We start from the raw sequence: 57,671 nt of genomic DNA, 5'->3' as shown, positions 1-57,671 counted from the left end.
CATCACTTTCAGGAGGGAGCGTACTTTTTCCATGCTTACATCATTCAATTGAGACATTCAGTGTTTTCAATAACTCTGCCAATGCCGACGGCGTCAACTGCTGGGCTGCATCGGACAGAGCTTCCTGCGGACAACAATGAGACTCGATGAAGAGTCCGTCCGCATGCAAAGATATAGCTTTCCCGCAAATAGCAGCCAATAGTTCACGTTTTCCACCGATATGGCTCGGATCGCAATAGAAAGGTAATTCCGGAAAATGAGTATGAAAACGTTCCGCCAGCTCCCAAAGAGGGGCATTACGGTATGGAGAACTGTCTACCGTACAAAATCCGCGATGAATGATACGTACATCTTTCAATCCCGCCTGCTGAAGGCGTTCTACCGCACCAATCCATAATTCGACATCGGGACATACCGGATTCTTCACCCACACCGGAATGTCACATCCGCGCAGGGCTTCCGCCAATTCGTGCATCATGAAAGGATTGACCGTTGTGCGGGCACCCAACCATATCATGTCGAGACCGGCTTTCAACACAGCTTCCACATGACAGGGAAGCGCTACTTCGGTCATAACCCGAAGTCCCAGTTCCTGTTGTACTTCACGCATCCAGTCCAGTCCTTCCTCACCCACTCCCTCAAATGTCCCGCAACGCGAACGGGGTTTCCACAGGCCGGCACGCAATGTGCCTACACCTATCTCTTTCAATCCCCTTGCCGTTTCCAACATCTGTGTACGACTTTCCGCACTACACGGACCAGCTACTAAACCTATAGTTTTCATATTATAATAGTTACGAGTGACAAGATACAAGTGACGAGCTACAAGATACAGGCTACAAGTTATAAACTACGGGCTATAAGCTACAGGCTACCAGTACCTTTCGGCATAGTAACCGAAGTATCTCAATTCTCCTCCTCTTGGGAGGAGGGGAATGAAGATAGTTCTATTCGTAAGTAACACGCCGAAAGGCGCCCGTAGCTAGTAGCTTGTAACTGTCTTAGCTTGTAGCTTGTTCTCTAATCTTCGATAATCACACGGAAACCTACATTATATACTTTTTGCCAAGGCAAGTAAGCCCGGCGATAATATGCAGTAGATGTCTTCGGATGGTCGTTCCACGAACCTCCTCTGACTACTTTTTCCGTACCGGCACCCTGCGCCTTCTCATTGTAAGGATAAGGACAGTAATCAGAAGAAGTCCACTCGGCAACGTTACCTTGCATATCATACAATCCCCACGGATTGGCCTGGTAGCCACCGCCTTTCACCATCAACATATTGCCGTCATCCACACCATTCTCTTTAGGCTGATAAGTATAGTACTTATACCAAGCATCATTCTCACGCATCGGCATCGGATTTACACCACGAACAGCCATCTGATTTAGATGTTTATCTGCCAAGTTCTCGAACTTACCAAAATCTGTGTTTAAAGAACCATACCAGAACTCACTGTCGCTACCGGCACGGCAAGCCCATTCCCACTGTACTTCGGTAGGCAGGGTAATCTTCATACCGGTCTTTTCACTCAACTTCCGGCAGAATGCCATTGCTTCTTCCCAACTTACACGTATGGCAGGCTGTTCCGGATTATTGGCAGGATAGCCCTGATGTACGTGGTCTTTCCACAACTGACGGATGAAGCGGCTGTCATGTTCGGGGAAGAGAGTGCGGAACTGCTCGTTGCTTACCTCTATTTCACCCATCCAGAAAGCTTTCTTCACTACCTGCTTGTGAGCAGGCGAATAGTCGGAATGTCCTCTGTTGCTACCCATCACAAACGAACCTGCGGGAATGCGGACAAAGTTCATCTTTATGCCCGGAGCCAGTTCGATGCTCATCTTGGTATCTCCTTCTTTAGCAAGCATAGCCTGCGCAGCGGAGTTATCAAACGGCCAGCCTTTCACTTTCACTTCCTTATCTTTATATTCCTTTTTCTCAGGCTTCACCGGAGCAGTTTTTCCCTGACCTTCCAGATATTTGGCATACGAACGGATTTCAGCTTGCCAATCTACACCGGAACCTGCATATTTCTCTGTCAGTTCCGTGCGGCGGCTGATCTGTTCCACTCCCTTGAATTCGTTGGCATTGAACTTGCCGTGATAAGGAGCGTTGAAGTCAATCCAGTTGTAAAGGGCCTGCCATTCCTTATCCGTCAGTTCCACTCCATGATGTCCGGTCTTCAATATTTTAATCAGCGGACTTACAGAAGCATGATATTCATACGGATCAAGTACTTCGATTTCTGCTTCAGGACCCTGACGGTATACGTAAGGATGCAGATTCAAATAGCTGACTCCAAATCCGGAGAACTTGTCGATTTTACCACCGGTAAAGTCGGCCAACTTGTTAGAACCATCATGGCAAGCAATACAAGCACGGTCGAGCACCGGCTGTACTTCCAAATCAAAAGTGAAAGAGCGTACTCCGCCTTCCGGCTTCGTGATGGCATGGGGAGCCATTGCCGAGGCTTTCACACGTTTCGGGATGGGAAGCTGATTCTGGTCTTCGTGGCAACCGACACAAGAAACGGTTTCACCCGGCATACCTGTCAGCCAGCTACGCATCCACTGAATGGCACGTCCTTCAGAATCCAACGGTTGCAACGAAATAGGCGTATTAGCAGGAATCGTGAAGATAGCGGAACCGTCCTCTTCAACAGGCACCGTACCCAACAGGCGTTTGATATCCCAACCACTCTGAACACCCTGTGCCCAATGGTCGGACGGAGTCTTATTATAAGCATATTCATAAGCAAGCACACGGAATGCTTTCACTGTACCACGAGGCACACCTTGCAGACCTTCACCCTCATAGATATCCTGAATAAATACGGTAGCTTCTTTGCTTCCCGGCTTTATTTTCTCCGGAATTATCGGAGGAACAGGACGTTTCACCACCGGAGTAGGACAAATGAGACCTTCTCCTTCGAATTCGGCAATAAGCGTCAGGTTATCGTAGACGTCTATCAGATAGATACCCCACAGAGCACTTTCGTTCAATTTTGCCGTAACGAGGAAATATTTATCAGTCAGCGGATAGGGCTTGATAAACTGAGGCCATACACCGTCTACCAACCGGTCTTTTACAATCGGCTCAATCTTACGGTCGCGGAAAGGCAATTCCTGCAACATACCTTTCTCTGATTTACGGCTCTTTGAAGGATCAAACAGCATCAGACGTCCGGAACGGGTTACTCCGTGGTGACCGGAAATCACACCGATAAACTGTGAAGAACCACCGGGCAAAGGCTTGGCATCGAACGTACTGTTCGGGAAGTAAGAACCGCTACCGTACAGGGATTTCTGTTCGGTTCCGTCCGGATTCATGTGCATCACAAAGCGGGAGAAGTAATGAGTCAGGTCGGTATATTCCCAGCGGGTATACATGATGCGGCCGTTATTCATTACCGTAGGTGCCCAGTTGGCATCCTGGTCGAAGGTAAGACGGCGCAATGAGCCATCCTTCGGGTCATACAAACACATATTACCCACTTCATCGTTACCATTCACACAGGGCACACCGTTATAGCCGATATTGGAAACGGCGATAATCTTGCCGGAGGGCAAATAGGTGGCGTCAAAGAATTCCAGGTCTTTCTCCGGTGTCTCAATCAACTTCTTCAGACCGGTACCATCCAGTTTCACTTCAAACACCTGCCAGCGGCGGTCAGTGTCTACCATAGAGAACATGAGGCGCTCGGCATCCCAATGAAGTTTCAGGTCGGGAACAGAAGAGCCGTTGGTCGGCTTAAAAATAGTCCGGCTCTGAACATCTCCGCGCAGATTGGTCAATTCTGCAATTTCCGCATTGAAACCACCACGGGAAGCGGAAGTCTGGTTAGACCAGTTATTGTTTTGAGTACCCAGGGCACGCGGATTCACCTGACGGGCGGAAGTACCTATTTTATAACGGCCGACAATAATCTTGTCCATGTCCAGGGCAGTGTTTGCCAGCAAGATATCACGTTTCAGCCGCAAAGCCTTGTTAGCTGCTTCTATGGCCGACGCGTCATTCTTATAAATTCCGGAAAAACCTTTTCCGGTCAACAGTTTCAGTTCGGCAAGTCTTGCCTGATTCGTATTCTTATCATAACCGGCATCCTGGGCCATATCTTTATAAGCCTCTTCGATGGCACGCATATTGAGCCAGCTCAGAGATTCCTGCAAGCGATACACTTTCATTGCATCCTGCGCCAGGTTCAGATAACCGATAACTTGTTCATCCAACGTCGGTTTCGAAGCTATCTGGGCTATCTGCGCGGTGAAGTAGGTTTTATCATTCAGCAAGTTTGTCACTTCGGTTACGATATGCTTCTCAATGCTGGCATCATAGGTTGTAACCAATGCCTTCATATCGCTTCCACCGAAAGGCAGGAATGCCGTGGCTTCCGCCTGATATTTCTTCACGATATCCGCAGCGGCTTCAGAACCCGTAATGCCTTGCAAACGGAAAATCACCGTACCTGCGGAAGAACGGTTCTCCAACCCAATCTCTGCCTCGAAACGGACATATTTCTTATCCAAAGGCACAACAATCTGTGCGTTGGCATTTGCCATAATCGTGCGTTTGTAGGTTTTGCCCTTCATGACAACATTTTGTCCCTTGGCATTCTCATTGAAACGCAAGCCACCGCTGCCAGTCTTTTTGAATGTATCTCTTAAATCATTCAGCCAGACAGATGAACCGTCTGCTGCCGTCAGTTTGGCATTCGCCCATACAGCCTGGTCGTCTCCCGTACCGTCCACAGTGCCCCAGGTATAGAGTACCATCTCATCCAGTCCGGTCACGTCAGCCGAAAAAGGTACTGCCGCCTCCTTTGCCTTAATCACCTTCGATGCAACGGGCAAACAAGTCTTCTGCATCTCCGCATAGGCCTGATTCTTAGCCGCAGCAATGCTTTCCGCCCACGTAGCAGGCGCTTTCACCTTTGCACTTGCCCTCCGCTGTGCCATGCCAGGGAGCGATAAAGCAATGCATACCGACATTACTAATAATTTCTTATTCATAATACTTTGTTCTAAAGTTAATCTCCTATTTCAAGTCCGGTAACCGGAAATCTTTCAAATAACAGGCAGTAGATATCTTACCTACATTCTTCTTGTCATGCAAGCGCCATACCACTTTGCCGTCCTTATCCACTTCTATCAACTGAGGTTCGTCCACTGTAGCGTCTTTCGTATGTCCGTACCAATTACAAATCAATAAGTTCTGATTTTCCAACTGTAATATCTGCCCGACAAACAACAAGGACACTCCCGGTATATCACCGGCATTCGTCCTCTTCAGTTCCTTTCCTGTCCGACGGTCAATCACCATATAATAATGCCCGTCTCCGCAAGGCAACAGCAAATTTCCATCTTTCAGTTCGAGTGACGAAAAGGCTTTGCCGTCAATCTGATGTTCCGCCACCACTTTCCCTTTACGGGTTACTTCCAGCACTTTCTGTTTCGCCATCACCGGTATCAGATAATTCTTATTCCTGAGCTGAAACACCTGGCGGAACTGGTTGTGGGGTCTTTCCACATCCAAGTCCAGAAGCACTTCGTTCACTTCTTTCCCGTTCTTATCCAGTTCGATGAATCGGGCGGGATTACCGCATATTCCAAGTAATACGCCTCCGTTACGCAACAAGGTAGCTGATTGCAATTCTGTTTTGTCCGGTGTTTGATAATCCCAAACCACCTGATGGTCCCAGGTCACGAGTTTGGCACCCCGTTTATAGGAATACAGCACTTCTCCTTTACGTGTCAGAGCAACCGTATTACATTCTTCTCCCTTTTCTAAAGCATGTTTCCACTCCACTTTGCCGGTTTGTTTGTCTACCAGCAGAATATCCGGATTTCCAGAGCCGGCAACCAAGAGTTTATCTTGTGCCGCCACCCGGAATGTCATGGAAAGAATGACCCCAATAATGATATAAATCCTCATCATTCTTTTTTATTGTCGATATTACTTATTCTTCAGTTCATTGAACAGCTCAAGCGCCTGCTCAGGCTTCAACCCATCATGCACCACTGCATGAACAGCCTGTATCATGGCAGCGGGAGCTTCGGACTGGAATACGTTACGTCCCATATCCACGCCGGCAGCACCTTCGCTGATAGCTTTGTAGCACAATTCCAATGCTTCCAGTTCGGGAAGTTTCTTTCCGCCTGCAATCACCACAGGAACAGGACAAGCTGCCACTACATTCTCAAAACCATCGCAATAATAGGTTTTCACGATATTGGCGCCATTCTCGGCAGCAATGCGCGAAGCCAGACCAAAATAACGTGCATCACGCGCCATATCCTTGCCCACAGCCGTCACACCCATCACCGGAATTCCATAGCGGGCACCTTTATCGACAGCCTTATAGAGATTGGCAACCGTCTTCGCTTCGTGGGCAGCATCGCCGATGGAAAGCATCACGGCCATAGCCGAAACGTTCATGCGAATGGCGTCTTCAACGTCTATCAGAACATTGTCATTCAGTTCTGTCAGGATGGAAGTGCCCGCATCGGAACGGAGACAGATGGGTTTGTTTGTTGTGGGAGGTATCATTGTGCGGAGAATGCCACGCGTACACATCAGACAATCGGCATACTCAATCAGCGGAACGATATTCAAATCAATACGTTCCAGTCCGGACGTAGGTCCCATAATAAAGCCGTGATCGAATGCCAGCATCACTGTACGGCCTGTTTTCGGGTTGAAGATACGCGACAAGCGGTCTTTCATACCCCACGGAAGGTTCTCCGCGCCTTTTACATGAAAATTATTATTAGAAGAGACAACGCCTAAACCAAAGTTACTGCCTTCTCTCAAATCATCTAAATCAGCCATTTCTTTTTACTTATATTAATATTGTTCATAACTTCATTTACCATGCAGGTGACTGCTGCATACCTGTCCGACAAGCTACCGAATCATAGCGCCTTTGCAAATGCATCGAACATGCACGACCAGGAAGATGCTCCGGAGTCGGCATAACCAATGGAACGTTCACCGTAGTTGCGGGCCCGTCCGAAATTTGCCTTCATGTCTTTAGTAGCTTCGGCACCTTTCACAGCAGCTTCGGCACCTGCCGTCAGGATGGTTTTCACATCTGTGGAATCGCATGCCTGAATCGCCTCTACTGCCGGAATCAGGGCATCCATCATTGTTTTATCTCCCTGTTTTGCTTTCGTCTGTTTTCTCACACCTTCGAGTCCGCCTGCAAACATAGCTTTCACGCCTGCGGCATCCAGTTCGGTACCTGCCGCATGATCGCTCATACCGAGGAAGAAACCTCCCAGCAAAGTACTTGTGGAGCCACTGATTTCGAGCATCAGATTGAAACTCATATCATTCAGCATGGACTTGAATTCAGTTCCCTTATCAGCCGTCGCTACAAGGGCGGACATGGATTGTACGATAGCCGTACCATGATCGCCATCGCCCAGCACCGCATCCAGCTTTGAGAACTCGTCGGAACGTTCCGTAATGCACATCAGTGCATTACGGAGCATTTTCTTAAAATCATCTATTGTCAGTTTATCCATTTTTTATTTACCGATAGTCGTCCAATAAGGAGCGTTCGACATTCTATTGTTCAGATAGTCTACATGGTCATCATCCAGCAAACCGAGAATCATCTGGAAACCGGCCTGTTCCTGAACAGTCAGCAACTCGCCGATACGGGCGGAAGCAACTTCAATGCCTGCATTTTCAAGAACCTGATGAGCTTTGCGATAGACGATATTCATCTCCATGTGCGTGGTTGCACCTACACCATTGATAATGAGCAAAGCCTTGTTTCCGGCTTTCGGTTGCAGTTTCTTCATCAGCAGCCCTATCATTTCTTCGGCCGTATCATCGGCGGAAACCAGTTGTTTGCGACCACCACCGCCTTCGCCATGCTGTCCCATACCGATTTCGATTTCACCATCGGGAAGATCGGAGATGGTCATGCCGTTTTGCGGATGAGTGCAGGATTTCATTGCGACAGCCAGCGTAGCCAGTCTCGCATTGAAGCGTTCGCCGATTTCAATAATTTCATCCAGGGATTTGCCTTCTTCGGCAGCTGCACCTACAATCTTAATCAAAGGAACACAACCTGCCAGGCCACGACGGTCGTCATCCGGCACATCCAGTCCGGCACTGATATCATCGTGGGTCAGAATCGTCTTCACCTTGATGCCTGTGCGTTCCGCCAACTGGCATGCCATATTCGCACTCATCACGTCACCGGAGTGATTCAGCACAACCAACAGAATACCGGCTTCACGCTTGAACATCTGCAAAGCCTGGAACAAACGCTGGGCTCCCGGAGCAGCGAAGATATCACCAACCACGGAACAGTCCAACATACCGTCGCCTACAAAACCACTTAATGCAGGTTCGTGGCCGGAACCGCCCAAAGTGATAACAGCAACTTTATCTTCTGCCTTTGCATGGGCACGCACAATTATATTTTCTCCGCCAATAGCTACCTGATTGCTATAAGCCATCGCATATCCTTCCAGCAATTCCGCTGTCAGGTTATCCGGATCGTTTATGAATTTATTCATCATGTTTTCTTTCCTTTTTTAGTTATTTATCAAACTGCATTAATTCCAGGGCAATGCCTTCTTCTTCGATAAAGGCAATCGTCAGATTCTCTCCGCCCGGCATCGGTTCCACCAACACCTTCGCGCCTTTCAGCTCAGCTTCCAGGTCATCTACTTCGTAGGCAATGTGAGCCACTTTCTGAATCAGTTCCGGCATCCAGCTTCCTTCCTCAAAGCGCAGGTATTCTATCTTGTTGGGGCTTTCGTTGAAATTGGTCAGCCATACTTTCAAGCCTTCGGCATACACTTCACCGGGTTGCGGTGTGGTGGTGGGCACTCCAAAATGATTTATCTTTCTCATGGTATTCAATATATTCAGGTTTTACAAAGCTGCTTGTCCGTTGGTGAAACGCAGACCGTCGTTGTCATGGTAGCAAGCCCATTCATCAACAATGGCTCCTTCGGGACCCGCCATCATGAAGTGGAAAGTTTCCAATTCTTTCAGGCGAAGAACATCACCTACATTCTGTTTCACGAAATTCTTGCTCTTGATGGGGCCGTGGGATTCCGGAATAGCGGGAGCATTCGGAGTTTCGTCACCTATTTCGGAGAAGTTATACACCCATCCGTGTTCTACCATCCACGATTCGTGCTTAGCGGGGAAGTTAGTCTTCACATGAGCATGTTCCGGAATCATCTGTCCCGGCAACAGATAAATGGCATGTGCGAAATAGCCGTATTCGGGATCGTTCACCCAGAAAATACCACCCATACCTACATTCTCAAAATCACCCAGACCGAAATCCGTAAACCAGATATCCTTCTCCATCAACGGAGTGTAGGGCACACCATAAAAATCAAACATGTCGAGGAATGCTTTCTTAGCAGCTTCCTGGTCAAACTTACCATCTTTGTAGAAGTCAGCATTCGTGTACTTCTTCTGATACGCAGTCTTTTCCTGTGTCATAACTTGTTCTGTTTTTTTAGTTTCTGCCGTGCAGGAGGCAATCCCTACGCCGCAGAAGGCAATTAATGCCAAGGTTAATACTTCTTTTAATTTCATATGTTCACTCTATTTTAATGGTTAATAATCAGTCTCAACAGAGAATGCCCATCCCCTCTATCTCTATCAGCAGTTCCGAACGGCACACGTCGGTCAGAGTATAAATGGCAGGCAAGTCCGGATATCGTTCCGTCACGGTCCGTTTCGCCACTTCCATGTCTTCCCAATGCTTCACGTAAACCCGGAAGGTGATGAGTGTGGCATCTCCCGTTGCAGGAATACCGGAGCGGTTGAGGTTGTCACGCGATACCAGATATTCGATATTCTCAAGCGTTGCCAGCGTTTGTTTCTCTATCCCGACTCCTTCCAGGCTTTGCTCGCCACGGATGGCCGCCGTGCCGGAGACGTAGATAAAGCCGTGGTCTTCTTTCCATACAGCTTTGGCACGCTCGAACTTGGGAGTCGTCTTATGCAGCAGTGCCTTGTCGGCCTCTCCCAGCAACACTTCCTGAGAATAAGCGTGGGCGGCAACCTGCAGGGGATTATCCACCCCGTGCACCTGAACGCTCCTGTCTTTGCAGAGCAACGCATCCAAATCAATCATGATGCCTCCCCATTGCGTACCGATACCGGTAGCTGCCGGATAACCTGTTGCCCACTCCACCCCATGATAAAACAGGGAACGGGCATCATTGAAGTCCTGATAGTGCTGATGACCGGTTGCATCATAGGCCGTTATCTTCTCGATATAATTCCACTGGCGTATAATGGTAGAAACCGGCATATTTTCCGCTTCCAGTACTCCGGCTATCTTTGAGAAAACCTCGTGAGACTGCTCGCGGATGTTCTGGCGGAGCACATCTCCCGTCACGCCACTCAGAAACAAGCGCTTGCATCCTTCCCTTTCAATGGTGATATACGGCATTCCTTCCCGGCTCCGGTATTCAATCCGGTCCAGTCCGGTCAGCAATACTTCGTGCACTTCCATCGTCAGTCCCATTGTCTGGGGAGGTTGCGCCACATAGCTTACCAAAGGGCCGTTGTCTCCAAACGATTCCTTCACCGCCTCCCTGATGCGGGCAAAGCGCACTACGTACTCTTCATTACCTACCGGCGCACCGAATATCACCATACGTACAGGGGTATAAACCGACTTGTAGTCTGCCAGCAAGTTCGTCAGCATCTCCTCGAAAGGGGCTTGAACCACCTGAAAGAAACGGTGAATGATTTCTATATTTTCGTGTGTAATCATGGTCTTTTCCTCTTCATTATTATAATGAGTTCACATACTCCGCGAGTTCTTCCGCTTCTTTGGCTGATATCTTTTTCTCAATGCCATGCTTATGTACCGTGAACACTTCTTCCATCGTAGCCGCTCTTCCGTCGAACAGGTAGGGAGCCGTACGCCACACCTCACACAATGTAGGGGTGTCCCATCCTTTCTCAAACTCGATGTCATCACCGATACGGTGCAACTGCATATCCGTATAGTAAGGGCCCGAATGGCATTCATCACAATTGAACTTCTCAAAGACCTTACGTCCCCGCTTCGCCTTTTCGGAAAGCTCACCATTCACCAGATAAGGGCTGGGAACAGGTTTCAATGAAATCAGATATTCATCCACACATTCAGCAAACTCTTCGGGCAAGTCGGTGAACTGAATCAGCTTATAGCCCGCACGAACCGCCAGCTCGGCAGAAGCACGGATTCCGGAAATCATGCACGGCGGTGTGACGTGAGAGAGCAACAGGCTCTTGCAGTTCTTGGAATTGCCGATGCCATCATTCATCAGATCCCAGTTCATGGCATCCATACGCGCATCTCCCGGATGACATCCGTTGCACGACTGCCAGTTCTGAAAACAATGCTCCGCATCATTGAAGTATTTCTCACCCCGTTGCACCCAGCTCTCCGTACGGTTCTTCACCATAGCGACGGCCTGAACATCGGTTGTATTCAAATCTACTATATTCAGTGTGTCCGAGAAATAGGTAGGCACTACTGCCATTCCATCTTTCAACATCATGCAACGAGGTCCGTTTCCTTCCAGAGCCACGCGTTTGCGAAGACCGTACAAGAAACGCAGGTCATACGCCAAAGCGTCCTTCTGAGGGTATGCCTCAAACTTCCGGATGAATGCCGGATAATCTATCACACTGACTTCATGTGTACCGGAATGGCTGATTACAATCTTATCATCCGTACACTTCACGTCCCAAATGCCCGCAGCTCCCCGTTCCGGCTCATCCAGCAACACTGCACCCTCAAAGTTGAGAGTAGATAAGTTCACAATGCTTATGGCACTGGTGTTCATCCAGCCTTGTTGCAATTGGGAAGTGGGAACCTGGAAACGTCCCAGGTTATGGGTAATCAGCAGATAGCGGCCATCGGGGGAAAGCGACATTCCACGCAGGGCGTTGCTTCCGTTCGCCAACTGTATGTCTTTTATCTTACGGAAGTTTTCGACGTCGATCACTGATACACAAGCCGCCACCGTATCTAAATCAGCCCGTTGCATCGGCAGGAAGTTCGTAACAAACAAATGTTTACCATCTTTATCCAATACGGCCGATTTCGGTTCACGCAGCACTTTCACGGTTCTCAATACGGCCGAACCGTTCTTATCCAGTTCGGAAACAGTACCGGCGAATTGGTTACAAACGTATAGTTTACCGTTGCCGTTGTTCACCAGCGGAGCACAGGCACCGGATGCTGTCTCTATAAATTCTTTTTTGGAAGGGTCGGAAGCGGAAAGAAAGTAAACACCGTTCTTATGTTCACCTGCCACCGTTGCATAAATCCGGTCTTCATCGGTGGTAACTCCCGTAGGTATCTCGTCCAACTCCCACTCTTGCAAGCGTTCTTTATAGTCCGATGAATAGATGGATACTTTCCGGACTCCTTTCTGAGATACAATCATCCCGGATTTATAAGGAGTGATACCGGTTATGAACAATGGAGTTCCTTCCGGTTGCTCTGTAGTTTGAGTAGTGAATGCAAATAATGATGCCACTAATAATACCGGTATCATGATTGTTGTGATGCTGCGACTTTTATATCTCATAGTGATTAAATTTTGCTTGTTTTTCACATCACAAAGATAGGGCATCACCTGTCCGGGGGCTATCAATAGTGTCTCATAGAGTTATAATAATGTCTCAAAATGAAGGAAGAAAGCATTTTGAGACATCGGAGAAAACGGTTTGAGACAAAAAAGGAATATCTCATGGGGAGGGGGGGCAATAAGAGAAATGTGCTTTTCTTTGCGGTTATGATTCTTTTCACCACAGAGGACACAGAGGACGCAGAGATTATAATTATCTCTGAATTATAAGTATAAAAACTCTGTGTCCTCTGTGGTGAAAAAGCCTCCGTCAGCAAAAGAGGCATATCACTAACCTCTTGTCCGGAATTAGCCGGAATGAGTGACTTTTAGCACCTACTCTTTATTCGCACTATTCATCTGCACAAATTCCGTAGGGGTAAAGCCATAGAACGCCTTGAATGAATTGGAGAAATAAGAGTGACTGTTGAATCCCAGCAGGGTGGCCACTTCCGAGACACTCATATTGGTTTCCTTCAGATAACGCAATGCCACCTCCAACCGTTTATTACGTATCAGCTCGGTAGGAGAAAGTTCGGATATGGCTTTTATCTTACGGTAAAGATTGGCGCGGCTAATACCAATCTGGTCACAAAGCATCTCTATGCCCAGATTCTGGTCAGAGATGTTTTTCTCGATAATCTCATACAGTTTCTGCGAGAAACGTTCGTCTGCCGAGCTGACACTCACTCCCACCACCTCGGGCGAGAAGCGCTTGCCATACAACTTCTTCAACTGTTCCCTCGATTGCAGCAAACTCTGAATGCGGATGCGAAGCACATCCATGCTGAAAGGCTTGATTACATAATCATCCGCTCCTGCCTGGAAACCTTCCTTTATATGCACCACCATAGAACGTGCGGTCATCAGTATCACCGGAATATGTCCGATGCGGATATCGTTCTTAATCATAGAGCAGAGTTCGAGCCCGTTCCGCTTGGGCATCATAATGTCACTCAACACCAAATCCGGGAAACACTGCACCGCCTTGTCATATCCCTTCACGCCATTTGCCGCTTCTATGATTTCGTAGTCGCTTTCCAGAGACTTATGCAGGTAATCCCGCACATCCTTGTCATCCTCCACCAAAAGAATGACGGGCTTCTTGGAACCGATTTCTCCGACAACAGCTGCCTGCGGCTTTTCCACCGGTTGCGCAAATGCCGTGTCACCAATCGTTTCCATCGGCATGGAATCCGCCTCTTCCTCCGTAAAGGCTTCACGGGAGACGGGAAGCAGAACAACGAACCGTGCACCTTCCCGCCCGTCTTCACGATCTTCGATCCGAATGGCACCTTTATGCAACTGCACAATGGAATGCACCAGGCTGAGGCCGATACCCGTTCCCGGAACATTCACCCCCGAAGTTTCGGGAACCCGGTAGAAAGGCATGAAGACCTTATCACGCTCCTGCGGCTGTATGCCACAACCGGCGTCCACCACTTGCAACATCATATACATGGCGGAGGGAGCCACCTCTTTACGATACTCCTGCCCCAGTTCTCCGGCAGAAATGCACCGAACCGACATACTTATATCCTTCCCCGCAGGTGTATACTTAAAAGCATTGGAAAGCAGGTTGAACACCACTTTCTCAAGCAATACTTTATCATACCAGGCCCGGAACTCCCGGTCTTTACAATCCAGCGTCAAAGTAATCTCGTGGGTCTGCGCTATCTGATTGAAGGCACAATATATCTCTGTGATAAACTCATAGACATTGTTCTCCGTGACTTTCAGCTCTATCGTGCCGCTCTGGTTCTTCTGCAAATCCATCAACTGATTGACCAGCAGCAGAAGCCGTTGCGCATTCTTATAAATGATTCCCAGCTTGTCGCGCAGCTCCGCACCCATATCAAGCCTCTTCATCAACTCTTCAAAGGGGGTGATAATCAGCGTGAGCGGTGTGCGCAGCTCGTGGGCGAAGTTGGTAAACAGATGCATCTTTGCCTGATGGAACTCCTCCTGTTGCTGTTTCTCTTTCTGCTCCATCCGCAGCCTCTCCCTCAAACGCCGACGGGCATTAAAATAATGGAGTATCGCATAAACCAGCCCTATCAGCAACAGACTATAAAGCAGGAAAGCATACCAGGTAGCCCATAAAGGCGGGGCAATGGTTATCTTCAATGTCTTTCCCTCTTCGTTCCACACGCCATCGTTATTGCATGCTTTCACCCGGAAGAGATAGGTGCCCGGACGCAGGTTGGTGTAGTAAGCCGTGCTACGTTCGCCCACATTGTTCCAGTCGGTATCATAACCTTCCAGTTTATAGGCATACCGGTTCATTTCCGGATTGATGAAGTTCAGCGCTTTATAGCTTATCGACAGATTGTTCTGGTTATACTTCAGGCTGATGGACGCTGTTTCATTAAGCAGGCCATCCAGTATGCCCGTCCCGTCGTCCGCCTGCACCGGACGGTTATTCACTAACAGTTCTTCCAGCACTACCGGAGGCACGAAGCGGTTCATCGGCATATCCGGTGTGTAGAAAGTGATGAAACCATCGTTTCCGGTAAAGCACAGTGTACCGTCGGGCATAGCCACCCCACCCCGGTAAGTGAACTCGCGCAACTGGATGCCATTATTGAACGGGAAGTTCTTAATCTCTCCGGTCGACGGTGAATAAGAGGATATGCCCTGCAACGAACTCATCCAGAGATTCCCGTCCGCTCCCTCCAGCAATTTGCAGATGTCTCCGCCCATCAATCCGTCTTTCTCGGTCACCCAGCGAAGTATGCCGCCCTGATTATCCAGCTGGAAGATGCCGCCTCCATAAGTAGACACCCATACATCACCGGACTTGAGGGGTAATATGGAAGATATATAATTGCTCGGTATCCGCCGTTCCCGCTCCGGATGAGAAGAGTTGAAGTTCGTCAGTTCTCCGGTACGGGTATCATAACGATGAAGCCCTGCAGAACGCATCCCTATCAACAACACACCGGGGCTTTCTTCTGCCAGACAACGGATGGAGGAGAAATAGAGCTTCTCTCCCTTTAGTCCCCTGAACTCCGTCTTCCGTTCGCCCGAAGGGGTGAAACAGGTCATTGTATATCCGCCTTTTGAACTGCTTACCCACAAATTACCGTCCGCATCACGCACGATGTCATATATGACAAGCTCTACCGGATATTTATAGAACAGCGTGAAGCGACGGGTTGCAAGGTCGAAGCGATAGATCTCCCCCAATGCCGTACCGCACCAGATGCAATCATCTTCGGCATATACAGTCTTGATTACATTAGCGTTGTGGACGGAATAGCTCGTCTTGTCAATCAAATAAAACTCCGCTTCACCCGTGGCAATATCATATTGCAGCAGTCCGTAACCTTCAGTGGCTATCCACAGACGTTTCTGCCGGTCTACACAGGCTGAACCGTAGATGCCCGTTTGCAGGTTCAGCGCTTTGCCGGGCGTATGATGGATGAAGCGGTCGGTGAGGGAACTCAACCAGGTGACACCTCCCGCATACGTGCCAATCCATAAGGTGCCGGTATGGTCCAGACAGAAAGAGTAGACGGAGAAATGTCCCAGGGTGCGGCCGGGTTCGTCATAGCTGGTTACCTCGTGTATCTGGTCGGTGAGCGGCACGTAGGCATAGATGCCGTCGAAGGTACCGATCAGCATCTCACCGCCCCACTCGGCAAGGCAGCGGACGTAGTTGTTCTTCAGACCGCTATTGGCGGAGGTATAAGAGGTTATTTCATTGTTCCGGGCATCAATCCGGTTCAATCCGCCTTGCTGGCAACCCACCCAGATGCGGTGATAGGAATCTTCGTAAAGAGTGGAAACGCTGTTGTCCGGCAGACCCGACTGGCGGTCGTAATGGTTGATTGTCTGCATCTGCTTGTTGCACTGATATACGCCGTTCGTCACTGTGCCCACCCAGAAGTTGCCGGCTTTATCTTCCAGCAGGGCAGTGACCGAGCCGTTGAAGTTTTCTGCAAACTCCACCCTTTCGAAGCGGTCTTGCTCCGGAAGGTAACGGCAAAGACCGTTACGGGTACCGATCCATACCCTGCCGGAAGCATCGACCATCAGTGAGAGGATGCCTGCATTGGGAAGTCCGTCCGGGATGGAGTAGTTACGAATACGTTCGGTGCGGAGGCACATGCGGCTTAGGCCGTGACTGGTGGCAATCCAGAGGTAGTTTGAGTGGTCTTCACAGATGTCGTTCACTTCATTGTCCGCCAGGCTGAGGGAGTCGCCGGAGTGGTGGTGGAAGACGGTGTATGCGCTGCCGTTGTAGCGGTTTAGGCCGTTGCGGGTGCCGAGCCAGAGGTAGCCGCGGGTGTCCTGGTAGATGGTTATGATGGAGAGTTGGGAGATTCCTTCGTTGAGTTTCTGGCTATAGTAGAAGGAGTATTTGGAATGCCCCGCCCATGCGCATAAGGCGGACAAGAAGCAGACGAAGAGAGTTAGTAAGGCTTTCGATTTCATCAGTATGGATAATTTGTCTATGCAAAAGTAAGAAAAGGAATGGGATAATGGAACATTTCCGATGGGCTTTGATGCACCACAGATTACACAGATTTACACAGATTAGGGAAGATATCTCTGATTATTAATAAATTAAATCTGTGCTAATCTGTGTAATCTGTGGTGAAATAATTCATTTCTGTACTGATTTGAATGAAGAGAACGAAAGACTACAGGCTCACTTTCACCGTCGTGCCTTCCGTCATATTCTTCTTCAACACGGCCTTACCTCCTTTCAGAACTTCCACATGCAGTTTTTTCCCGGCACGGGACACGCGGATATCAAACTCGGAGTTGAAAGCGCATACACGGTTCAGATTCATGTACTCCCATCCCTGCGGCAGGCGGGGTGTCATCTCGAAGCTGCGCAGCCCTGTGGGGCGGATGCCGAAAAGCCCTTCGGTATAGATGCGGCAATACAGCCCACTTTCGGCGGAGAGATGGCGCTGGTCACCTTCCGGCCATGCTTCGATGGCATAAGGCACATGGTCGCCCAGCAGGCGGCGGTGCGAATATTTCTTGAGGAAGCTCATGCCTTTCTCCACTTCTCCGGCGGCAATGGTGCCACGCAGGGCATAGAGGGTGCTACGGTCCCAGAAAGTTTCGGTACCAGCTTGCGTCAGCAGTCCGTCGTCCGTCCAGAGGCGGGGTGAGAAGAGGGCATCGATGGTGCCTTGGGCACGGGTGTAGATGCCCGTGACGAGTGGCATGCAAATCCAGGAACGCAGAATGTCATTGCCTTCATAATAGCGATAACTGTGGAAACCTTCTATCTCATAACCAAAGTGCTGCTCTATCGCCCGTTCCAGATTGCGGGCCTGCTGCTGATAGGCAGACAGTTGGCGGGCAGGTACACCGAGTTCGCGCCCCAGCATGACGGCAGAACGCAGGGCGTCATAATAAAGCGTCGAGGTGCAGAGGTTCGCGTCGCCTGCCGGAAAACGATTTTCCAGTTCATCCGAATTGGAGGCGACGACTCCTGCCGGGGTGAGTTTGCGGTGACAATACTCCAGGCACCACTCGATGAGGGGCCACAGTTCGCGCGCCTCTTCCTTGTCGCCACGAGCCAGGGCGTAGCGGGCGGCACCGTAGGCAATCATGGCACCGTCTCCCCTATCCTTCGCGCCATGCCAAAAGCTGACGCCCTCGGAGATGATGGAACTTGGAATAGGACGGTATTCCGGATTCATGTAGCGGGCGAAGTGGCGGAAGGAGTTCAGCGCGGACTGGTTGCCTGTTTCGTAGCCCAGGAAGGGGAAGAAGGGGTTGATATATTCCGCCTGGTCGTTGGCCCAGACAGCGGCATAATAGGCCTCGCCGCCGGGACCGTGCATCAGTCCGCCTTTGGTGCGGTAGATACTTTCGGCACCACGCAGCTTGGCAAAGGCGAACATATGGTTCAGCACCGGGTCGGGGGTGTCGAGCACCAGTTTATCCCACCACTGGCGGATGAGGGCTTCACGGGCGGTGCGCTCATCCTGGATATTGATATGCGAAAGGGCGGCATTCTCTTGTGCAGGTGAGGTGTCCGGCAATGCAGGCGAGGCATCCGGCAATGCATCCGAGAGCTTCCGGCCGGAAAAGAGGGCGAAGAACTCAAGCGTTTCGCCCGGCTTCAAGACGAAAGTCCCTTTCTTGGAAAGGGAGGCTTCGATGCAATAGGCACCGTATACACCGGCTTCCGAGGGGGTGGTATAGGCCACGTGCCAATCGGGTACACGAAGCGTAATCTGGTTGGGGCTGCTGTTCTTGAAGGTGTACTCCTCGCAATAACGGGCAGCATTGGCCGAAGGGTAGAGCAAGCGGGTCAGCTGCACGGCATCCTTTAGTTCCTTGCGCCGGTGGATGTAACCGAAGCTGCTCTCTACACGCATCAGGCCGTTGAAGGTTATGTCGCGCACCTGTTCGTTCAGAAGGGTCTGGTCGTCAACGGTGACAAGGGCGGGGATATTGAGGTCGAAACGTTGCTTCAGGTTGTTCTGAGTCTTATTGGGCAGCATGCGGAGCATGGGGAAGACGAGGCTACGGTTCAGATGGAAGCGTTGCTGCGCGTCCACACCGTAACGGAGGACTACGGAGAGTTGCTGGCCGCTCATCTCCAGATGGTCGCTGTGCGGGATGTCGTTACGGATGTCCCAACGGATGGAACCATCGTCCTGAATGGTCCAACGGTCTTTGGTCTGCGCCGTTGACAGCAGACTGATGAAGATAAAGGAAAGTAATGACAGGGTAATTTTCCGATTCATAAGATTATTGTATTTAATGATTAAAGTTGAGGTGCAGGGGGGCATAACCCAGCGGGGGTGCAGGGGCGTAACCCAGCGGGGGTGCAGGAGCATACCCCTGCGGGGGCGCAGTTTATTTAAAGCGTCTCTACCATCAGTACTGCACTTTCAAACTGCGCATTCAGTGGGTTCTCCAGTCCTTGCTTCATCAATTCCGCCCCCGTCAGCACCTTGCCGTTTGCCGGGAAACGCGAAGCCATGCCCTCGGACAGACTCACTTCTTCAATGCGATACTTCTTCCCGGCATCGAGTCCACCCAGCTTTACCCGGGCTTCACGGCCGTCCTTCGTCTGATAGAGATAGACCACCGCCTGCTTCTTATCCGTAGAGACATAACTCAAAGATGCCAACGGAGACTCGTAAGGAGACACCAACCGGTAAAGTTCGCCCCGCATCACCAGCGGACGGATGCGCTCTTTGTACAGCTTCACCGCATCGGCTATCTGCGCACGCTCCTCCGCAGTGGCCTTGTCCAGTGCCAGGTCGATGCCGAATGCCCCGCTCAACGCTACGTCTATCGCCATTTTCAGATGGCGCTTGCCCATGCGGGTGACGTGGGCCGAAATCGTATTGGCAGGAAAAAAGTGTGAGAAACCCCACTGTATCTTGATGCGTCCCAACGGGTCAGTGTTGTCGCTGGGCCAGAAGCTGTGAAAATAAGGCATCGCACCATAATCCACACGTCCCGAACCACCGGCGCAAAGCATCGCCATCACGTTTGGGAAGCCTTTAGCAAAACGATCCATCAGCCGGTAGAGCGCCCGGTTATAGTCTATCCACAGGTGGCTCTGGTCGGCAGACTGCAAGTAGGACGAACCCGGCTGGGTGATGTAACGGTTGCAATCCCACTTCACATACGTGATGTCCGGATTGGGGCGCAAGGTCCGGTCTATGATGTCCCACTCGTAAGCTTGTACTTCGGGACGGGTCAGGTCGAGAATCTCCTGATGACGGCCGAGTATCGGTTCACGTCCCGGCTGGGTGATGATCCAATCGGGATGCTTCTGATAAAGTTCGCTCTGCGGATTCACCATCTCAGGTTCCAGCCAGATGCCGAAACCGACTTTACGCTTCAGAGCCTCACGGGCAATGTACGACAAGCCGCGGGGCAACTTCTTCGTGGAAGGTTCCCAATCGCCCAGCCCGTGTTTATCATCATCGCGGGAGTAAGGGCCGTTACCAAACCAGCCATCGTCCAGCAGGAAGAGTTCCGCACCCGTCTGGCGGGCACCGTCAAAGAGTTGTTTCAGACGGGCTTCATCGAAATCGCAGTGCGTAGCCTCCCAGTTGTTCAGCAGCACGGGGCGGTCTTTCTCCGCATCGCGAACGGCATTCGCCATGGCCCAACGGTGGAAACGGCGGCTGGCTTCGCCCTTGCCCTGCCGACTATAAGCGTAGAGAATGGCAGGTGTGGCGAACGTTCCTCCACGTTCCAGGTTGTACTGCGAGCCCAGCGGATTCATGCCGGTGAGCAGGCGCAGGTTCTTGTTCCAGTCCATATCGAAAGCAAACTGGAAACTGCCGCTCCAACGTAGCGAAGCCGCCAGCACTTCCCCTTCGTTCTCCCGCGCCTGACCGCCCAGACTGAGAATGAAAGAAGGAATACGCATCTGATGGGCACGGACGCCCAACTTGGAGTCCAGTATCTTGACGCCTTCCGAAAGGCGCTCTTCGCTCAGGGTCGCTTCGCGCTTATAGTTGCCCGCAAACTGGGTAAGCCAATACTCCTTCGCCTTCACCACCGGAGAGGCGGAGGCGAAACGGTGCAACACGACTTTCCCTTTCTCGTTGTGGGTGACGGTATTCCAAATCTCCATCATGCTATTGTCCGCATAGCATTTAATGTAGATGTCCACCGAAAACGGATAGGCGGGGTCTTTCAGAGAGATGACCGTCTGTTCCACACCCGGTGCCAGCGTCTCGGTGCGGTGGGCTGTGTAGTGGAGTTCCGTAGAGGTGTTTCCGTCTACGTGGGTGGCCTGGATGGCCGGTTCCGTCAGTACGCCATTCCCGTAAGGCGGCAGGAATTCCCACTCGCGCGAGGGCATCTTGGCGGGAGGCGTCACTTCGCGGGAGGCATCGCCAAAGGCCAGTTGATAAAGGCGGTTGTCCGTACCCACCATGAAGGTAAGTTTCAGCTCGCCGGATGTCACGGTGAAGAGTTTCTTCACGTTAGGATTGTCTGCCGCACGCACTGCGAGGAGGCAGCAAAGGAATAAACAGGTAGTTAACAGGTTCTTCATTCTGCTTCGTGGTTAAATTATTATGAGTTATCATTCTGTTTCCGTCATGAACTTCCAAGTCACATTGGCTATGCTGTTCGGCTTGCCCTTCTCTGCTTTGGAGATAGTGCCTTTCAGCTTACCCTTCTTGTCGCGCGTCACCTTGATATCGCGCCAGGAGTAAGCCCCCTTTTCGTAGTCAAAGGTTTCGCCGTCATCGTCATACAGGCGGTAAGCCCCGTCCGCCTTTCCGTAATGGCGGATTTCCAGATTCACCTTCTCCCCTGCTTTCGGCGCGTGCAGGCGCGGTTCCATGAATGGCAGGACGGCGCCGTCCTTCACATACACCGGAATGCGGTCCAGCCCCGGAGTGACAGTGATTTTCTCACCATTGCCCACGTAGCGACCCGTATAGAAGTCATACCAGTCCCCCTTCGGCAACACCACCGTGCGCTCTTTCTGTCCGGTGAACATCGGAGCCACCAACAAGTATTCGCCCGCCATATACTGGTCTTTAATCTCCTTCGACACTGCCTCCAGATACGGATTATCCTCCAGATGGGCATCGGACAACTTCGCTGCGCTTCCCTGTTCGGGATTAAAGCCCGGCTCCAGATTCATGGCACGGAACGGAGGGATGCCGTCGAAATGATAACGTGCGAACTCCGAATACCAATACGGCATCATCTGCATACGCAACATGGCATATTCCTTTATCTGTTTCTCCACTTCGGGGAAAGTCCAGGGTTTTGTCCCGCTTGCCCAGGCGTTAATCATCGCCATCGGCGAGAACACCACGGACTGGAAACGGCGCAACCAGTCCTCAGACGACTTGGAGCTGCGTACTTCCGGAGTCCAAAGCACACCGCTGAAACCGGAGTTTATCAGAGCCGTGATGAAGTCCTGGTGACTGTAATAATCGTTATAAATCACGTAGGGGAAAGAAGCGGCACCGGCATTCGACGCACGAACCAGTCCGAAGGTGCGCTGGTTGCGCTTCTTATAGAGTTCCGCGGTGGTGCGCTGCACCCACAGTCCGTAAGTCTGGCGCATCTGCTCGGCCGCTATTCCGCTGGGGAAGGTTGCCACGTCAGGCCAGACGTAACGGTCGTAGCCGTCTACTTCATCTATCTTATAACCGCTGACGCCGATATTCACATGCTCCTGCTCCAGCTTATCCATCCAGATTTTACGGGCTTTCCCGCCTGCCAGGTCGGGCACGATGCCGCACCACACCGTGTGCGAACCGCTGACCGGATACATTTCTTTATATATCTTCGATTCGGGAGATACATACGGGTTAGTCCATAAGTTGATGCGCACGCCCTTGTCCGCCATCTCTTTCACGAAACCGGCAGGATCGGGGTAACGGGTAGCATCCCACTCAAACGTGCAAGGGTATGCCTTGCTTTGCCAGCCCGGTTCCAGTCCGATAAAATCCAGCGGGAAGCCGCGCTGCTCGAACTCGTCCGCCTCTTTCTTCACATCATCGGCCGTATAGAGCTTCTTTGTACGTTGAGTAAAGCCCAGTCCCCAGCGTGGAGGCAAGGTACCGCCACCGCAGAACAGGTTGTAACGCCGGATGACATCCATCGGAGTGGGTCCGGCAAACAAGTAAATCTCCGCCCCCGGAGCAGGAACAAGAATGGAAACGGCATCCGAATAAGGGGCTGACGTCCACGTCTTATCCATGTTACGGTCTTTCGCAACCGGAGCGTTCGGACTGTCCTTGCGGGCACCGCTGCCTGCATATACCGTCAGGTAGCGGGCAGAGTTGATGAGCACGCCATATCCCTGGCTGGAAATGTAGAATGGCACCGGAGCATGTGTACGCCCGTTGTCACGGCCACCGTAGTGGTCTACATGCAGGTTCAGTATCTTACCACGCTGATGCACAGTCTGGAAGTTCAGTCCGAAGCCGTACAACTGCTCTTTCCGCTGCAAGGGGATGCGAAGACTCGTTTTGCCATCCTGGATTACGCCCACTATTTCATTCGCCAGTCCGGGCAACGCCACTTCGGGCAGACGGCTGAAACCTTCCTTCTGAGGCGCCACACCCGCCACACTCAACAATGAATATTCTTCCGGAGTACCCACAACGCCTTTCCAAACGCCGGGCTCCACTTGCTGCCAAGCAATCTGTGCTTTGGCAGGAAGTAACATCAACAGGGCCATCGCCCCCAGAATCAATCTCTTCTTCATTCTTTTTCTCTTGATTATTATAGTATTATTATCAGCGGATAATGCCGGCAAAACCACCATTCGGCAGCACTTTCACCTTCACCGTCCCGTTCGCATTCTCTACAGGCATATAGCCGAAACTGTCTTTATCTCCTCCGTCTGTAATCATCGTAAATGATTTACCGACACATCCTTCAGGCAGGGCAAACTCTATTTCCCGCTCTTCTTCCTTACCACTGATGCCACCGATATACCATACATCACCCGCACGACGCGCCACCACTGCATAGTCTCCCGGATAACCGGCCAACAGGCAGCTTTCATCCCAGGCAGCCGGAACCTCTTTCAGGAATTGTTTCGGTTGCTCCGGCAGCGAAAGATAAGATTCCGCCTTATCCGCCAGACATTGGAAACCGGATTCGAAGACAACGGCCAGCGCCAGTTGATGTCCCATGGTTGTCTTGCGCAGGGCAGGCACCCCCTGGCGGACTTTGTCGGAGAAGGTCACCGGAGTATAATCCATCGAGCCTACAACGTTGCGTGTGAAAGGAACTGTGGCATTGTGTCCGGCAGCCCGGTCACAACGTTCCTGACGTCCCAGGGGTTCCGCACCGCGGATGGCTTCGGTGGTCAGCATATTCGGGTAGGTACGCTCGAAGCCACGGGGTAAAGTCGCCCCGTGCAAGTCTACCAGCAGGTGATGGTCAGCGGCATCTTTCAGCAATGCCGGATAAAGCCGGATAATCCGCTGCTTGTCCGTATCAAAGAAATCGACCTTGATGCCTTTCACTCCTATTTCACTGATGCGCTTCATCTCGGCACGGCGCAATTCAGGGTCACTCATCAGGCGATGCACAGGTACAGAATCGTTGTCACGTCCCGCACCGGAGTGATACCACAACCAGACACCAACACCCTTCTGCTGCGCATACTTCACCACGTCTTCCATGGTTCCGCCATTACCCATGCGCTGCCAGCCGGCATCAATCAGCATGTACTCCCAACCCATCTCGGCACTGAGATCTACGTACTTCAACTGTGCCTTATAATCACGAGGAGTACCGCCATTAGACCACCAGCTCCAAGAAGCGCGTCCAGCTTTTATCCAAGACTCATCTTCCACTACCGAGGACGGATTCAAGTGTGAAACTATCTGCGTCCGGAAGATCGTATTCAGGTTGTCTCCTACGATAATAACCCGCCAGGGAGTGAACCAGGGCAATTCAGATACCGGCTCCACTGCATCGGGAATGATGGGTTCTTCCACTTCCGGGAAACGGATTTTATAAGCCTTGTCTGTTCCGGCATTATCAACATGGGTGGCAGGATATGAGCCATCCAAATGGGCTTCTGTTATCATCATCCAAACTCTGTTGGTATTGAACAGCATGGGAAATGCCCAGCCACGTCCGTGCCCGCACTCCGAACGGATATCTATTTCGTTCCGGCAATACTGCTCATAGCTCGGCTTGCGGCGTTCGTTCCAATCGTATGGATGTATCCATGCCTTACCATTCACGGGTACGGCAAACTCCGTATGCTCTGTCCGGATGGTATGCATCTGTCCGTCAGCCTCCGGAAATCCATAACGGAAAGCAACACCGTCATTGTATGCCCGCACAATGAGATTGAATTGTTTCCCCTCTTGAGTACGGAAAGTAAATGTCTGCTCACGACAATTGTCCGCAGTGCTCAGCTGCTTTCCAGATTTCAGCCGGTAAGCGTCATTGATGTCTTTTACAGGGGAAGCGGAAACAAACTGCGCATCTTTTCCGTATTCGCAATCATCCATCACCAGCCCCAAAAGAGATTTCTCCACCGCCAGCGTATCCTTATAATAAACAGAATAGCTAAGATTCACTTCACCTTTGTCCTTTCTGTTTTCCAGAACGAAACGGATATTATTGTCCTTAGACACCAGCTCCCATGTGTCGGGAGCCGTACAAGCGGCCATCAATACCGCCAGCAGCAACATTGCTGCGCTCAATAGTTTTCTCATGGTATTTATCGTTAATCACTAATTATTCTTGAGGAGTAAACATCACAATATATCCACCACCTGTACGCATGTGCCCCGTCAGCGCATCAGACTTTCTACAGAAGACGCGCTCTGTCTTGATAGCGGCAGCATCCGACGGCCGATCATTCAGAACCATTCCTTCATACCATCCGTCACCCAAAAATGATAAGGGAAATTGCAGGGAACGTTCCTCTTGTCCATTCAGCACCGCCAGAAACCAAGTCTTCCCGCTTCTTCGTGCAAATGCAGCAACCTCACCTATCCGACTGGATGGCAATACCACCGTCTCATCCCAGGTAGCAGGTATTTGCTTCAGCAACTTCACAGCCGGATTATCCAGCATCGTTTTCGGATGTGAACCGAAGAATATGACAGAGGAGTTGAAAACAAGTGCCGTAGCCACCTGATGCACCCAAGAAGTTTCCAAACGACGCTCTCCAAAAACAACGGGGGTATAATCTCCGGCTCCTGCTACCAGACGGGTGAAAGGCAAAGTGGTATTATGCGTACTCCACTCATACTGATTTTTACCATATTCCAAACCACGAATGCCTTCACGACTCATCTCATTCGGCCATGTACGCACTTCACCCGCAGGTTTATTACTGCCATGAATGTTTAGCATCAGTTTATATTCTGCCGCTTCTTTCAGACATGACTGATATAAATCGACAAATTCCTTTGACTCATGTGAGAATGCGTCGAGTTTCAAGCCGACAATTCCCAGTCTGCGACAACGCTCAAACAGTTCTTTGCGTTTTTGAGGATCACGCATATCGCGGCCATGACGCCATAACCAGATTTTAACTCCAAACTGAGCCGAATAATCCACCAAGTCTTTTAACTGTTCATCTGTCCAGCGATACCAAAAAGCATCTACCGTATTATATTCAAACCCTAACTCTCCGGCCAGTTTAGAAAATTCTTTCATTCCCTCCACTGTCCGTGCTCCACCATCCAGCCAGCACCATACAGAACGTCCCGGTTTAATCCAGTCAGTATTTATTCCTTTCGGGAATAGTCGTTTATCCGGTGCCGGAGCCAGGTTGGTTATCAAATCGGAATTCACCAACTCATTCAGATTATCAGCTATTATGATTGTACGCCAGGGAGTTATTATAGTACCTGCCAAAGCTGCCGGTTTCGATAACCGCCGGGCTTCTGCCAGACTATAATCATGGGCAAAAGGATATCCGGCCGGTTGTGCATGTCCCAGTTTCGTTTCAAAACCATTCTTACCATTTGCTTGTAATGACATACCGGCATAATTCATCAAAGCAGATTCTGTTATACAAAGATAACCGGATTCTCCCGGCAATTGCACCGTTACCGGAGGAGCAGCCCATTCTCCCTGCATGATTTCAGAAATATCCTTTTTCTGATGGATGCCCTCATAGTGACAATACATATCATGATACCACACCGTACTCCCCACCGGCAATGTAAATAAGGTATGTTCATCCGGCGTTCTTATTTCTCCTTGCTTACCGGAAAGTATCATCCGAAAAGCAACACCATCGTTATAAGCTCTCGCCTCCAAAGAGAAATCGGTCTTCAAACTGTTATTTCGTAACTTGATAATTTGTCCATTGCTTTTATCTACTGCCAAAGAATGACTACCCCGGATAGGATAAGTATTATCCGTCTTATATGTATCCGAAGACAGAACTTCGACCGAGTTACAAAGTTCCGATTCATCTATGGTCAGACGTACAGGTGCCTCAACCAATACCTTCACTCCGTTCTTTTCTACTTCATAATAAAGTTCTTTATCTTTCAGTTTCAACACCAAAGATATAGAACCATCTGGACTGGTGACCGGAAACTGTGTCTGCGCATTGGCATAGGTCAATACACAAGACCCTATCAATATTGCACTAATAAATTTTCGCATATTCACCGATTATTTATAAATCTGCATATCCCCGTCCTCGCAAATGATTTCCGGGCGGGCATCCGGGTTCTTCAATTCAAACGTGACGTTCTTCAGCTTCAAGCCTTTCACGTGACGCGCCCATACCCCGTATGCCGGAATCTTAGGACCGAACGTTTTCACTTCAGGATACTTGTCTATCGCTTCCGGAACCTCGGACAGGGCATCTTCGGGCGTCCCCGTACCCAGCAAACGGATATGTATGTCCTCTAAAGTCAGATTTGTGATATAATGTCCCGGAATACCTGTAATCAAGATTCCGGAAGGAGGCGTCAACTGCGCTTTATCGGCGGCTACCGCCTTCACATTACGAATCACCACATTCTCGAAAACACCGATTGGCTGCCGGGTATCTTCATGTTTGCGGAATACACTCAGACGGGCACCCAAGCGGAACAGCATCGGAGTACGTACTTCGTCCATCGTGATATTGGAGATTTCCACATTACGCAGGTGAGCACCATCCACAGAAAAGAGTTTAATTCCACCGTTCTTCGTGTCATAGATGTGGCAATTACTGATTTTTATATTCTCGAAACCGCCCATAGACTCCGTTCCCATCTTGATTCCGGCCTGATTACTCTTCAGCTTCATATCCGTCACGATAATATCATCGCATCCCATCTTACTGGAAGTAGTCTTGAAACACAATGCGTCATCCCCACTGACTATATCACAATTACTGATACGTACATGCTGGCAACCATCAATATTGATCCCATCATTATGAGCCACTCCGAAGCTGCGGATGGTGACATTATGAATGTTCACGTTACGGCACTGAAAATAATGGGAAGTCCAGGCCCCCGCATACTTCAAAGTTACTCCTTCTACACGTATATCCTCACAACGTACCCAACGGAGCAGGAAAGGACGCAATCCCCAACGCTGCCCTTCCGGACGGGTATCAGTTTTGATATGTCGCTCTTTCAAAGCGGAACCTTGTCCGTCAATGGCTCCTTCACCTTCCAAAGCCACATTCTTTGCATCTACCGCTACCAACAATGCCCAACCCACATCAATACCCAGCCCTTCTGTGAACGGGTCAAGATTATCATAAGCCTTGTAATCGGTGGTTCCCAGGATAAGTGCATCCTTTTCCAGATGCAGAGTTACATTATCTTTCAGCACAATAGTGGCCGACAGATATGTTCCGGCAGGAACGAGCACCGTGCCACCACCGGCTTTATGACAAGCATCAATCGCTTTCTGGATGGCCGGCGAGTCCAGCTTCTTGCCGTTACCTCGTGCACCATATTTCTTCACATTGAACGTTTCCGCCTGCAAAGCAAACGGCAATGCAAACAATACCAGTAACAGTAATAAATTCTTTTTCATTTTCATGGTTGTTAAATATAAGTATCTTATTTCATCTCTCTCGCTATGTTCACCGAATATATTTTGTTGCTGCGTCGTCCCGGATGCTCCAAGCGCAACTCACTGGCGCCCTTTGCCAGCACTACCGGGAAAACAAACTCTTTGCGCGTTTCTCCGGAGGTGGCCAAATAACCTATATTCTCACTGACCTTCTCTCCATTGATGTATAAATAGGAAGGAACCGGATTACCACCCGTATAGGATACTACCAGATAGTATTCCCCTTTACGCGGAAGATTCACTTTCCAATTCACACTTCCCTGCGAACTCCCTTTTTCACCTTTAAATTCCACCGAACCGTCATCATTCAGCGAAGCCGAACCTTCCCTTTCCATATCTTTTGCCCGACAAACAGCCACATTCTCCAGACGACGCACCACTACATGCTGCGAAGAGGTAACTTTTCCCCCTCTCAGAGTTTCCAGACAAAAGTCCGTTGTTTTATTTATGGATAAGGGAACGGTACCTTCAGTATCTCCCAACTGTTTGCCATTCAACCGCACTTCGTCAGCATTCGATGTTTTATAATACAGGGCATCCTCTTTCGCATAGAAGTATTCAATAGCCGGACGCCCCTCATCCAGTGGTACCCGATATAATTCAATACCTTTGCCAGTGCCCAAATTACGGCTATACATCCGTTGCGTCGAGTTATTCCAATGTTCATGTACGCCCAGACTACCTTGATCTTTCCCCATGTAAGCCACCCCGGAAGGCGGATTACCGATATTTGCCGCTTCGTGCAGGAAGTTGTCGGCATTGGCACAAAGAGGCAGTTCGGAATAAATGAAATCAAGTATCACAGACTCGATGGCCACCTGGTCATTAGAAGCCAGAAAACTGGAAGTCCAACCGTCGTTAAACGGAGGAAGCCGGAAACGAACCGCCTTACCATTATGCTTCGGATTCACATACATGGCATCCACCAGATATACCAACGTATTTCCTCCCAAACGCTCATGAGCCATCAAATCTACAATAGAATTATAGGTTCCCATGCCACGGAAGGAGGACCAGTCACGAATAGAAAGATGCAGGGGAGGCACATTGCCAATAGAACCAAACTGATTCTTTCCGGTAGCTGTGATGGCCGTCTGCCCAGCACTGTCACGCCATTTATCCGTTGGTTCAGAATGTCTTTTCATCAATGCCATATTAATCATATAGTCTGCCTCATAAGCAGCACGTGCCAGACTCCTGGCGCCGGCATCGGTAATCTCACTGGAGTAGCGGATTACATCGGGCACAAATCCACCCCAATTCTGATAATGGACATCAGGATACAACGGTTGTACATAGTCGTAAACGGCAGAAATACCCCGGCGCTGCGCATCATACACCGTTATACAATTCTGAGGAACCTTCATTATATCAACCAATTGGTGTAATAAAGAATATACGGACTGGGGAGTAGCATCGATTATATTACTTCCGCCATTGTCATTCAGATTAATTTTGATGGCAATCTTCTCTCCTTTCTTATATTTCACTGCCCCTTTGCCCTTCTTGTAGTTAAAAATGCGGAACAATTCGTCCCACGCTTTATCAATCGTATTTTGACGGGTCAAGGCTATAATCACTCCCTCCATCATATCATCTACGCGCGTCTGGCTATTGTTGTCCGGATCAGAGTAAAGCCCCCTCTTACCATCCCAGGCAGCAGCTTTAGGGTCGTATGCCCATGCCACACGTCCGGGATGAATACCTTTCGCCACCCCCATCGGAGTGTTCGGAGCATCAATTGGGGTGAAATGTCCCATATCCGTGCCATTGTCTATCTGTTTGCGTATCACTTGCCCCATCAACGAATTATCAACGGACATTATATATAGGGCACCAGACAGTAGTGCTCCAACTACCAATACTGATAATCCCATACTGAATCGGCGTGAATGCCACAAAGTCTTGAAACGCTTCCACGCACCGAACCCCACCAGCGTGCTACTGACAAAAGTCACAAAAGATAAAGCTATAGGTGCAGCGATTTGCTGACAAGGATATTCTATCCGGGAAGGTTTGGGCACAACACGTATCAGAAACCAGATTAAGGCTGCCAGTCCAAATAAGGGAAAGCAAATCTTCAACACAACATTCTTCTTGTTTATTCCGACTATCCGCCCACTCTTCGGACAAGTCTTAAAGAACCACTTTTTTATTCTTGTATTCATTCTTATTAGATATAAAGTTTTGTTTTTCCTGGTTACAAAAATAGGGATATAAAAAAGAGACGATTATCAGTATTTCATCAAATACTTGAAAAATCGTCTCACAAAGCAAACAGTGTATTACTTATGCAAATAAACTAACTCTATTCCAATATCCTTCCCCATATTACGACTGTATTTCTTTTCCTCCGGATTATTCCAATGTTCCAGAACTCCGAGACTGGCAACTCCCGTTCCATCCCTTTCCGGATCATAAAAAGTATTGGATAAGGGTCGGTCTGCCAAAGCGGCCTCCACCAGATACATATCACAATAATCCACATCGGCCATACGCGGAAATTCCGAACTCAGAAAATCGACTCCCACCGCATCAATAGCCACCGGATCTTGTGAAGCGAAGAGTGAACAAGGCCAGTTTCCATTAAAGGGAGACATTTTCCATTTCCCTGAAGGTGCGCCATTCACCTTTTCCGAACCATACAAACCATCTATCAGAAACAGCATTGTTTTCTGTCCCAAATCTTTATGAGCCATATAATCGGTAAAAGTCATGTAACAGGGCTTCCCTCCACGATCCTGATTAAAATTGTTATGCTGATTCTTGCGGAAATCCCGGTTGATATCCGTCACTCCGTACCAATTCTTGGCACACAATGTTACCCCCTGTCCGCCATGTCCTTTCAGCAATGCCACATTTATCAGATAATCCGCTTCCAAAGCACAATCAGCCAATCCTCTCGCCAAACGTCCGTTATCTGCCGAATAAGGAATAGCATCAGTCGTATAAGTTGACTTGGTACGCCCCTTGCCACCTTCATTATCCAGATATATCACATTAGGAAATTCGGCATAGCATTTATGATAAAGAGCATCAGTTATAAAGCGACTGGCATCAAAAACCGTGATTTGTTCCTGAGGAACTCCACCATCATACACCAGACTGCGAAGCAAGGCAAGTGTCAGATGGGGAGAAGCATTCAACTGTTCGCTATCTTCGTGAGAGAAAGTATTATTCTGATTTATCTTGATAGCAATTTTCTCTCCTTTCTTATATCCCTGTTTTCCTTTTCCATGCTGACGATTGAAATAAACAAACAGGGCTTTCCAAGCATTCTTACTCTTCTTCTCTCCTGTCAATGATAACAATGACTGACTCAACAACCAGTCTGCATCTTCCTGATTGTTCCAACAGTCTTCAAACCAAAATCCTTTTCCTTTCTCCCAAACGGCCGCTCCCGGTGCATGTGTCCATACCACCCGTCCCGGGAAAATTCCCTTAGCATCACCTACCGGATTATTTTTTCCCCATGCCATACGAGGCTCCTTCACTGGAAGGAAAGTCTGAGCCAGCAATTCCGTACTATTTTCTACCAACAACAGAGTACCGCAAAAACATAACGCTACAAAAGCAAGCATTCCCGCCACCACTTTCCGATTGTGAAATGCCTCACGCAATTTACGCAAACTCATCCAAAACCCCGTAAACGAAAGCAAATACATGACAAATGCAGACATTAACGGTGCTGCTGTCTGCATACACGGGTAACTGGCACGAGAAGGCTTTGGAATAACCCGTACCAAAAACCAAATGGTTGAAAAAAGGCCGAGTCCCCAAAAGAGAAATATTCTCATAAGCTTGGAAGCAGCCTCTCCCTTCTCTGTTTTTTCTCTAAAATATAGATAAATGCGTTTCATATTCTCTTGTTATTATCTGCCACTGGTGGCTTGTTCACGACTATTTCCGGGATAGATTTTTATGAAACGTACTCCATGTGGAGCAATCTCTGTCACAAACTCTTCATTCGATTTAGCGACATCTTGCTGTCTCCACAAGTCACGAACTGTCTGTTCACCACGAATACCCACAGATTTCCAGGTTAGTTTACCTTGAGCCATAGTGTCTCCACGATTGAATAAACCAACAGCCATGGAACCATCCTCCAAAGGTTTGGCATAAACGACCACATCTCCTTGTTGGGACACAATCATTCCCGGTTTGCCCAACGGATCCTGATTCACTTCAATCATCTCATCATTGGTCAGAAGACTGAGCGTAAAATCATCCAGTTGAGCCATATCACAACCTATCAGTAAAGGAGAAGCCAGTAAAGCCCACAAGCTCATGTGTGTGTATTGCTCATCCGGTGTCAAGCGAGTATAATGCAGCTTTGGTCCCCAGCCCACCATTCCTACTACCAGCATATCAGGATCTACCCAATGCCCCGGACCATTGTAAGGCGCCCATTTGGTTTGGCCAAAGCCCAAACTACACATTCTTTCCCAAGTATCCTTGATATCCCCTGTTGTTCTCCAACAATTAGCCATCTTCTCCCATTGGGGAGCATCTCCATAAGGTGCACTGTTTGAAAGGCTATACACAACATCCCGATTATACGAACGTAAAACATCATGCATTTCTTTCACATGATAATAGTCATTCGGATTCCAGTCGTACTTCAGATAGTCAATCCCCCAATCCATCCATTGCTGCACATCATTCTTTACAAAAGAATATTTTCCATGATGATAATTGATGCCATGCTTTGTCTTTTTACTTGGATCAACATAACGATAATACTCATTAGCATATTTCTCTACCCAATCATAAGTACCATCGGCCTTATCACTGTAAGAACCTAAATGTCCTGCATACGTTCCGACCCAAGGACCAGAATAAATACCAATCTTCAATCCCATCCCGTGTATTTCATCGGCCAATGCTTTCATATCAGGAAATTTACTATTCGTCATCACAGCCTGATGTTTACCACCTCGCAGTCCCTGCCAGCCATCATCAATATTAATGTACTGCCAGCCATGATTAATCAACCCTTTTTCCACCATAGCCCGCGCCGAACTAAGCACCTTCTCCTGACTAACTGCATTTCCCCAGCAGTTCCAGCTGTTCCACCCCATAGGTGGGGTCAAAGCTATTTTATCTCCAACAACAATACGGAACGGACGTTTAGCCTCACCCAGATTATTCTTTGCCACAAATGTCACCACATACTCACCAGCTTTTTTTATGGCCCCCCTGATCTGTCCGGTTTTGGCATCCACCTTTAACCCTTTCGGGAGATTCTCAACAGAAAAGGTCATAGGGCGTTCTCCTGTAGCCGGAATGGTATATAAAAATTGGGAATTCGGACGTACCCCAAAAATTTTGGCTCCATTAATACGAGGTGTAGCAGAGGCTTTGGGAGTCAGAATATATTTTTTCAACGTATCTAATGGAGACGAAACTTCCTTAAACTTCGGAGTAGTCATAGACAAATCATCCTGACACCCCTCATTCTCTATGAATTGTGTTTGCCCAATTGCAGAATTCACTCCACAACACAGCAACAATACACTCACGCAAACTACTATTTTTTTCATGTACTCTTCATTTTATTTAATAACAATATCCTTGCTACGGAAAGTCTTTACATTCTCTTTATCCGTAATGCCGTCTTTCACCTGTAGCTCTTTTATTTCCGCACCGATGACATCATCCAATACCACTGCATAGCGTCCATCTTTCCGTTCAGCATCTATCTTGCAGTTATCCAGAACAAAACCTTTCACGTGCCGTGCCCAGAAACCAAAAGAAGGCTGGATTTTCAAATCACCTACATTATATCGGCCTACTCCGATTTCAGGTGGGCAGGCTTCCGCATTTTCTGCCGGATGTCCTCCCTTCACCAATAAATTCACATCATGGAATTGTACATTCTCAATATATCCCGTATGTCGGCCATCAGGTAAACGGAACGTCAATCCGCCTTCTACAACCTCCGTATCCGGCAATTTGAAACCGGCAACGATAGGAGTCGCCTCAGCCTGAGAACCATCATAGGCTTTCCAACGGTCACCGCGGAAAGAACTTCCACCATAAACCTCGTCGATATCCACGCCACGAATCACAATATTCTCTACTTGCCCGATATTAGAATTGGTTACCAGCAATTCCTTACGCACTTTCCCATTTTCGGTAAAAGAGAAAGGAGATACATTCGCTCCCAGTACACGCCCCCTATTGGATATGGAAATAAAGAACGGGGCACGGGTGCGCTGCATGACCGAACGTGAATGTATCGGCCCGGTCTTCCCACTATTCAGATAGACATTCTTTATATGTCCCCCGTCATTGGTAGAAATAGAAAAACCGGCCTTGTTGGCACCCAGCACATAGATATTATCCACATATAAATCCTGAATATCATCCGCTGTCTCCGAACCTATCTGGAACAGATTACAATTGGTGTCGCCCACAATATTGCGTACCATATAGTTACGTGCCGGACGGGTAAATCCCAACGAACAATCCGAACCCGGTTTGACAATATCGTCTGAACTGACGCGCGAATAGATATTTGTTACTGTCACGTCATTACAAGCCATGAAGTCGTAGATATCACGAGCATTCCGGGTATGATGTTTAGCAAAGTAGGTATCGTGAACATGGATGCCATCTGTACCCGTTGCCAACAGAACGAAATGTCCGCCCTGGTCTATATGCAGCATATTGCTGACATCATAGTTCTTCCGGTTATCCGCTTCAATATAATAAGGTTCATCTTTCTGCGGGTCATACCACATATCTTTCCCTATATCCCAGCCGCCGATTTCAACATTGGTACAAAGCTTCAGAGAGAACATTTTGTCACAACGTTTCTCCGGTGCATTGTTCATGACCTTATCAGAAGTGACAAGATTACCATTACCTGTAATACGTCCTGTACCGACTATCTTCACATTATCAATACGTTCACCAAAGAACATGGCATTACGGAAGAATGTATGCCCTACATCCTGTTTAGTCAGAAAGTTTTCCGGATCGGCATAAGGCCGCGGGTCCGTAGGTGAAAGCCCCGAACGGTAAGCCCGGTCGCTGAACCAAGTGACTTCAGGAGCATCTCCGCCCGGAAGTCCTTGAATTACCGCATCTGCATCCAAATGAAACCAAACATTGCTCAGAAGGTGAACAGTCCGTACGTTATAAGTGCCTGCGGTAAAGCGTAAAATTCCACCGCCAAGTTTGTTCATCTCCCGTATAGCTTTATTAATGGCCTCCGTATCATCTGTTATTCCATCTCCTTTTACTCCCGTAGTTTTAATATCCCGCAAACCGGAATAGAACCAGACAACATTAGATTCACCCGGATTATCACCTCCTTTCACCAACAACTTAAACGCATACAGTTGATCAGGCTGTAACCGACCGGCGGTAGTGAAATCATCATCCGGCAAAATCTCCACTTTTACCGGAGTCCAGGTCTTTCCCATGTCCGCCGATTGTAACAGAGTGACCGATTCCGCATTGCGGGGAGCTGTCCAGTGGAAGGAAGTAAATGACAGATCCCAGTCTTTCTTATAAGTAAATGCACGCAAAGCATTCCGGGTAAAATCTGCAACAGTCGTCAATCCCTCAAGGGTGGCCGTAGCAACCGGACTATGAAGAACTTCCGGTTCAGAAGTCACATAGTCTGCTTCAAATATATAGTTTCCTTTGGTGGGTATCGCTACCCCACGGAAACAAAGACGGATATCCGGTCCGTTAGAAGGCCGGAAGTCCAACTGTTTAAAAATTAATCGAGTACCTTTCTTCCCGTCTTTATGGATTTCAACATCACCCACTTTTTTATAGGAATAATTAGTACCGGTCCGCCCAACGGATTGTTTGGGCAAGTCACGAAGAAGCACTTCTCCACGTCCGATGATATTTACCGTCGTATTATCCAGTGTCACATCAATTCCTTCCGGTATACGGATGGTAACAGTAGTCATCGGACTGCGCTGCCCTGCATAAAAATCAAGAATCAGGTTTCCCGCAGTCTTCACAGTAAATGCACTACGATCCAATTCTATCATTGGCGGCAATGCACCTTTACGTACTCCTATGGATAAACGATTCTTAGCAGAACCCTGCAGGTAATCACCACTTACGGGCATTCCATCTGTTTTTTCCTTTCCTTTGGAAGTGAAGAGACGAAAAACTCCCGCACCGGAACGGGCCAACTGCTCTTTCAAGTCCGACACCGACGGCAAAGTGGAAACCACCCCTTCATTCTCCGGGGTATCTACCGTATAACGACAGGTCATGCCTTCAAACAACAATAAAGAATCACGGGTCATTTGCCAGGGATGTAAATTCCCGCCCTGCACATAGTTTCCCCCTACTCCCAACAACAGCATAACCAGTAAAATTCCTGATAGTTTAAGTTTCATATCTGATTGTATTTCTTTTAAATTATCGGTGCATATCTATATAATTCACATTCTCTTTCATTGCTTCATACCAGGTAGGACCGACAGTAAAGATACAAGCATCTATCCGTTCCTTCTCCTTTCGCTCCAGACCAACAGGGGCATCAACTGCATCAAATCCACTTCTTACTCGTTCATAAGGCACAGCCGGAAGAGAAGCTATATCCGGAAATGCCCATTGATTATCCAGAAACAAAAAGCCGGGAAGCACTTCGTCCGCTCTCACGATTTTCAGTTCAGGATTCTGTCCTGCAAATAAGTTATGGGCGAAGCGTACATTACGAGGCATCTTTTCCCCACGCCCCGACCCTAATTCCAATGAGCTGTTCAGGAAAGTATTGTAAGCGATATCCACATTCTCTACCCGGTGATAAGAAGTCAACGGTTCCTCCTTTACATTTGTTTCCGCCGTAGGGCGTTCATAGACTCCCACGCGCACCAGCAAACCGAATGATTTCACATCTTTAATATAATTGTCATAAACCGTATGCCCCTGATTAATGATACGGATACCTGCCGTTCCGCGAAGACCATGTCCGATGAAAGTATTCGATTCTATAATATTATAATGCCCGTGACGGCAAACCAGTCCTCCGGCAGATTCATAAAACAGGTTTCTGCGCAATACATTATGACAGGATTTCACAGAGATTATTTCATTTTCACCGCTGCACCTGAAAAACACGTTGTTCTCAACAATAGTCCGTGATTCCCACTGAGATGACCAAGAATGCCCTATACGGATAATCTCTGCTCCGTTGCCTCCGTAAGGCTGACGTTCGCCAAAGAAATTATGATCTATCACATGATTGTTCAAGTGATTATCGGCACTTAACCAGACTTGCAGAACCAGACCACCTACCCGCTTGTTGGCAAAATAGCAATGATCTATCCGGTTATTCGTACCCCGCAAACCAACCCAATACTCGTCTCCCTCATTAGGTCGTGTACCCTTTGCCGGATTATTACACTCATCAATCACACAGCCGGTCATCCGGCAATAGGATGCATATGTTCCTTTCTCTTTTTGGAAATCAATCATATCATGGCCTATCGCCCATGCCTTGTAGAAGAGTAAATCCTTCAGCTGCAAATGTTCCCCATATATCCTTAAACTCAATTTACCGGAAATGACAGCTTTACCGGGATTTTCAGCCCGCCAGATTATCGGTTTGCTGAAAACACCTTTACCTGTAAAATGCACTTCCTCCAGATTATCATACGTTCCATCTTTCAGTACGACAACATCTCCCGGTTGCAGAGTCCCACTGCCTAACAACTGCTTCATAGCCGGTACATCTTTCGGTGAAAAGGTATACTCCACAGCAGAAGCCCCCATCGAAATAGATAAGAATAAGAGAATACAAAGTTTTTTCATCATGTTTTTCTGATTAGAATTAAAAATCATAAGGCAAATATAAATGATTTAAACAGGAACAAAAACAGGTAACTCCCCTCCGGATGCAGTTTGAGAAGATAATTCAAAGGATTGGTACGTTTTTATAAATCCAGGTAACAGAAAAGAGTCGTCCCCTTGCATTGTGATTCCGATCACTCTGCAAGGGGACGACTCTTATTTAAAATAGAAACCTATTTATTTCTTTGCCGGAGAAGAATATCTTGCGTTCAGTCCTTCTACGATTTCTTTCGTGATGTTATAAATGCTATCGGCATACAACAGATTGTCGAAACCGGTATTGCTGATAATCATACTGTATCCTTTCGTCTTATTATATTCCTTCAGGAAAGCATTGATGGAATCACGCAACAGCAAACTGTTCTTTTCGTTCTCGCTCATCAACTCTGACTGCAATTTATTGCTCAAAGCCTGCAAGTCCTGTTCCAACTTAGCGATGCGATTGTATTCCTGCTGTGCTCTTTCCTGAGACAGATAAGCATTGTTCTGCACTTTCGTCTGGAAATCCTGTTTCTGCTTATCCAATTCACGGGCTTTCTGATTCAACGTCAGGCGAACGTTTTCACTCTTCTTTACCATACCTTCATTCAGGTCGATGCAGAAATTATATTGTGACAGAAGCGTGTCTATTTCAACATAAGCAATCTTCATTCCAGAAAGTTCACCTGAAGCTTGTCCTGACGTAGTTGCCGTTTGATTATCAGCTTTACCTGTACATTGAGAAAATAAAACGATAAGCGCAAGGGCAGCCAAACCGTTCACGAGGTAGTTCAATCTCTTCATAACTTGTAAAAAATATAGTTTTTAAATTATTAATTCATACTATCATTTAAGGCTTTTTCCAATTCATCAATAGAAAAACGGGGTTTCTTCTGTGCTTCCCGGTCTTGTGACTGGGCGCATCCTATACCTCTCTCCCGCATTGCCTTATTACCACTGACGTGCCCGTTCGGGAACTTCCCGCCTTTCACAAAAAAGACTTTCAGACCTAATAATGCAATACAAATAGCAACTATTAACAAACTTATCAATACTGTATCGAGCATTTCTACTAATTTTGTAACAACAAAAATAGACTATCACTCTATTTTTGTGGTGCAAATATAGGGCTTTGTATGGACTAACCCGCTTTTTTTACCATAAAAAAAGAGAAGCGGTGATAAAATAGGCAATCTATTTAACCATATTTAGCAATGAGAGGTTAAAAACGAACATTCATAAACTTATTGATATGGAAAAGAATGAACTGAAACCGGCAGGAGTATTTCACTATTTTGATGAAATCTGCCAAGTACCGCGTCCTTCAAAGAAGGAAGAGAAAATGATTGCTTATCTGAAAGCATTCGGTGAAAAACATAATCTGGAAACATTGGTCGACGAAACCGGCAATGTACTGATAAAGAAACCCGCCACGCCGGGCATGGAGAACCGGAAGACTGTTGTCCTGCAATCGCACATCGACATGGTGTGTGAAAAGAACAACGATGTGCAGCACGATTTCCTCACCGACCCGATAGAAACCGTGATTGAAGGCGAATGGCTGAAAGCCAAAGGCACCACACTGGGAGCTGACAACGGTATCGGCGTAGCCACAGAACTGGCTATCCTTACAGACAACACTATCCAGCACGGACCTCTGGAGTGCCTGTTCACCGTAGACGAAGAAACCGGCCTGACTGGCGCTTTCGCCCTGAAAGAGGGTTTCATGAACGGTGACATCCTGCTGAACCTTGACTCGGAAGATGAAGGTGAACTTTTCATCGGTTGCGCAGGAGGCGTCGACTCCGTTGCAGAGTTTACATATAAAGAGGTGAACGTACCTGCCGGATATTTCTTCTGCAAGGTGCAAGTGAAAGGATTGAAAGGCGGACATTCGGGTGGAGACATCCATCTGCAACGTGGCAATGCCAACAAAATACTGAACCGCTTCCTGAGCCAGACTTTCCAGAAGTACGATATGTATCTTTGTGAAATAGACGGCGGCAACCTGCGCAATGCCATTGCACGCGAAGCTCATGCCATCATCGCCATACCGGAAGATAAGAAACACGACCTGCGTGCCGATTTAAACATATTCGCCGCTGAAGTGCAAGCTGAATACACCGTGGTAGATCCCGACCTGCAACTCATATTAGAATCGGAAAACGCCCGTGCAAAAGCCATCGACAAGGACACAACGAAAAGTCTGTTGCAAAGTCTCTACGCCTGTCCGCACGGAGTTTATGCTATGAGTCAGGATATTCCGGGACTGGTGGAAACTTCTACCAACCTTGCATCTGTCAAGATGAAGCCGGGCAACATTATCCGCATTGAAACCAGTCAACGCAGTTCTACCGCTTCCTCCAAACAGGACATTGCCAATATGGTACGTACCGTATTTGATATGGGCGGCGCCAAAGTTACTTTCGGTGACGGTTATCCGGGTTGGAAACCTAATCCGCACTCTGAGATACTGGAAATCGCAGTTGAGTCTTACAAACGCCTGTTCGGTGTAGACGCCAAAGTGAAAGCCATCCATGCCGGACTGGAATGCGGTCTGTTCCTCGACAAATATCCTTCACTGGATATGATTTCCTTCGGTCCCACTTTGCAGGGTGTCCACTCTCCCGATGAACGGATGTTGATTCCTACGGTAGATAAGTTCTGGAAACACCTGCTGGATATCCTGGCCAATGTTCCTATAAGGAAATAACTCACATCCCATATTCCTCTTATACGGATAGTTAAAGGGGAGCATGTATAAGATGGCATCTTGTGTAGTACAAGATGCCATCTTTCACAACACAAGATGCCATCTTATGCATAACATCCCATAGTGATGTAACTCTCTTCAATATACCATCGTCTCATCAAGTCAGTAAGATAAAAGCGACAGATATAATAAAGTGGCAGAAACACCGTTATTTAGTAGAACCTACAGAATGTACGGTATGAAATCGAAAGCACTATACCTTATATATATAGTTCCTGTACTTTTCCTGTTGTCCTTTGCCGCCTGCGACGACATGGATGATTATTCGTCCGACCCGAAGCACACACTTTGGTTCTCACAAGACACGTTGCATATGGACACCGTACTCACCGGTATTCCCACTTCCACCCGCCAACTGAAAGTATACAATCCACATAAGAAAACATTGCTGATATCTTCCATCATTCTTGCCGATGCCGGAAAATCCGGTTTCCGTATCAATGTGGACGGTATTAAGGGAAATCAATTCTCAGACATAGAAATTGCAGGAGAAGACAGCCTCTACATTTTTGTAGAAGCGACTCTGCCTCAACGGGACAATACCAACATCAGGTTGATAAAAGACTCTATTCTCTTTCAGCTGAATGGCATCCGGCAAGAAGTTAAGCTACGGGCTTATGCGCAGGATGTTTTTACTTTCCGGGGTAAAGTGATCGAGAAAGATACATTGATAGCCTCCGAACGCCCAATACTGATTTACGACAGTATCAGTGTTGCCCCCGATGCACACCTGACACTTGCAGCAGGTACCCGCTTCTATTTCCACGGAAAAGCAGGAATGCAGGTACATGGTCGTTTATCGGTGGAAGGCACTCTTTCCGCACCGGTTGTTTTCCGGGGAGACCGCACAGACCGGCTGTTTCCTTATCTGACTTACGACCGCCTGCCGGGACAGTGGGGCGGCATACGTTTCCTCGAAACAAGTTATGACAATCATTTGGTTTATGCCGACATTCACGGGGGAAGTTTCGGCATCCGCTGTGATTCTTCGAAGATGGACCGCAGGAAGCTGATATTGGAGTCTTCCATTATCCGACAAGTATCAGGAAACGGACTGGAGCTGACTTCCTGCCAGGCTGTTATAGGAAACTGTGAAATCAGTAATGCGGGAGAGAACTGTGTCAGCTTGTTAGGTGGAGATTATACATTCACCCATTGCACGCTAGCGAATTATTTCAGTTGGAATGTACGGACAGGTGTGGCATTACAGGTTCGGAACGAACAGGATGACATTGCTTATCCGCTTTCTTCCGCTACCTTCCGCAATTGCATTATTGCAGGTTCGGGCTCGGATGAAATTAACGGAGGACGTTCCAAAAATGAAAACATAGCTTTCAATTACTACTTCTCACATAGCCTCATCAATTCGGTAAAGGAAGAGAATGACAGGATAGTCCGTGTCATTTGGGAAAAGGATGACAACTTCCTTCTGATGGATAACCGGACACAGGAGTATAATTTCAATCTTAATGAAAATTCAAAAGCTATCAGTTTAGGAAAAAAAGAGGATGCCAGTGCATATCCGACAGACAGGAACGGAAAATCCCGCCTACAAGATAAGGCTCCAAATGCCGGATGTTATGAATAAAAAGATTGCAATGCCCTATTTTCTTGTCCTTCTGTTTTTCTCTCTCCTCCCCCTTCACGGACAAACCGAAAAAGACACCCTCTCATTCCGCATTGTCAGCTACAATGTCGAGAACTTGTTTGATTGTCGGCACGATACGCTAAAGAATGATTATGAATTTCTTCCCGACGGCATCCGCCATTGGAATTATAGCAAATACAAGAAGAAACTGGATGCCATTGCCCGTGTCATCACAGCCGTAGGCGGTTGGACACCTCCTGCACTCGTCGCCCTTTGTGAAGTAGAAAATGACAGTGTGTTGCGCGACCTGACACAACGTTCCGCCCTGCGGGAAGCCGGATATCGCTACGTTATGACAAACTCACCCGACCAGCGGGGCATTGATGTAGCCCTACTCTACCAAAGAGATATGTTCAAACTGCTTACCTGCCAAAGCATTCCCATCCCGAACGCCTCGGGCAAAAAGAAATTCCGCCCCACCCGGGATATACTTCATGTTTCCGGTTTACTGCTCAACAAAGACACTTTGGATATTTTCGTCACCCATCTTCCGTCCCGTTCCGGTGGAGCCAAAGAAAGCGAACCTTACCGCCTCCTTGCAGCCCGGAGACTTAGAAGTGCAGCCGACAGTATTTATCTCCATCGCCACCATCCCCAAATCCTCATTATGGGAGATTTCAATGATTATCCTGACAATAAATCCATCAGAGAAGTAATAGCCGCCCAAGCGCCACCACTTGATAAAAACCTCCTGCAACCGCAAAGTCTTTACCATTTACTCACCCGCAAAGCCACCGAGCGTAAGCACTCCGGCAGCTACAAATATCAGGGAGAATGGGGATTGCTGGACCACATCATCGTCTCCGGCACACTTCTTCAGGCTTCTGCCGGTCTTTACGCCGATGAAGACAAAGCCGGTATATCCCGCCTACCCTTCTTGCTGACGGAAGATAAGAAATACGGCGGGAAGCAACCTTTCCGGACTTTCTACGGAATGAAATACCAAGCAGGTTACAGCGACCATCTCCCCGTATGGGCAGAATTCCGGCTCATCTATTAATCAGAATATTGGTAAAGTTTCAAGTCGAATTTCTGCACCATCACCAACAGATGGTCGAAGATATCGGACTGAATGCGTTCATACTCCTTCCAGACTTTATTCCGAGAGAAGAAATACACCTGGATAGGTACGCCATAAGTCGTCATTTCCTTTTGGCTGATAATTAAGTCCAAGTCTTGATTGACAACTGGAAGACTGCAAAGGTAACGTTCGATATAAATGCGGTATAGTTGTGCATTGGTAGGCACTTCTCCTTCCACCGGCTGATAATCCGCCATAAGAGGAATTTCTTTCCGAATAGTATCTATCATCTCAGGAGTGCAGAACTTCAATGTAGTCATGTCCAGATAGATATTCTTATTCACCCTACGGCCACCACTCTCCTGCATCCCACGCCAGTTCTGGAAAGAGCCGTTCACCAATGTATAAGGTGGAATGGTAGAAATCGTATTATCCCAGTTCTGTATCTTCACCGTATTGAGTGTAATCTCTTTGACGATACCATTGGCACCTCCGTTGGGCAAAGCAATCCAGTCGCCGATGCGCAGCATCTCATTGGCAGAAAGTTGTATTCCCGCCACAAATCCCAGAATGCTGTCTTTGAAGACCAGCATCAGCACCGCCGCCGAAGCACCCAATCCGGCAAAGAGCGTAGCAGGTGACTTGTCGATAAGAATGGAGACAGCGATGATGGCTGCCACAAAGAAAGCCAGCACCTGCAACACTTGGATAAATCCTTTCATCGGATGATTCTTGCTGGTGTCTTTCTGATTTTGGAAATCCAGAAATACAAGCAACAGACCATTCGTGGCAAAAGCCAGTGCAGCCACTATATACACCGCACAAACCTTCTGTGCCAGTTCCAGCAACTCCACCCCATGCACAAAAGTATAGGGCAGCAGAAAGTAAATCAGAATACCCGGTAATGTATGTATCAGATGGGGTACTACTTTCCGCTTCATCAGCAAAGTGTTCCAGCGATGAGGCGAGCGCTTGGTATAGTGCTTCATGCCACCCACAAATATTGCCTGGCATAGATAATCCAGCCCTACGGCCATAGCTATCATCAGTATGGCGATAATGGTTTCATCAAATGTATTCGCAAATTTAGGGTCTACTCCCCAACCTATAAGGATTTTGTTCATCCAGCCACCTAAAGTCGTCATATATTTACCCGTTTTATTAATAATAACGGAAAAGAGGGGGTGGTTGTTTAGTAATAAGCCTCTTCTTGTTTCGTCATCCTATTTTCCGGTTTCATCCTCCTTCTTTCCCGTCTCAGCAAAAAACACTCGATGCAGCTATGTAAAACAGCCTACTTTTGTCTCCCGGATTTAAAAGGAAAAAGAAGTATGAACCGAAATGCAAGACTTATTTGTATGCTCACCCTCGGACTGATATTATGCGCCTGCGGAGGCAATCAGTCTCAGAAAGAAGAATTACTGACCGTAAAAACCATCACAGTCAGTACATGCACTGACGAAACGGCCAAGGAGTTTCCCATTCTTACACAACCTTTCCGCACCACAGAGTTGTCTTTCCGCGTCAGCGGCCCCATCAAACAGCTGGATGCCTATGCCGGAAACCACTACCGCCGTGGAGAAACGATTGCAGAGATTGACCCGCGCGATTACCGCATCCGCCGCGAACGTGCCGAAGCCGTCTACCGCCAGGCAAAAGCCGAATACGAGCGTATCAGTGCACTTTATGAAAAGAATAATCTCTCTGCCAGCACTTACGAGAAAGCACGGGCGGAGTACACCTCTGCCAAAGCCGCTTTTGAAACATCCGTCAATGAACTGGAAGACACCCGCCTCGCAGCTCCCTTCAACGGATATATAGGCAAAGTATATGCAGAAAAGTTCCAGGATGTCAAGGCAAGCCAGCCCGTAGTGACTTTCATAGATATCGACCAACTGAAGATAGAAGCCTATGTGACTCAAGATATAGCCTATCGTGTGCAACCGGGAGATGACGTAGAAGTAACATTAGACGTGCAACCGGAAGTCAACCTGGAAGCACGCATTGCGGAAGTATCCAAAGGAACCACGCAGAACAACCTCTCTTATCTGGTGACGGCACTGTTGCCTAACAAAGACAGGCGGTTGCTGGCAGGAATGTCCGGAAAGATACGCTTCGACAGCCCTGCCACAAAAGTATCAACCGAACAAACAGACAACGCGGCCCAGCCAAAGTCAGTATACATTCCGCAACGGGCTTTGTGCAACCGCCCCACAGAAGGAAACTATGTATGGACTGTGAATCCGGAAAATGGTATCGTGGCAAAGCGCAATGTAACTGTGAACGAGTTATTACCCCAAGGTTACGTAAGCATTGCCTCCGGATTGCAAACAGGCGAAACCGTCATCACAAGCGGACTGCGCTTTCTGTCCGACGGAATGAAAGTACGTATCATGTAATCACTCTTCCCTAAAGAAAAAAGACTCAAGATGAAACTGATCAAATATTTCCTGCAACGCCGTTCCGTCACCATCCTCCTGCTGTTGCTGGTGCTTGCCGGCGGAATCTTCGCCTACATCAAGATGGGGAAACTTGAGGATGCCCCCTTCACCATCAAACAGGCATTAGTCCTGACCCCTTATCCCGGTGCATCCCCCTCGGAAGTGCAAAGCCAGGTGACGGATGTGCTGGAAGAAGCCATCCAATCAATGGGCGAACTCTATTATCTGAAGACCGAGAACCGGGCAGGCATTTCCAAAATCACCGTCTACGTAAAGAAGGAAATCCGTGCCGACCAAATGCAACAGCTTTGGGATAAGCTACGCCGCAAAGTGGGCGACGTGCAAAGCAAACTCCCCGCAGGCGCAGGCCCTTCGGTGGTGAACGATGACTTTGGCGATGTGCTCGGCGTATTCTACGGACTGGCAAGCGAAAACCACACCTACCGCGAACTTGAAGACCAGGCAAAGCTCATCAAAAATGAACTGCTGAAGGTGAAAGATGTGGCCCGAATCGAAATAAACGGTACACAGACACCTACTATTGACATCACAATCAGTCCGGCCGTAATGTCACGCAGCGGCATCACCACAGCCGACATTGCCCAAGCCTTCAACGCCCGGAACAAAGTAGTGGATTCAGGAGGCATCACCGCCGGACCGGGACGCATCCGCATCGAATCTACCGGCAACTTCTACTCATTGGATGACATCCGGGAACTCACCATCGTTTCCCGTACCGGAGAACACTTCCGGTTGTCAGACATAGCTTCCATCAGCGAAAACTACATGACACCTGCCACCAGCCTGATGCGCATGAACGGAAAGCCGGCCGTCGGCATCGCCATCTCTACCGTGCCCACCGGTAACGTGGTGGATATGGCAGAAGCCGTAAAAGCACGCATAGAAAACATAAAAACATACATGCCCGAAGGTTTTGAGCTGATCTCCATCTACGACCAGGGCTATGAATCGGACATAGCCAACCAAGGCTTTATCCTCAACCTGATTATCTCAGTAATCACCGTAGTGGCGATATTGCTCTTTTTCATTGGATTCAAGAATGGATTGCTGGTGGGCAGCGGACTGGTGTTCTCCATCTTTGCCACACTTATCGTGATGCTGACAGGAGGCATCGCCTTACAACGTATGTCGCTGGCAGCCATCATCATCGCCATGGGAATGCTGGTGGACAATGCCATCGTAGTGTCCGACTCGGCACTGGTGAACATGCAAAAGGGAATGCGGAAGCGAGTGGCAATCATGAAAGCTTGTTCGGGCACGGCACTGCCCCTACTGGCCGCCACAGTGATTGCCATACTGACCTTTCTGCCTATCTATTATTCACCGCACATCACAGGCGAATTGCTGTCATCGCTCGTCATCGTAATCGGAGTGTCGCTGATGTTCAGCTGGGTATTCGCACTGACGCAAACGCCCTTCTTCATTCAGGAGTTTGTACGCCGTCCACGTCCCTGGGAACTGAAAGGAGCACTGTTTGCAGGAAAAATGTACGACCATTTTCGCAATGCGCTACGTTTTGTTATCCGCCACCGCTATGCCACAGTATGCCTCATGGTACTGCTGCTGGTAGCTTCCGCCTGGAGTTTCCGGTTCATTCCCAAAGTTTTTGTTCCGGCACTGGAAAAGCCTTACTTCACGCTGGATGTTTGGCTACCCGAAGGAACGGATATCTACGAAACTGACCGCATCGTAGCAAAGATGACAGAATACCTCAGTCAGCAGAAAGAGACAGAAACGGTGTCAACCTACGTGGGACGCACACCGCCAAGATACTACCTATCGAACATCTCCTTTGGCCCGCAATCCAACTATGCTCAGCTGCTGGTGAAAAGCCACTCGCCCCAAGATGCGAAAAAGCTGCGTACATTACTGCAAGACAGCATCCGCATTCTATATCCGGAACCGCTCATCAAGGTGAACAAGTTCGAACTGAGTCCGTTGACAGAGGCTGTGATTGAAGCCCGCTTCCTGGGTCCGGATCCTGCGGTGCTCGACTCACTGGCAGGCGTCGCCATCGAAGTGATGCGCCGAAATCCCAAGGTAGCAGATGCCCGTAATGAATGGGGCAACATGACTCCCATCATACGCCCCGTCTACGACCCGGTGAAAGCAGGTGCGTTGGGAATCACCAAATCAGCCATGATGGAATCCGTCAAATCCATTAATGACGGACTGGCTGTAGGTGTGTATCGTGACAATGAGAAAAAGGTTCCCGTACTGCTGAAATCTGCCGGAACCGATATCAGCGACGCTCGCGGACTGGGAGATTTCTCTGTATGGAACGGACAGAACTCCGCACCATTATCACAGGTCACCGAAAACATTGAAACCGGCTGGGAGTGGCCGCAAATGCGTACTTACAACCGCCAGCTCTCTATGGCTGCCATGTGCGGAGTGAAACCCGGACACACGATGGCCGAAGTACATGGAGAAATCCGCAAAGAGATAGAAGCGATTCAATTGCCTGAAGGTTACACTTTCTTCTGGGATTCGCAACATAAGGATCAGCACGAGGCAATGCAGGCCATAGCCAAATACTTCCCGCTGGCTTTCCTGGCACTGGTGGTCATTCTGGTAGCACTGTTCGGTAATTTCCGCGACCCGCTGATTATCCTGTGTGTGCTGCCGCTATCCCTCATCGGCGTCGCTGTGGGTATGTTGCTAACAGGCTTCGAGTTTGGCTTCTTCCCCATTGCCGGTTGGCTAGGACTTTTGGGAATGATTATCAAGAACGTAATCGTGCTGTTGGACGAAATCCATGTGCAGCGCCGGGCAGAAGTTCCGGTTTACACTGCCATCATCGAGTCCACCGTATCGCGCACCCGCCCCGTGCTGATGGCTGCCACAACCACTATCCTGGGGATGGTACCGCTATTGTTCGATGTAGCCTTCGGCGGCATGGCAGCCACAATCATCTTCGGATTGACATTTGCCACACTGCTTACGCTGTTCGTCACTCCGGCACTCTATTCATTGTTTTATAAAGTAAAAGAGAAATAGGTATGAAGAAGATATATATACTTTTTATTTTATCGTTGTGTGATCCGTTCGCTTTTGGTCAGCAGAGTGCGCTGCTGGAGAAGTACAGGTCGTTGGCTGTAGACTACAGCCACGACCTGAAAGCGGCGGAAAAGAATCTGGCTGCCAGCATAGAGTTGGAAAAATCTGCCCGTGCCGACTTGAAACCAAAACTCTCCGGCGATGCCAGTTTCCAATATACCGGAAACCCGTTGGAACTGAATCTGAACCTGCCCGGAATGGATAAAGCACTCGAAATACAGGGCCGCGACACCAAGTACGGAGCTTCTCTCACCCTACTACAACCCATATATACAGGAGGACGTCTGCTTGAAAGCATCCGCATGGCACAACATCAACATTCCCTTGCCACACATCAGAAAGAGCAACTTCTGTCCGATGTATGTTTTCAAACCGATATACAATATTGGAATACTGTGGCCCGACAGGAAATAGTCAGCATCGTTACCGATTATCGCAACTCTATTGCTTCACTGGCCAAAACTATACGCGAACGTGTGGAAGTATCTCTCATCAATCCCCAGGATTTGCTGATGGCAGAAGTAAAATTGAATGACGCAGATTTCCAACTGCTCCAAGCCCGGAAAGAGTTTGAGACAGGAGTAATGGCATTTAACTCCCTTATTGGTCTGCCCTTGGAAGAAGCTACTCCGATAGACAGCATCGTTCCCCCGATGAACCTGCCAGACAGTACCCAACTCTCACTTGCCCGGCTCCGTCCGGAAATAAAGATGGCACACGACCGGATAAAAATGGCAGAAAGCTCACTGAAATTGAATGATTCGAAATACAAGCCTCAGATATATGTAGGAGCAGATGGAAGTTACTCCTCTCCGGGATATGACCTGCGTGCAGACCTTGACCCGAATTATGCAGTCTATGCCACGGTCAGCGTCCCCTTGTTCGAATGGGGAAAACGCCGGAATGAGAAACGGGCTTCTAGGCAGAAGATAGGCATAGCCAAAGATAATCTGAATGAAATTCAGGACAAAGTCAACCTTGAGATACAGACTGCCCGCCTCTGCCTGTCACAAGCCATGGAACAGGTGAAACTAAGCCAGCAATCTCTGGAGAAGGCACATGAAAATGAACGCCAGGCTATGGAACGCTACAATGAAGGTGAAATATCCATTGTAGAAGTAATCGAAGCACAAACCTATCGGCAGAGTGCCGAGATAAACCATGTGCAAGCCAAAGCGACTGCACAAGGGCAATACTCGGCCTTGATAAAGGCACTAAACCTGTATAAATGATAATTTAGCGGCTTTGCCGCTAAAAATTGACAATTAACAATTGACAATTGACAATTACCATTCGGAACGATTGTTTAAGCACAATATAGCGCAGCCTAATTGTTAATTGTCAATTGTCAATTGTCAATTTTTAGCGGGCATCCGCCCGCTAAATTATCATTTACTAAACCTCCCAATTCTAATGAAAAATTGTAATTTTGTCCTCATGAAGTGGAATACAATCTTATATAGTCTTCTCTTTTCCGGATTGGGAGTTTTCTCTTTCCTACTGCTAACTAATTACACTGATCTTCCCCCGCAAGTCAATGACGTGATTTATTCTCCGGGAGCTCTGCTTTTCGTTATTTTCGCCTTCAACGTTTTGGGATGCTTCACCCTTCGCATCAGCTCATGGACGGATCACCTTTACTCCAATAATCTACGTTGGAAATGGAAATTCATAGCGGTTTATTTTTGGATCAGCCTGTTGTTTCTGCTACTGAATTACGGTTTGCTCGTAGCAGCCCGTCTGCTGGGTGGCGCCGAGCATCTCTTCACTCTCCAATGGCCCGGCGCACGCATTCTTATAACGGTATGGTTGGTGGAGCTGGTCATTTGGGGACTGCTGTTTGCCAACCGCTCCATCAAGAATGCCCTCAGCTTACAGCAGCAAGCGGCAGAACTTCAGAAAGAAAACAATGCCGCACGCTATACCGCCCTGCAAAGTCAGTTGAATCCTCATTTCCTGTTCAACAGCCTGAATACACTGATAGCCGAGATAGAATACAATCCGTCGAATGCTGTACGCTTCACAAGAAATCTTTCTGATGTATACCGTTATGTACTTCAATCGCAAGATAAAACTCTGATCACTTTAGGAGAAGAACTTGAATTCATTAAATCCTATCTCTTCCTGCACGAGGTAAGATTGGGTGACTGCATCACCTGCAATGTTACAATTCCTCCTGAAACTATGGATTACCAACTTCCTCCACTAACCTTGCAACTTTTAGTGGAGAATGTCATCAAACATAACTCCATCAACGCCAATAAGCCTATGGAAATCAATATATGCGTAAATGACCGCTTTCTGATAGTCAGCAACCCGATACATGCTAAAAAGAACGACACAACTTCGGGTGTAGGATTACAAAACCTTTCAAACCGCTGTAAGCTGATGATAGGTACCGACATCAGCATCACTAATTCCAATCAAGTATTCATTGTAAAAGTCCCTTTAATTCATGAGTAAACTAACTGCTGCCATTATTGAAGACGAAGTACCCGCCGCACGCTTGCTATCCACTACCATCAAGCGCCTGCGCCCCGAATGGGAAATTATAGTATTACCAGGTAGTGTAGAGGAAGCCATCTCCTGGTTCAGTACGCACCCGCATCCGGATATTTTATTTCTGGACATTCAGTTGTCCGATGGCAATTCATTCGATTTTCTTTCCGCAGCAACCCCTTCTTCGCTCATCATCTTTACGACAGCATACGATCAATATGCCATCCGTGCTTTCACCGTGAACAGCATAGACTATATTCTGAAACCTGTGGATGAGACGCGCTTGCTGGATGCCATTGTGAAATATGAAACATTAAAAAGCAGCAATTACCAGCAAACAGAGAACTATATCAAAGACTTTATCCAAAGCCTGCAAAAGCAGGAGAAAACCTATCGTACCCGTTTTCTGATTGCCGGTGTCGATAAATTCTGGACTCTGCAAGTCAGTGACATCGCCTATTTCTATTCAGAGAATAAAGTCACCTTTGCTGTCACTAAAAACGGACAAGAGCATATCATAGACCTTTCCCTCACCCGTCTTGAAGAACAGCTTGACCCCAAACGCTTTTTTCGTGCCAACCGCCAGGTAATAGTCTGCATAGATGCAATTCTGCATGCTGCTCCTTATTTTAACGGGAAAATAATCCTGCACGTGAAACCCGCTTATAAAGATAAAATAACAGTAAGTGAAGAAAAAGTATCTACTTTTAAGCTGTGGTTGAACTTTTAACACAACAAATGTCCTTTGTCTCAATTAATTATTGTACATTTGAGGATTCAGCATATAGACTAACTAAAAAATCAAAAATATGACACAGATTAAAAAACTACTAAGAACCGGATTATTTGCCATGATAGTACTTTGTGGCGCTTCAGCATGCAGTAACGATGATGAACCTGTCGCAAAGAATTACGAGTTAAAAGAAGTAGCATGGACTATGCAAGATAATGATGAAATTAAAATCATTAAACAAACGGCACCAGGTTTCTTTGTCGATAATAACACTGACCAGAATATGGAAGTAGAAGTCAGCCCAACAGCAGATGTGCAACAATCTTCATTCTTCTATACAAGTGATTCAGACTTGTTTCAACTTTTAGTACAAGCCCCTATTGAAATTCACGTTCCTAATGGTCTTACCCCTCTCCCATCAGACGACTTTTCATACATATACAGTGGTCCGAAAGTACTCTTTTCATTAGAGAAGCAATCCATTCCACTTACAATAGAAATAACCCATAAATCCACCATACCTCCTCATTACAGACTTATTTACAGCCATATCATTAGTTTACGAGAAGTTAATGCTACTTTCCGTGCCCGCTTCACAGAAACCAATACCGGTGAAGAATTAGAAATTACAGGAAAGTGGATGGGCAAATTCTTTATACAAAATGAGGGAGAAACAACATTAGAAGAAATAAAATAGTCAGTCCATATCTATTAAATTATCACGCAACTCTATTCAGTCACAGGGCAAAATAAAGTTGCGTGATTTGTTTATATCAGATATATCTTTCTAATGAATATACAACTACACATTATGACAGATTAAAAGCCCTGTTCATTCGTCTATCGCATGATTTTCTCCAGTCTCATAACCGGATAAAGTTGCATGAAGCACTTGTATCATGTCTTGTCGAAATGACTCCGGAGCAAGTACCGCCAACTTGTCCCGATGCCAAAGCAATTCCTGTTTCAAATCATACGTAGGCCTTACGAATATCTCAAAATCCGTATAATCTTCCGTATGGTCCACTTCTATTTGTGAGGAATGAACAGGCACGTCTTTCAGATAGGCATCTTGCGGCCAAAAGGCACGAAAACAAATTCTAATCGGTTCAAACTGCCTGATAATCCCAAAACAATGTTCAAAGTAAACTTCCGGTTTCAAGATATTCCGAAATCTTGGAGAGAATTTCACTTTTTCCTCCTCCAGTAGCTCTACTTCTTTCATCCGTTCCAGTGCGCAAGTCATAGTATATTCCTTATCCCTAACCTCACCTATCACATACCACCGTTGCCGGAATAGACGGACAAAAGCCGGCAATAAAACAATTTCTTTTTCCTCCTGATAATGCGATTTATATAAGATGCGAAGAGGATGCTTACGGTCAATCGCATTCATTATGTCTTGCAATAGACTGGCAGCAGGCGGTGCAGGCTCTATCATCACTTCCTCACGCTGATTTACACGCTCCGCAAGACTCGAAACCCGGAAAGCGCTCAACAGCCATTGCTGCAAATCATCATTCCTGAAACCCTCCGGACGGATAATCTTATAAAGGTTTCCATCCCGCTTATCACATTTGATATCAACATACATCAGCGACTCTGCTTCCCGACGATATCGATTGAATGTTCGCTCAGCCAACGGGTCTCCATCTTCATTTGCCGACGCATTCAACCACTTTTTCTGTATTTCCGATAAAGTTAATGGCTGGATACTGAGTGTATCAATCAGCCAAAGACAAAATTTATACTTGAAAATCATAGCACTTTAATTTAGATAGTCCTCCGCTTCACTGTCGGTAATCGTGAAAATGCCAATACTTTGCAACATCTCATCATTAATGAAGCCTTTTATTAAAGTCAAGTCTTTAGATTCTGCATAATATATTTTCCACTCTTCCGATACATCAAAATGCAGGACATATGACATTAGTTCTCCCCCATCTCCCAAATCGGCAACTATCAAAGCGATGTCGCTATAATCCGGCAACAATTCCGCCTTGACAACTCCTTTGTAGTTTTTAAAGTATCCGGGAGCCTCATCACCTCCCATTAAATCCATCATAGCTATCGTATTCTGCATATTTTCCTTTATTGTTCCCCGACAACGCGTGCGGACTGCTTCCCGAGCATTGCCATGCTGCATCTCTTGAATGTAAGTCTCAAAAGCTTGTTTAGCCCCTTCAAGTGTCGGACCGCTTTGCGACGACTTACCACCACCGCACGAGCTCAACATTACCACACCGGCAAACAGCAACATACCACTCAATACACAAAGCAACACTCCCTTTCCTTTTGTTTCCATAACACAATGTTTTAAATGAATAATGATTTTAATTATGGGCACAAATTTAGGGGGAGGTTCAGCCAAAAACAGGCGGCATCCGGATTATTTTATATAAAATGCTTGCGTATACCGCATGCCGCCTGTAGATTATCTCAGAATTTCATTGAGAGTTCTTTCAGCATCTGCGAAACATATCCATCATGCCGGAACCATTTATGCGCCCAGTTGGGCACCATAAATATATATCCGGAAATATCTTCATGAGGTGCACAATCCAGTTGATTACCAATAGCAAGCCCGGCTGCCTCTTTTGAGATTCCGCAACAACGACCCACTTCTTCACGTAGCAGGTCGTAGGTAACAGCTTGTATCATGGCAGCCGTAACCCGATGCTCTTTCACAGCCTGAGCTGTTTGGGGATTCCTCAGTAATATCTGCTTCATTTCTGAAACTGACGGTGTTTTTACTACCGGGCCAATCCGTAATCCCCAAAAGCAGTACTCACCTTCGACTTTGAACATGCGAAAACCTTTCACCGCATTACGTTCATTACATAGTTCCGCATACTGTTTCAATCGAATATTATCCATTTTTCGCAGTAATTCAGGAATAATGGGGTGATGGCATAACTGTCCGTAAGTATAGCGCTCACCGTTGATGCCGCCACTTCCGGAAGGGATGTCGGAGTCACTGACAATACAAGCCTCAACATTGAGGTTTGCTATTATCAAAGGATAATCAGGATTACATCCCCCAAAAACTTCTTTTATACTTTCTGACATGAATTTATTCTTTAATTATCCTAACTCCTTGTTTCCATAAAGTGAAATTTTCAGCCTCTTTAGCATGAATTACCCCATCAGATTTAATCAACTGCTCAATAAAATCTTCGATAGCCGATAAGCAAGCATCTTTCTCTATTTCTTGCAATAGATCAACAAAAGATTTTGTTTCTTGAATCACAATATCTATAGAAATAACCTTCCCCTCTATACCTTCAAGTATTTCGTTTGTGGATGAATCTATAAAATTCTTCTCAGACAGCAAAGCTATAAAGTTTCTAATGAAATTCTTTTCACACTGATCATAACAACCATCACAATTAGCAAAGAAAACCCCTATTTTTGCCAATAATATTACTAATTTGTCTTTCATATCATTCAATCTATTTCAATCACACCCAAACTGAATATCTAATTTCCCATTTATCGTCTTTTTCTGTTCTGTGGCTTCATTAAATGCAGCATTCAAGCCAAAAACACCTTTCATCGCATTTAGTTTGAAAGCTATATCCAGACTCTGATTCATTTCTTGCGACAAAGAAAACGTAACACACATCTGTCGCACCATATTTACCGAATTCGGATTTCTTTCATTCAACAATGCCTTAACCTTATTATCTGTATACAATCCATATTGTTTGGCAAAATCTTCAGCTTCACGAAATTCCTGAGCCGTAGGTCTTCTCCCATGAGAATACAATTTTCTATCAGCAAACCGCTTGTTTAATCTTTCCTGAGTGGCTCTTTTGACTTGCAATTCAGCACTCACCGAAGAGTATGACATTCCTGCCTTCAAATCCCAACTTCTATTGCTAATATCCTCTACTTCTATTTCAAAAGAATAAGATGACGCTCCCAATAGTCGTGCGATATTACTGATACAATTACTTTTACACTCTAAAATATAATCAGAGAAAGTTTCTATTTTTATGTAAACATTCTCTCCAAAAGGATTCTTTACATAAGTATCTCCCACTTGGGGTACAATTTCAATCGGATAAAAATCATACCTCCTATCCAATTCAGGGAATTCATATTCATAAGAACAAATATCAATATTATTCAAGAATTCTCCTCCCTCTCTATATTTATAATTTAATGCCAACTCATCTCTCTCAATCCGAATGACATTCTTTGGATTATCAATATTCATATACAATATAATAATATTATTACTAAAAGCAGTATGCCAAGCAACATTAGAATTCTAAATGATACGCCACTCTTTTTTTTTACAATTTCCACATCTGATTTTCTACAAGAATAACCATAGGGCTTAGATTCATTAATTAACTTCTCCAATGCGTCAGATAAATTATCTGCACCGGAAACTAAAGCCATAAAACCAATCTGCCTTCCAGCTACATCCGTCTCTGCAAAATTAGAATGTATCAAATAGCATTGCTCTCCTTTTATATGTTGCTTGTATACAGATAAGTTATCCGTTGATATGATTTTCTTATATTTATCTTTCT

Annotated in this window: 41 protein-coding genes (2 of these 41 running past the window's edge); 9 read left to right on the top strand and 32 right to left on the bottom strand. The window is 47.5% G+C overall.

The window, feature by feature from the left end; all coding sequences use genetic code 11:
• From ccsB to BUC01_RS04960, 25 genes are all read right to left on the bottom strand, one after another.
• Positions 1 to 33 carry the 5' end (the start) of a c-type cytochrome biogenesis protein CcsB gene (gene ccsB / locus BUC01_RS05080; protein ID WP_025833696.1) on the bottom strand. The gene continues 2,376 nt to the left of window position 1, outside the view, so only the first 33 of its 2,409 coding nucleotides appear in the window; it begins with the start codon at positions 31 to 33; the stop codon falls past the left edge of the window.
• Positions 34 to 40: 7 nt separating this feature from the next.
• Positions 41 to 784: a DAHP synthetase I family protein gene (locus tag BUC01_RS05075; RefSeq protein ID WP_025833694.1), complete on the bottom strand. Its 744-nt coding sequence runs from the start codon at positions 782 to 784 to the stop codon at positions 41 to 43.
• Positions 785 to 1,020: 236 nt separating this feature from the next.
• Complete coding sequence (locus tag BUC01_RS05070) at positions 1,021 to 5,013, bottom strand: SUMF1/EgtB/PvdO family nonheme iron enzyme (protein ID WP_073312908.1); 3,993 nt, start codon at positions 5,011 to 5,013, stop codon at positions 1,021 to 1,023.
• A gap of 25 nt (positions 5,014 to 5,038) precedes the next feature.
• Entirely contained in the window at positions 5,039 to 5,935 is an 897-nt protein-coding gene (locus BUC01_RS05065; protein WP_025833693.1) for a beta-propeller domain-containing protein, read from the bottom strand.
• Between the two features lie 21 nt (positions 5,936 to 5,956).
• Positions 5,957 to 6,832, bottom strand: a complete 876-nt coding sequence (gene lsrF / locus BUC01_RS05060) for a 3-hydroxy-5-phosphonooxypentane-2,4-dione thiolase (RefSeq protein ID WP_025833692.1) — start codon at positions 6,830 to 6,832, stop codon at positions 5,957 to 5,959.
• Between the two features lie 83 nt (positions 6,833 to 6,915).
• Complete coding sequence (locus BUC01_RS05055; protein WP_025833691.1) at positions 6,916 to 7,530, bottom strand: DAK2 domain-containing protein; 615 nt, start codon at positions 7,528 to 7,530, stop codon at positions 6,916 to 6,918.
• A gap of 3 nt (positions 7,531 to 7,533) precedes the next feature.
• Positions 7,534 to 8,541: a dihydroxyacetone kinase subunit DhaK gene (locus BUC01_RS05050; protein ID WP_025833689.1), complete on the bottom strand. Its 1,008-nt coding sequence runs from the start codon at positions 8,539 to 8,541 to the stop codon at positions 7,534 to 7,536.
• A gap of 19 nt (positions 8,542 to 8,560) precedes the next feature.
• Positions 8,561 to 8,878, bottom strand: coding sequence for a VOC family protein (locus BUC01_RS05045; protein ID WP_025833687.1), 318 nt, complete (start codon positions 8,876 to 8,878; stop codon positions 8,561 to 8,563).
• Positions 8,879 to 8,899: 21 nt separating this feature from the next.
• Positions 8,900 to 9,580: a cupin domain-containing protein gene (locus tag BUC01_RS05040; protein ID WP_025833684.1), complete on the bottom strand. Its 681-nt coding sequence runs from the start codon at positions 9,578 to 9,580 to the stop codon at positions 8,900 to 8,902.
• A gap of 34 nt (positions 9,581 to 9,614) precedes the next feature.
• Complete coding sequence (locus BUC01_RS05035) at positions 9,615 to 10,772, bottom strand: chorismate transformation FkbO/Hyg5 family protein (protein ID WP_025833682.1); 1,158 nt, start codon at positions 10,770 to 10,772, stop codon at positions 9,615 to 9,617.
• Positions 10,773 to 10,791: 19 nt separating this feature from the next.
• Positions 10,792 to 12,630: a YVTN family beta-propeller repeat-containing protein gene (locus BUC01_RS05030; RefSeq protein ID WP_073312906.1), complete on the bottom strand. Its 1,839-nt coding sequence runs from the start codon at positions 12,628 to 12,630 to the stop codon at positions 10,792 to 10,794.
• A 330-nt stretch (positions 12,631 to 12,960) separates the two neighbouring features.
• Positions 12,961 to 17,064, bottom strand: a complete 4,104-nt coding sequence (locus tag BUC01_RS05025; protein ID WP_073312904.1) for a hybrid sensor histidine kinase/response regulator transcription factor — start codon at positions 17,062 to 17,064, stop codon at positions 12,961 to 12,963.
• Positions 17,065 to 17,273: 209 nt separating this feature from the next.
• Entirely contained in the window at positions 17,274 to 19,349 is a 2,076-nt protein-coding gene (locus BUC01_RS05020; protein WP_025833681.1) for a glucosidase family protein, read from the bottom strand.
• Positions 19,350 to 19,465: 116 nt separating this feature from the next.
• Positions 19,466 to 21,631 carry an alpha-galactosidase gene (locus BUC01_RS05015; protein ID WP_073312902.1) on the bottom strand — a complete coding sequence of 722 codons (2,166 nt, stop codon included), beginning with the start codon at positions 21,629 to 21,631 and terminating at the stop codon, positions 19,466 to 19,468.
• 30 nt (positions 21,632 to 21,661) lie between these two features.
• Entirely contained in the window at positions 21,662 to 23,812 is a 2,151-nt protein-coding gene (locus BUC01_RS05010) for a glycoside hydrolase family 31 protein (RefSeq protein ID WP_073312900.1), read from the bottom strand.
• Positions 23,813 to 23,843: 31 nt separating this feature from the next.
• A complete protein-coding gene (locus tag BUC01_RS05005; protein WP_139261811.1) occupies positions 23,844 to 25,790 on the bottom strand; it encodes a glycoside hydrolase family 97 protein in 1,947 nt (648 codons plus the stop codon).
• A gap of 22 nt (positions 25,791 to 25,812) precedes the next feature.
• The gene (locus tag BUC01_RS05000; RefSeq protein ID WP_025834801.1) at positions 25,813 to 27,705 is read right to left on the bottom strand and encodes a glycoside hydrolase family 97 protein; all 1,893 of its coding nucleotides are present in this window, start codon (positions 27,703 to 27,705) and stop codon (positions 25,813 to 25,815) included.
• 9 nt (positions 27,706 to 27,714) lie between these two features.
• Positions 27,715 to 29,088 (bottom strand): glycoside hydrolase family 28 protein, encoded by a 1,374-nt coding sequence (locus BUC01_RS04995; RefSeq protein WP_073312896.1) that lies wholly within the window; start codon positions 29,086 to 29,088, stop codon positions 27,715 to 27,717.
• Between the two features lie 20 nt (positions 29,089 to 29,108).
• The gene (locus BUC01_RS04990) at positions 29,109 to 31,289 is read right to left on the bottom strand and encodes a DUF362 domain-containing protein (protein ID WP_073312894.1); all 2,181 of its coding nucleotides are present in this window, start codon (positions 31,287 to 31,289) and stop codon (positions 29,109 to 29,111) included.
• A gap of 117 nt (positions 31,290 to 31,406) precedes the next feature.
• Positions 31,407 to 32,981, bottom strand: a complete 1,575-nt coding sequence (locus BUC01_RS04985) for a DUF362 domain-containing protein (protein WP_025834803.1) — start codon at positions 32,979 to 32,981, stop codon at positions 31,407 to 31,409.
• A 12-nt stretch (positions 32,982 to 32,993) separates the two neighbouring features.
• Positions 32,994 to 34,664, bottom strand: coding sequence for a putative Ig domain-containing protein (locus BUC01_RS04980; RefSeq protein ID WP_083595437.1), 1,671 nt, complete (start codon positions 34,662 to 34,664; stop codon positions 32,994 to 32,996).
• 12 nt (positions 34,665 to 34,676) lie between these two features.
• Positions 34,677 to 37,496, bottom strand: a complete 2,820-nt coding sequence (locus BUC01_RS04975; RefSeq protein ID WP_139261810.1) for a glycosyl hydrolase family 28-related protein — start codon at positions 37,494 to 37,496, stop codon at positions 34,677 to 34,679.
• 22 nt (positions 37,497 to 37,518) lie between these two features.
• A complete protein-coding gene (locus BUC01_RS04970) occupies positions 37,519 to 38,916 on the bottom strand; it encodes a polysaccharide lyase 6 family protein (RefSeq protein WP_051568859.1) in 1,398 nt (465 codons plus the stop codon).
• A 213-nt stretch (positions 38,917 to 39,129) separates the two neighbouring features.
• Positions 39,130 to 39,735, bottom strand: a complete 606-nt coding sequence (locus tag BUC01_RS04965) for an OmpH family outer membrane protein (protein ID WP_025834809.1) — start codon at positions 39,733 to 39,735, stop codon at positions 39,130 to 39,132.
• A 29-nt stretch (positions 39,736 to 39,764) separates the two neighbouring features.
• Positions 39,765 to 39,998 carry a hypothetical protein gene (locus BUC01_RS04960; RefSeq protein ID WP_009131406.1) on the bottom strand — a complete coding sequence of 78 codons (234 nt, stop codon included), beginning with the start codon at positions 39,996 to 39,998 and terminating at the stop codon, positions 39,765 to 39,767.
• A 185-nt stretch (positions 39,999 to 40,183) separates the two neighbouring features.
• On the opposite strand from BUC01_RS04960, the gene BUC01_RS04955 reads away from it, so the two are divergent.
• The 3 genes from BUC01_RS04955 (at position 40,184) to BUC01_RS04945 (ending at position 44,352) form a co-directional block, all read left to right on the top strand.
• A complete protein-coding gene (locus tag BUC01_RS04955; RefSeq protein WP_025834811.1) occupies positions 40,184 to 41,644 on the top strand; it encodes an aminoacyl-histidine dipeptidase in 1,461 nt (486 codons plus the stop codon).
• Positions 41,645 to 41,882: 238 nt separating this feature from the next.
• Complete coding sequence (locus BUC01_RS04950; protein ID WP_073312927.1) at positions 41,883 to 43,292, top strand: hypothetical protein; 1,410 nt, start codon at positions 41,883 to 41,885, stop codon at positions 43,290 to 43,292.
• Positions 43,285 to 44,352, top strand: coding sequence for an endonuclease/exonuclease/phosphatase family protein (locus BUC01_RS04945; protein ID WP_073312926.1), 1,068 nt, complete (start codon positions 43,285 to 43,287; stop codon positions 44,350 to 44,352). Before BUC01_RS04950 ends, BUC01_RS04945 begins: the two co-directional genes overlap by 8 nt.
• Here BUC01_RS04945 and BUC01_RS04940 read toward each other — a convergent pair.
• On the bottom strand, positions 44,349 to 45,518 hold the full coding sequence (locus tag BUC01_RS04940; RefSeq protein WP_025834813.1) for a mechanosensitive ion channel family protein: 1,170 nt from the start codon (positions 45,516 to 45,518) through the stop codon (positions 44,349 to 44,351). The genes BUC01_RS04945 and BUC01_RS04940 overlap by 4 nt on opposite strands.
• A 186-nt stretch (positions 45,519 to 45,704) precedes the next feature.
• Between BUC01_RS04940 and BUC01_RS04935 the strand changes: the two genes are divergently transcribed.
• From BUC01_RS04935 to BUC01_RS04910, 6 genes are all read left to right on the top strand, one after another.
• The gene (locus BUC01_RS04935) at positions 45,705 to 46,772 is read left to right on the top strand and encodes an efflux RND transporter periplasmic adaptor subunit (RefSeq protein ID WP_025834815.1); all 1,068 of its coding nucleotides are present in this window, start codon (positions 45,705 to 45,707) and stop codon (positions 46,770 to 46,772) included.
• 30 nt (positions 46,773 to 46,802) lie between these two features.
• Complete coding sequence (locus BUC01_RS04930) at positions 46,803 to 49,835, top strand: efflux RND transporter permease subunit (protein ID WP_073312893.1); 3,033 nt, start codon at positions 46,803 to 46,805, stop codon at positions 49,833 to 49,835.
• Between the two features lie 2 nt (positions 49,836 to 49,837).
• Positions 49,838 to 51,127 carry a TolC family protein gene (locus BUC01_RS04925; RefSeq protein ID WP_025834817.1) on the top strand — a complete coding sequence of 430 codons (1,290 nt, stop codon included), beginning with the start codon at positions 49,838 to 49,840 and terminating at the stop codon, positions 51,125 to 51,127.
• Positions 51,128 to 51,332: 205 nt separating this feature from the next.
• Positions 51,333 to 52,358, top strand: a complete 1,026-nt coding sequence (locus tag BUC01_RS04920; protein WP_025831102.1) for a sensor histidine kinase — start codon at positions 51,333 to 51,335, stop codon at positions 52,356 to 52,358.
• Positions 52,351 to 53,124: a LytR/AlgR family response regulator transcription factor gene (locus BUC01_RS04915; protein WP_025831103.1), complete on the top strand. Its 774-nt coding sequence runs from the start codon at positions 52,351 to 52,353 to the stop codon at positions 53,122 to 53,124. Before BUC01_RS04920 ends, BUC01_RS04915 begins: the two co-directional genes overlap by 8 nt.
• Positions 53,125 to 53,203: 79 nt before the next feature.
• Positions 53,204 to 53,824 (top strand): hypothetical protein, encoded by a 621-nt coding sequence (locus tag BUC01_RS04910; RefSeq protein WP_025831104.1) that lies wholly within the window; start codon positions 53,204 to 53,206, stop codon positions 53,822 to 53,824.
• Positions 53,825 to 53,959: 135 nt separating this feature from the next.
• Here the strand turns inward: BUC01_RS04910 and BUC01_RS04905 are convergent, their stop codons facing one another.
• The 6 genes from BUC01_RS04905 to BUC01_RS04880 form a co-directional block, all read right to left on the bottom strand.
• Positions 53,960 to 54,889 carry a WYL domain-containing protein gene (locus BUC01_RS04905; RefSeq protein WP_025831105.1) on the bottom strand — a complete coding sequence of 310 codons (930 nt, stop codon included), beginning with the start codon at positions 54,887 to 54,889 and terminating at the stop codon, positions 53,960 to 53,962.
• Positions 54,890 to 54,895: 6 nt separating this feature from the next.
• Complete coding sequence (locus BUC01_RS04900) at positions 54,896 to 55,432, bottom strand: hypothetical protein (protein WP_025831106.1); 537 nt, start codon at positions 55,430 to 55,432, stop codon at positions 54,896 to 54,898.
• 134 nt (positions 55,433 to 55,566) lie between these two features.
• Entirely contained in the window at positions 55,567 to 56,196 is a 630-nt protein-coding gene (locus BUC01_RS04895) for a hypothetical protein (RefSeq protein WP_025831107.1), read from the bottom strand.
• 4 nt (positions 56,197 to 56,200) lie between these two features.
• Positions 56,201 to 56,569: a hypothetical protein gene (locus BUC01_RS04890; RefSeq protein ID WP_025831108.1), complete on the bottom strand. Its 369-nt coding sequence runs from the start codon at positions 56,567 to 56,569 to the stop codon at positions 56,201 to 56,203.
• Positions 56,570 to 56,584: 15 nt separating this feature from the next.
• On the bottom strand, positions 56,585 to 57,349 hold the full coding sequence (locus BUC01_RS04885) for a hypothetical protein (RefSeq protein ID WP_025831109.1): 765 nt from the start codon (positions 57,347 to 57,349) through the stop codon (positions 56,585 to 56,587).
• A protein-coding gene (locus tag BUC01_RS04880) for a hypothetical protein (RefSeq protein WP_025831110.1) crosses the window boundary here: on the bottom strand, positions 57,346 to 57,671 show its 3' portion. 130 nt of this gene lie beyond the right edge of the window; the window shows 326 of its 456 coding nt (coding positions 131–456); its start codon lies beyond the right edge, outside the window; its stop codon occupies positions 57,346 to 57,348. The genes BUC01_RS04885 and BUC01_RS04880 overlap by 4 nt, the downstream gene beginning before the upstream one ends.

Source organism: Bacteroides stercorirosoris (assembly GCF_900142015.1).
Classification (GTDB): domain Bacteria; phylum Bacteroidota; class Bacteroidia; order Bacteroidales; family Bacteroidaceae; genus Bacteroides; species Bacteroides stercorirosoris.
This window is presented reverse-complemented; position numbering and strand designations above follow the sequence as displayed.

Excerpts from the sequence above, each read along its gene's own strand:
- BUC01_RS05075 (WP_025833694.1), bottom strand. The coding sequence starts at position 784 with ATGAAAACTATAGGTTTAGTAGCTGGTCCGTGTAGTGCGGAAAGTCGT.
- BUC01_RS05070 (WP_073312908.1), bottom strand. The coding sequence starts at position 5,013 with ATGAATAAGAAATTATTAGTAATGTCGGTATGCATTGCTTTATCGCTC.
- BUC01_RS05065 (WP_025833693.1), bottom strand. The coding sequence starts at position 5,935 with ATGAGGATTTATATCATTATTGGGGTCATTCTTTCCATGACATTCCGG.
- lsrF (WP_025833692.1), bottom strand. The coding sequence starts at position 6,832 with ATGGCTGATTTAGATGATTTGAGAGAAGGCAGTAACTTTGGTTTAGGC.
- BUC01_RS05055 (WP_025833691.1), bottom strand. The coding sequence starts at position 7,530 with ATGGATAAACTGACAATAGATGATTTTAAGAAAATGCTCCGTAATGCA.
- BUC01_RS05050 (WP_025833689.1), bottom strand. The coding sequence starts at position 8,541 with ATGATGAATAAATTCATAAACGATCCGGATAACCTGACAGCGGAATTG.
- BUC01_RS05045 (WP_025833687.1), bottom strand. The coding sequence starts at position 8,878 with ATGAGAAAGATAAATCATTTTGGAGTGCCCACCACCACACCGCAACCC.
- BUC01_RS05040 (WP_025833684.1), bottom strand. The coding sequence starts at position 9,580 with ATGAAATTAAAAGAAGTATTAACCTTGGCATTAATTGCCTTCTGCGGC.
- BUC01_RS05035 (WP_025833682.1), bottom strand. The coding sequence starts at position 10,772 with ATGATTACACACGAAAATATAGAAATCATTCACCGTTTCTTTCAGGTG.
- BUC01_RS05030 (WP_073312906.1), bottom strand. The coding sequence starts at position 12,630 with ATGCCCTATCTTTGTGATGTGAAAAACAAGCAAAATTTAATCACTATG.
- BUC01_RS05025 (WP_073312904.1), bottom strand. The coding sequence starts at position 17,064 with ATGAAATCGAAAGCCTTACTAACTCTCTTCGTCTGCTTCTTGTCCGCC.
- BUC01_RS05020 (WP_025833681.1), bottom strand. The coding sequence starts at position 19,349 with ATGAATCGGAAAATTACCCTGTCATTACTTTCCTTTATCTTCATCAGT.
- BUC01_RS05015 (WP_073312902.1), bottom strand. The coding sequence starts at position 21,631 with ATGAAGAACCTGTTAACTACCTGTTTATTCCTTTGCTGCCTCCTCGCA.
- BUC01_RS05010 (WP_073312900.1), bottom strand. The coding sequence starts at position 23,812 with ATGAAGAAGAGATTGATTCTGGGGGCGATGGCCCTGTTGATGTTACTT.
- BUC01_RS05005 (WP_139261811.1), bottom strand. The coding sequence starts at position 25,790 with ATGAGAAAACTATTGAGCGCAGCAATGTTGCTGCTGGCGGTATTGATG.
- BUC01_RS05000 (WP_025834801.1), bottom strand. The coding sequence starts at position 27,705 with ATGCGAAAATTTATTAGTGCAATATTGATAGGGTCTTGTGTATTGACC.
- BUC01_RS04995 (WP_073312896.1), bottom strand. The coding sequence starts at position 29,088 with ATGAAAATGAAAAAGAATTTATTACTGTTACTGGTATTGTTTGCATTG.
- BUC01_RS04990 (WP_073312894.1), bottom strand. The coding sequence starts at position 31,289 with ATGAATACAAGAATAAAAAAGTGGTTCTTTAAGACTTGTCCGAAGAGT.
- BUC01_RS04985 (WP_025834803.1), bottom strand. The coding sequence starts at position 32,981 with ATGAAACGCATTTATCTATATTTTAGAGAAAAAACAGAGAAGGGAGAG.
- BUC01_RS04980 (WP_083595437.1), bottom strand. The coding sequence starts at position 34,664 with ATGAAAAAAATAGTAGTTTGCGTGAGTGTATTGTTGCTGTGTTGTGGA.
- BUC01_RS04975 (WP_139261810.1), bottom strand. The coding sequence starts at position 37,496 with ATGAAACTTAAACTATCAGGAATTTTACTGGTTATGCTGTTGTTGGGA.
- BUC01_RS04970 (WP_051568859.1), bottom strand. The coding sequence starts at position 38,916 with ATGATGAAAAAACTTTGTATTCTCTTATTCTTATCTATTTCGATGGGG.
- BUC01_RS04965 (WP_025834809.1), bottom strand. The coding sequence starts at position 39,735 with ATGAAGAGATTGAACTACCTCGTGAACGGTTTGGCTGCCCTTGCGCTT.
- BUC01_RS04960 (WP_009131406.1), bottom strand. The coding sequence starts at position 39,998 with ATGCTCGATACAGTATTGATAAGTTTGTTAATAGTTGCTATTTGTATT.
- BUC01_RS04955 (WP_025834811.1), top strand. The coding sequence starts at position 40,184 with ATGGAAAAGAATGAACTGAAACCGGCAGGAGTATTTCACTATTTTGAT.
- BUC01_RS04950 (WP_073312927.1), top strand. The coding sequence starts at position 41,883 with ATGAAATCGAAAGCACTATACCTTATATATATAGTTCCTGTACTTTTC.
- BUC01_RS04945 (WP_073312926.1), top strand. The coding sequence starts at position 43,285 with ATGAATAAAAAGATTGCAATGCCCTATTTTCTTGTCCTTCTGTTTTTC.
- BUC01_RS04940 (WP_025834813.1), bottom strand. The coding sequence starts at position 45,518 with ATGACGACTTTAGGTGGCTGGATGAACAAAATCCTTATAGGTTGGGGA.
- BUC01_RS04935 (WP_025834815.1), top strand. The coding sequence starts at position 45,705 with ATGAACCGAAATGCAAGACTTATTTGTATGCTCACCCTCGGACTGATA.
- BUC01_RS04930 (WP_073312893.1), top strand. The coding sequence starts at position 46,803 with ATGAAACTGATCAAATATTTCCTGCAACGCCGTTCCGTCACCATCCTC.
- BUC01_RS04925 (WP_025834817.1), top strand. The coding sequence starts at position 49,838 with ATGAAGAAGATATATATACTTTTTATTTTATCGTTGTGTGATCCGTTC.
- BUC01_RS04920 (WP_025831102.1), top strand. The coding sequence starts at position 51,333 with ATGAAGTGGAATACAATCTTATATAGTCTTCTCTTTTCCGGATTGGGA.
- BUC01_RS04915 (WP_025831103.1), top strand. The coding sequence starts at position 52,351 with ATGAGTAAACTAACTGCTGCCATTATTGAAGACGAAGTACCCGCCGCA.
- BUC01_RS04910 (WP_025831104.1), top strand. The coding sequence starts at position 53,204 with ATGACACAGATTAAAAAACTACTAAGAACCGGATTATTTGCCATGATA.
- BUC01_RS04905 (WP_025831105.1), bottom strand. The coding sequence starts at position 54,889 with ATGATTTTCAAGTATAAATTTTGTCTTTGGCTGATTGATACACTCAGT.
- BUC01_RS04900 (WP_025831106.1), bottom strand. The coding sequence starts at position 55,432 with ATGGAAACAAAAGGAAAGGGAGTGTTGCTTTGTGTATTGAGTGGTATG.
- BUC01_RS04895 (WP_025831107.1), bottom strand. The coding sequence starts at position 56,196 with ATGTCAGAAAGTATAAAAGAAGTTTTTGGGGGATGTAATCCTGATTAT.
- BUC01_RS04890 (WP_025831108.1), bottom strand. The coding sequence starts at position 56,569 with ATGAAAGACAAATTAGTAATATTATTGGCAAAAATAGGGGTTTTCTTT.
- BUC01_RS04885 (WP_025831109.1), bottom strand. The coding sequence starts at position 57,349 with ATGAATATTGATAATCCAAAGAATGTCATTCGGATTGAGAGAGATGAG.